At 72.5% G+C, this 56,465-nt stretch carries 47 protein-coding genes (1 of these 47 running past the window's edge); 26 read left to right on the top strand and 21 right to left on the bottom strand.

Annotated elements, in window-relative coordinates; genetic code table 11:
- Window positions 1–9: 9 nt before the first annotated feature.
- Complete coding sequence (locus BM140_RS02175) at window positions 10–873, bottom strand: NAD-dependent epimerase/dehydratase family protein (protein ID WP_091941465.1); 864 nt, start codon at window positions 871–873, stop codon at window positions 10–12.
- A gap of 169 nt (window positions 874–1,042) precedes the next feature.
- Between BM140_RS02175 and BM140_RS02180 the strand changes: the two genes are divergently transcribed.
- Window positions 1,043–2,533 (top strand): amino acid permease, encoded by a 1,491-nt coding sequence (locus tag BM140_RS02180; protein WP_091941467.1) that lies wholly within the window; start codon window positions 1,043–1,045, stop codon window positions 2,531–2,533.
- 118 nt (window positions 2,534–2,651) lie between these two features.
- Here the strand turns inward: BM140_RS02180 and BM140_RS02185 are convergent, their stop codons facing one another.
- From BM140_RS02185 to BM140_RS02200, 4 genes are all read right to left on the bottom strand, one after another.
- A complete protein-coding gene (locus tag BM140_RS02185) occupies window positions 2,652–3,386 on the bottom strand; it encodes a sigma-70 family RNA polymerase sigma factor (protein ID WP_091941469.1) in 735 nt (244 codons plus the stop codon).
- 322 nt (window positions 3,387–3,708) lie between these two features.
- Window positions 3,709–4,482, bottom strand: coding sequence for a class II glutamine amidotransferase (locus BM140_RS02190; protein WP_091941471.1), 774 nt, complete (start codon window positions 4,480–4,482; stop codon window positions 3,709–3,711).
- A gap of 133 nt (window positions 4,483–4,615) precedes the next feature.
- Complete coding sequence (locus tag BM140_RS02195) at window positions 4,616–5,779, bottom strand: hypothetical protein (protein ID WP_091941473.1); 1,164 nt, start codon at window positions 5,777–5,779, stop codon at window positions 4,616–4,618.
- On the bottom strand, window positions 5,776–7,587 hold the full coding sequence (locus BM140_RS02200; RefSeq protein WP_244535253.1) for a DUF3341 domain-containing protein: 1,812 nt from the start codon (window positions 7,585–7,587) through the stop codon (window positions 5,776–5,778). Before BM140_RS02200 ends, BM140_RS02195 begins: the two co-directional genes overlap by 4 nt.
- Before the next feature lie 300 nt (window positions 7,588–7,887).
- Here BM140_RS02200 and BM140_RS02205 point away from each other — a divergent pair, with 300 nt between their 5' ends.
- The 3 genes from BM140_RS02205 (at window position 7,888) to BM140_RS02215 (ending at window position 12,916) form a co-directional block, all read left to right on the top strand.
- Window positions 7,888–10,488, top strand: a complete 2,601-nt coding sequence (locus tag BM140_RS02205; protein ID WP_091941475.1) for an ABC transporter ATP-binding protein/permease — start codon at window positions 7,888–7,890, stop codon at window positions 10,486–10,488.
- 115 nt (window positions 10,489–10,603) lie between these two features.
- Entirely contained in the window at window positions 10,604–11,821 is a 1,218-nt protein-coding gene (locus tag BM140_RS02210; RefSeq protein WP_091941477.1) for a L,D-transpeptidase family protein, read from the top strand.
- A gap of 189 nt (window positions 11,822–12,010) precedes the next feature.
- Window positions 12,011–12,916, top strand: coding sequence for an MBL fold metallo-hydrolase (locus BM140_RS02215; RefSeq protein ID WP_091941479.1), 906 nt, complete (start codon window positions 12,011–12,013; stop codon window positions 12,914–12,916).
- A gap of 585 nt (window positions 12,917–13,501) precedes the next feature.
- Here the strand turns inward: BM140_RS02215 and BM140_RS02220 are convergent.
- Together BM140_RS02220 and BM140_RS02225 are read right to left on the bottom strand one after the other, a co-directional pair.
- Window positions 13,502–14,020 (bottom strand): Ros/MucR family transcriptional regulator, encoded by a 519-nt coding sequence (locus tag BM140_RS02220; protein WP_091941481.1) that lies wholly within the window; start codon window positions 14,018–14,020, stop codon window positions 13,502–13,504.
- Between the two features lie 336 nt (window positions 14,021–14,356).
- Window positions 14,357–14,770 carry a hypothetical protein gene (locus tag BM140_RS02225; protein WP_244535254.1) on the bottom strand — a complete coding sequence of 138 codons (414 nt, stop codon included), beginning with the start codon at window positions 14,768–14,770 and terminating at the stop codon, window positions 14,357–14,359.
- Window positions 14,771–14,984: 214 nt separating this feature from the next.
- On the opposite strand from BM140_RS02225, the gene BM140_RS02230 reads away from it, so the two are divergent.
- The gene (locus tag BM140_RS02230) at window positions 14,985–16,160 is read left to right on the top strand and encodes a vWA domain-containing protein (protein WP_091941483.1); all 1,176 of its coding nucleotides are present in this window, start codon (window positions 14,985–14,987) and stop codon (window positions 16,158–16,160) included.
- Between the two features lie 657 nt (window positions 16,161–16,817).
- Here the strand turns inward: BM140_RS02230 and BM140_RS02235 are convergent.
- Window positions 16,818–18,020 (bottom strand): MFS transporter, encoded by a 1,203-nt coding sequence (locus BM140_RS02235; protein ID WP_091941485.1) that lies wholly within the window; start codon window positions 18,018–18,020, stop codon window positions 16,818–16,820.
- Between the two features lie 181 nt (window positions 18,021–18,201).
- Here BM140_RS02235 and BM140_RS02240 point away from each other — a divergent pair, with 181 nt between their 5' ends.
- Entirely contained in the window at window positions 18,202–19,371 is a 1,170-nt protein-coding gene (locus BM140_RS02240; protein ID WP_091941487.1) for a hypothetical protein, read from the top strand.
- A 101-nt stretch (window positions 19,372–19,472) separates the two neighbouring features.
- Entirely contained in the window at window positions 19,473–19,913 is a 441-nt protein-coding gene (locus BM140_RS02245) for a DUF1489 family protein (RefSeq protein WP_091941490.1), read from the top strand.
- Between the two features lie 166 nt (window positions 19,914–20,079).
- Here BM140_RS02245 and BM140_RS02250 read toward each other — a convergent pair whose 3' ends face one another.
- Window positions 20,080–28,518, bottom strand: a complete 8,439-nt coding sequence (locus BM140_RS02250) for an apolipoprotein A-IV repeat region-like domain-containing protein (protein WP_091941492.1) — start codon at window positions 28,516–28,518, stop codon at window positions 20,080–20,082.
- Window positions 28,519–28,883: 365 nt separating this feature from the next.
- Between BM140_RS02250 and BM140_RS02255 the strand changes: the two genes are divergently transcribed.
- Window positions 28,884–29,237: an Hpt domain-containing protein gene (locus tag BM140_RS02255; protein ID WP_091941494.1), complete on the top strand. Its 354-nt coding sequence runs from the start codon at window positions 28,884–28,886 to the stop codon at window positions 29,235–29,237.
- A 128-nt stretch (window positions 29,238–29,365) separates the two neighbouring features.
- A complete protein-coding gene (locus BM140_RS02260) occupies window positions 29,366–29,686 on the top strand; it encodes a 2Fe-2S iron-sulfur cluster-binding protein (RefSeq protein ID WP_091941496.1) in 321 nt (106 codons plus the stop codon).
- A 491-nt stretch (window positions 29,687–30,177) separates the two neighbouring features.
- On the opposite strand, the gene BM140_RS02265 is transcribed toward BM140_RS02260, so the two are convergent.
- Complete coding sequence (locus tag BM140_RS02265; RefSeq protein WP_091941498.1) at window positions 30,178–30,918, bottom strand: 3-oxoacyl-ACP reductase family protein; 741 nt, start codon at window positions 30,916–30,918, stop codon at window positions 30,178–30,180.
- 83 nt (window positions 30,919–31,001) lie between these two features.
- Between BM140_RS02265 and BM140_RS02270 the strand changes: the two genes are divergently transcribed.
- Entirely contained in the window at window positions 31,002–31,673 is a 672-nt protein-coding gene (locus BM140_RS02270) for a TetR/AcrR family transcriptional regulator (protein ID WP_091941500.1), read from the top strand.
- Between the two features lie 120 nt (window positions 31,674–31,793).
- On the opposite strand, the gene BM140_RS02275 is transcribed toward BM140_RS02270, so the two are convergent.
- Together BM140_RS02275 and BM140_RS02280 are read right to left on the bottom strand one after the other, a co-directional pair.
- Entirely contained in the window at window positions 31,794–34,913 is a 3,120-nt protein-coding gene (locus BM140_RS02275) for an efflux RND transporter permease subunit (protein ID WP_091941501.1), read from the bottom strand.
- 37 nt (window positions 34,914–34,950) lie between these two features.
- Window positions 34,951–36,141, bottom strand: a complete 1,191-nt coding sequence (locus BM140_RS02280) for an efflux RND transporter periplasmic adaptor subunit (protein WP_091941503.1) — start codon at window positions 36,139–36,141, stop codon at window positions 34,951–34,953.
- A gap of 207 nt (window positions 36,142–36,348) precedes the next feature.
- Between BM140_RS02280 and BM140_RS02285 the strand changes: the two genes are divergently transcribed.
- From BM140_RS02285 to BM140_RS02300, 4 genes are all read left to right on the top strand, one after another.
- On the top strand, window positions 36,349–37,491 hold the full coding sequence (locus BM140_RS02285) for an ABC transporter permease (RefSeq protein WP_091941506.1): 1,143 nt from the start codon (window positions 36,349–36,351) through the stop codon (window positions 37,489–37,491).
- 129 nt (window positions 37,492–37,620) lie between these two features.
- Window positions 37,621–38,355 carry an ABC transporter ATP-binding protein gene (locus BM140_RS02290; protein WP_342030017.1) on the top strand — a complete coding sequence of 245 codons (735 nt, stop codon included), beginning with the start codon at window positions 37,621–37,623 and terminating at the stop codon, window positions 38,353–38,355.
- Window positions 38,356–38,537: 182 nt separating this feature from the next.
- On the top strand, window positions 38,538–39,620 hold the full coding sequence (locus BM140_RS02295) for an MlaD family protein (RefSeq protein WP_091941508.1): 1,083 nt from the start codon (window positions 38,538–38,540) through the stop codon (window positions 39,618–39,620).
- 119 nt (window positions 39,621–39,739) lie between these two features.
- Window positions 39,740–40,348, top strand: a complete 609-nt coding sequence (locus BM140_RS02300; RefSeq protein WP_425287034.1) for an ABC-type transport auxiliary lipoprotein family protein — start codon at window positions 39,740–39,742, stop codon at window positions 40,346–40,348.
- Between the two features lie 21 nt (window positions 40,349–40,369).
- Here BM140_RS02300 and BM140_RS02305 read toward each other — a convergent pair whose 3' ends face one another.
- The 8 genes from BM140_RS02305 to BM140_RS02335 form a co-directional block, all read right to left on the bottom strand.
- The gene (locus BM140_RS02305; protein ID WP_091941512.1) at window positions 40,370–42,679 is read right to left on the bottom strand and encodes a TonB-dependent receptor family protein; all 2,310 of its coding nucleotides are present in this window, start codon (window positions 42,677–42,679) and stop codon (window positions 40,370–40,372) included.
- A gap of 86 nt (window positions 42,680–42,765) precedes the next feature.
- Window positions 42,766–44,172, bottom strand: a complete 1,407-nt coding sequence (locus BM140_RS02310) for a PepSY-associated TM helix domain-containing protein (RefSeq protein WP_091941514.1) — start codon at window positions 44,170–44,172, stop codon at window positions 42,766–42,768.
- Window positions 44,173–44,214: 42 nt separating this feature from the next.
- Entirely contained in the window at window positions 44,215–44,583 is a 369-nt protein-coding gene (locus tag BM140_RS02315) for a hypothetical protein (protein WP_091941516.1), read from the bottom strand.
- Between the two features lie 75 nt (window positions 44,584–44,658).
- The gene (locus BM140_RS02320) at window positions 44,659–45,039 is read right to left on the bottom strand and encodes a hypothetical protein (protein ID WP_091941518.1); all 381 of its coding nucleotides are present in this window, start codon (window positions 45,037–45,039) and stop codon (window positions 44,659–44,661) included.
- Window positions 45,040–45,141: 102 nt separating this feature from the next.
- Window positions 45,142–45,288, bottom strand: a complete 147-nt coding sequence (locus tag BM140_RS25690; RefSeq protein WP_165616373.1) for a hypothetical protein — start codon at window positions 45,286–45,288, stop codon at window positions 45,142–45,144.
- A gap of 133 nt (window positions 45,289–45,421) precedes the next feature.
- Window positions 45,422–46,765, bottom strand: coding sequence for a sensor histidine kinase (locus BM140_RS02325; protein ID WP_091941520.1), 1,344 nt, complete (start codon window positions 46,763–46,765; stop codon window positions 45,422–45,424).
- Window positions 46,762–47,433: a response regulator transcription factor gene (locus BM140_RS02330; protein WP_091941522.1), complete on the bottom strand. Its 672-nt coding sequence runs from the start codon at window positions 47,431–47,433 to the stop codon at window positions 46,762–46,764. The genes BM140_RS02325 and BM140_RS02330 overlap by 4 nt, the downstream gene beginning before the upstream one ends.
- Window positions 47,434–47,460: 27 nt before the next feature.
- Window positions 47,461–47,760, bottom strand: coding sequence for a PepSY domain-containing protein (locus tag BM140_RS02335; protein ID WP_091941524.1), 300 nt, complete (start codon window positions 47,758–47,760; stop codon window positions 47,461–47,463).
- Between the two features lie 162 nt (window positions 47,761–47,922).
- Between BM140_RS02335 and BM140_RS02340 the strand changes: the two genes are divergently transcribed.
- Window positions 47,923–48,582 (top strand): thermonuclease family protein, encoded by a 660-nt coding sequence (locus tag BM140_RS02340; RefSeq protein ID WP_091941526.1) that lies wholly within the window; start codon window positions 47,923–47,925, stop codon window positions 48,580–48,582.
- A 54-nt stretch (window positions 48,583–48,636) separates the two neighbouring features.
- Here the strand turns inward: BM140_RS02340 and BM140_RS02345 are convergent, their stop codons facing one another.
- On the bottom strand, window positions 48,637–48,834 hold the full coding sequence (locus BM140_RS02345; protein WP_091941528.1) for a hypothetical protein: 198 nt from the start codon (window positions 48,832–48,834) through the stop codon (window positions 48,637–48,639).
- A gap of 196 nt (window positions 48,835–49,030) precedes the next feature.
- On the opposite strand from BM140_RS02345, the gene BM140_RS02350 reads away from it, so the two are divergent.
- The 11 genes from BM140_RS02350 to thrC form a co-directional block, all read left to right on the top strand.
- Window positions 49,031–49,273: a hypothetical protein gene (locus BM140_RS02350; RefSeq protein ID WP_091941530.1), complete on the top strand. Its 243-nt coding sequence runs from the start codon at window positions 49,031–49,033 to the stop codon at window positions 49,271–49,273.
- Window positions 49,274–49,277: 4 nt separating this feature from the next.
- Window positions 49,278–49,634 carry an MmcQ/YjbR family DNA-binding protein gene (locus BM140_RS02355; protein ID WP_091941532.1) on the top strand — a complete coding sequence of 119 codons (357 nt, stop codon included), beginning with the start codon at window positions 49,278–49,280 and terminating at the stop codon, window positions 49,632–49,634.
- A 101-nt stretch (window positions 49,635–49,735) separates the two neighbouring features.
- Window positions 49,736–49,873 (top strand): hypothetical protein, encoded by a 138-nt coding sequence (locus tag BM140_RS25695; RefSeq protein ID WP_165616374.1) that lies wholly within the window; start codon window positions 49,736–49,738, stop codon window positions 49,871–49,873.
- A gap of 5 nt (window positions 49,874–49,878) precedes the next feature.
- Window positions 49,879–50,184 carry a hypothetical protein gene (locus BM140_RS02365; protein ID WP_091941535.1) on the top strand — a complete coding sequence of 102 codons (306 nt, stop codon included), beginning with the start codon at window positions 49,879–49,881 and terminating at the stop codon, window positions 50,182–50,184.
- Window positions 50,185–50,201: 17 nt separating this feature from the next.
- Window positions 50,202–50,429: a hypothetical protein gene (locus BM140_RS02370; protein WP_091941537.1), complete on the top strand. Its 228-nt coding sequence runs from the start codon at window positions 50,202–50,204 to the stop codon at window positions 50,427–50,429.
- Window positions 50,413–50,559, top strand: coding sequence for a hypothetical protein (locus BM140_RS25700; RefSeq protein ID WP_165616375.1), 147 nt, complete (start codon window positions 50,413–50,415; stop codon window positions 50,557–50,559). Before BM140_RS02370 ends, BM140_RS25700 begins: the two co-directional genes overlap by 17 nt.
- 169 nt (window positions 50,560–50,728) lie before the next feature.
- The gene (gene kaiC / locus BM140_RS02375; protein ID WP_091941538.1) at window positions 50,729–52,438 is read left to right on the top strand and encodes a circadian clock protein KaiC; all 1,710 of its coding nucleotides are present in this window, start codon (window positions 50,729–50,731) and stop codon (window positions 52,436–52,438) included.
- A gap of 2 nt (window positions 52,439–52,440) precedes the next feature.
- Window positions 52,441–52,833, top strand: coding sequence for a circadian clock KaiB family protein (locus BM140_RS02380; RefSeq protein WP_091941540.1), 393 nt, complete (start codon window positions 52,441–52,443; stop codon window positions 52,831–52,833).
- Window positions 52,830–53,198, top strand: a complete 369-nt coding sequence (locus BM140_RS02385; protein ID WP_091941542.1) for a circadian clock KaiB family protein — start codon at window positions 52,830–52,832, stop codon at window positions 53,196–53,198. The genes BM140_RS02380 and BM140_RS02385 overlap by 4 nt, the downstream gene beginning before the upstream one ends.
- Entirely contained in the window at window positions 53,188–54,930 is a 1,743-nt protein-coding gene (locus BM140_RS02390) for a PAS domain-containing sensor histidine kinase (protein WP_091941544.1), read from the top strand. Before BM140_RS02385 ends, BM140_RS02390 begins: the two co-directional genes overlap by 11 nt.
- Window positions 54,931–55,239: 309 nt before the next feature.
- Window positions 55,240–56,465, top strand: partial view of a threonine synthase gene (gene thrC / locus BM140_RS02400; RefSeq protein WP_091941546.1) — the 5' portion only. It continues 184 nt past the right edge of the window; the window shows 1,226 of its 1,410 coding nt (coding positions 1–1,226); it begins with the start codon at window positions 55,240–55,242; the stop codon falls past the right edge of the window.

A 56,465-nucleotide genomic window follows, 5' to 3' on the forward strand; every position in this document is an offset into this window, starting at 1 on the left:
GACGATGCTCTAGGTCACGAGGCCGCTCATGGCGGCGCGCTCGTCCACGAGATCCCTGTGGCCGACCCGGCGCCGGATCTTCGACGTGTCGAGGACGAGATCTTGCGCGTAGTCGAAGGGCGGCGGCGTGGGAGGATCGCCGCTGCGGGCCGGCAGACGGGCCAGCCGCTCGCCCATGGTCGGCGTGTGCGCCTCGCCGACGTTGAAGACCGCGTTGCGGGCGGATGCGTGCCGCGCGGCCGTCGCGATCGCGGCGGACACGTTCCGGACATGGCCGTGGGTCCAACGCCAATGCGGCACGGCGGAAAAGCCGGTGACGGTGGCCAGCTCCGCGTTGTCCTCGGGCCCGTAGACCTTGGCGAGGCGCAGGATCGTCCAGTCGAGATCGGTCGCCGCCTGCACGGCGCGCTCGGCCAGGATCTTCTCGTAATCGTGAGCGTAGGCCCCGATCTGCGCCTCCATGCCTCGATAGGGACGGAGGACCGAGCGCAGGGGCGCCTCTTCCGTCAGCGGCACGGGCTCCGATGGCCCCGGCTCGGACCTCGTCAGCCGGCCATAGGCCCGGTAGACGTCGCAACTCGACACCAGCACGAGCCGCCCGGCCCGGCCGGAAAAGCACCGAACCGCGGCCTCCGCGTCCGCGGCCCCCATCGCCACCATATGCACCACGACATCCCAATCCCGCCGAACCGCTTCGGGGAAGGCGGTGACCGGATAGGCGGCGCCCGGATCGGTGACATGCGCGACCGCGGGCAGGATCGGATTCGCGCTCGTTCCCCGATGCAGCACGGTGACGGCGGCGCCGGCCTCGTGGAGGTGGCGCACCGCGTGCGCGCCGATGAAGCGCGTGCCGCCGATCACGAGAACGTTCATCGCCCTGCGCTCCGTCGCGTCGCCCTGCCCTCGCCTGCCGGCTCGTCTCCTGCATGTCGGCGTCGAGCCAATCCGTTGCCCGGATGGCGCTTTCGGGATTGATCTAGGTTGCGAGCGACCCAGATCGGTTCAAGGCAAAGGTTTCCTCCAGCGGGAGTGGCGGACCGACATGGCGTCAGGTTTGGCGAGCGACCTGTTTCGGATCAAGACGCTGGAGCGTCTCAACGCCGATGCGGAGGCCGGCGACAACAAGCTGGAGCGGCATCTCGGGCCCTGGAGCCTGATCGGGCTCGGCATCGGCGCGGTGATCGGGGCCGGCCTGTTCTCCCTCACCGGCATCGCGGCTGCCGAGCATGCCGGCCCGGCCGTCGTCATCTCCTTCGCCATCGCGGCGATCGGCTGCGCGTTCGCCGGCATGTGCTACTCGGAACTCGCCGGCATGATCCCGGTGGCGGGCTCGGCCTATACCTATGCCTACGCCACCATGGGCGAGTTCATCGCCTGGATCATCGGCTGGGACCTCGTGCTCGAATACGCGGTGGGCGCTGCCACCGTCTCGGTGAGCTGGTCGCGCTACGTCACCCGCTTCCTTCAGGACACGCTCGGGGTGACCCTGCCCGGCTCGCTCGTCCATTCGCCGTTCGAGACCTACCAGCTCGCCGACGGCACCATGGCCCACGGCCTCGTCAATTTACCTGCGATCTTCATCATCGTGGCGGCCTCGGCCCTCCTGATGGTCGGCATCCGCGAATCCGCCCGCGTCAACGGCGCGGTGGTGCTCGTCAAGATCGCCGTCGTGCTGATCGTGATCGGGGTCGGCCTGTTCTACATCAAGGCGCAGAACTACGACCCCTTCCTGCCGCCCAACACCGGCACCTTCGGCGAGTACGGCTGGAGCGGCGTGATGCGGGCCGCCGGCGTCGTGTTCTTCGCCTATGTCGGGTTCGACGCGGTCTCGACCGCGGCGCAGGAGGCCAAGAACCCCCAGCGCAACATGATGATCGGCATCCTCGGCTCGCTGTTCATCTGCACGATCCTCTACATCGCCTTCGCGGGCGTGCTGACCGGCCTCGTCCACTACGACGCCATGAAGGGCGACGCGGCGCCGGTGAACACGGCCATCGCCCAGACGCCGTTCCCGTGGCTCAAGGGCCTCGTCACCTTCGGCGTGATCTGCGGCTTCTCGACCGTGATCCTCGTGCTGCTGCTCGGCCAGAGCCGGGTGTTCTACACCATGAGCCAGGATCGCCTGCTGCCGGGCTTCTTCTCGGCGATCCATCCGAAATGGAAGACGCCCTACCGCTCGAACCTGTTCTTCATGGTGTTCACCAGTGCGCTGGGCGGCTTCCTGCCGATCAGCCAGCTCGGCCACATGACCAGCATCGGCACGCTGCTGGCCTTCATCCTGGTCTGCATCGGCGTCGTGATCCTGCGCCGGACCCAGCCCGATGCGCCCCGCGCCTACCGCACCCCGCTGGTGCCGCTGGTGCCGATCCTCGGCGTGGTCTCCTGCGCGGCCATGATGGTCTCGCTGGACGGCGAGACCTGGCTGCGCCTGATCATCTGGCTCGCCATCGGCCTCGTCATCTATTTCGCCTGGAGCCGCCGCCACAGCCGGATCGGGCGCGAGGAGGGGGATCGGGCGACCACGGCCATGTGAAGAGGCTAGGCCCGGAGCCCGTTCGGGGGCAGCCGCCGGGTGAGCCCGAACGAGAAGAGGCCGCCCCCTGGGGCGGCCTCTTCTCGTTCGGAAAAACGGTCGGGGTAGAGCCCGCCGGTCAGGCGTCCGGCATCGCCGACTGGATGAAGCGGTCGGAGGAGAGGTCCTCCTCGTCGTAGCCCAGAAGCTCCGCCAAGCGCCCGCGGGCGCGGCTGACGCGGCTCTTCACCGTGCCGACCTTGCAGCCCATGATGGTCGCGGCCTCCTCGTAGGAGACGCCCTCGGCGCCGACCAGCACCAGGGCCTCGCGCTGGTCCGGCGGCAGCTTGGCGAGCGCCGTCTGGAGATCCTCCACGTCGAGCCGGTCGCCCTGGTGCGGGGCGGTGGCGAGGCGGGCGGCGTAGGAGCCGTCCTGATCCTCGACCTCGCGCACGCGCTTGCGGTGGTCCGAGTAGAAGATGTTGCGCAGGATCGTGAAGAGCCACGCATTGAGGTTGGTGCCGGGCTGGAACCGGGCGCGGTGCTGCCAGCCTTTGAGCAGGGTGTCCTGAACGAGGTCGTCGGAGCGGGCCGGGTTCGAGGTCAGCGACAGGGCGAAGGCGCGCAAGCTCGGCACCGCGGCGAGCAGGCCGTTGCGGAACTCGGGGTCCACCCGCTCGCCCTGCGCCTTGAGGGCGGCTTCGAGCTTGCCGATCAGGTCGGAGAAGCGGGAGGGCGTGTCCTCGCCCGCGCCCAGCGTCTCGTAGACGGTGCGCAGGTGGTCGCCGAGATGCGTGCGGATGGAATCGGAGAGCTTGGGCCGGCCGTCGGTCATCGCGGGGCGATCCAGGGTGGCGTCGGTGTCGTTGTGCATCGGGCTCTGACGATCACTGAAACGGCGTGGGTCTCGGGCGGCGGTCGCAGGTCCGAGCGTGGCTTAACATAGTTGTAGCGCATCGGACGCTCCGGCGCACCCTGCGGCGGGCGAATACGGCCGCGCTTGCGCAGTCTGGGGCGTGAAAGCCACACCCATGAGAAGAGATGGCCCCACGCCGACGACCCGAGGATGCGGCAAATCGGACGGGGCGCGACGCAGGCCAGTGATGGGCGCGCCGCCGGCTCGCGGAACCTTGATCGGAGCGTCGTCGAACTGGGGATGTTTCGGGCGGGGGCCCGGAATGACGGTGGGGGAAGCGTCAGCCCCCGATCACCCGCACGTCGCCGTCGGTCAGCACCAGGGTGTCGCCGCGCGAGAGCTCGGTCCAGGTCTCGTCGCGGGTGAGCGCGCGGGTGGCGATCACGGTGACGATGTCGGTCTCGGTGGTCTCCTGCGCGAAATCGACCCGCCAATCCTCGTCGATCAGGGTCGCGGTGCCGAAGGGCGCGCGGCGGGTGAGGTAGCACAGGCGCTTGCCGCAATGGGCGTAGAGGGTGCGGCTGTCGGACAGGAGCATGTTGAACACGCCGAGCTCCGAAAGCGCGCGGGCGAGTTCGGCGATCACGGATTCGAGCCGCGCCGGGCGCGGCGCCTTGGGGAAGCGCGCCTGCAATTGCGACAGCATCCAGCAGAAGGCGTATTCGCTGTCGGTGGTGCCGATCGGCTCGAAGCCGCCGAGCGGCAACCGCTTCACGCCCTTGAGCTGCCCGTTATGGGCGAAGGTCCAGCGCCGGCCCCACAATTCGCGGGAGAACGGGTGGGTGTTCTCCAGGCTGACCCGGCCGCGATTGGCCTTGCGCACATGGGCGACGACGATCCGGCTCTTGATCGGATAGCGGCGCAGGAGCTTGGCGAGTTCGGAGCGGGCGCTGGGCTCCGGATCGTGGAACGCGCGGCAGCCGCGCCCCTCGTAGAAGGTGATGCCCCAGCCGTCGGCGTGGGGCCCGGTCTCGCCGCCCCGCCGCGCGAGGGCGGCGAACGAGAAGCGGATGTCCGTCGGCACGTTCGCGCTCATTCCGAGCAATTCGCACATGGGTCTCGGATCGTCTCTTGTTCTTGGCGCGACAGTCTCGGCGCGGCATTCCCGGCGCGAAGGCAGGCCTGACGGGAGGCGACTTTAGAGCGCCGGACGCGAAAAGGGAGGGTTTTTGCGCGGGAAAAGCCGCTCACCGCCGCTCGATGAAGCGCGCGGCGGCCTCGCGGCCGGGCCAGGCGGGGGGGGCGGCGAGCCCCGGGAGCAGGCGCCGCAGCGGCGGGGCGAGGCCGGCGGCGAGCCCGGCCACGCCCGCCAGCGCCAGCACGTCCGAGAAGCGGATGCGGAAGCTGCCGACGAAGGAGGGGGTGACGAACCACGCCATCTCGGCCAGCTGGGCCGCCACCACGAAGGCGGCGACGAACCGGGTGCGGTTCTCGCCCGGCCGCAGGGTGAGCGCGGCGGCGAGCGCCACGAGGGCGCCGGAGGCGAGCACGAGGCCCCGCCCCGCAGGGCCCCCGCGGGCGCCGTACCACGAAGCCGCCGCGGGGTCGGATCCGAGCATCAGGAACTGCACCGCGTGCAGGCCCGCCGAGACGAGGAGCAGCACGGCGAGCGGCGTCATCCGGTCGTGGCGCCGCCGGGCCGGGCCGATATCCGGCGGAGCGATCAGGATCGCGGCGGCAAGCGCGAGGCTCGACCACGCCGCCATGGCAAGGAGCCCGAAGGCGGCGGCGTGGAAGCGCCCGTCCACCGCCATCACGAGGTCGCAGGCGGCGAGCGTCCCGACCACGGTGTGGACGCCGAGCCCCAGCACCGCCCGCCCGTCGTCGATCCGCCCGGCCTTGCCCCAGGGCTCGCCGCCGCGCCGGGCGAAGAGAAGCGCGAGGCCGATCCAGAGGACGAAATAGAGGAGGAGCCGAACCGCGAAGCCGGCGCCCGAGAACCACAGGGCGGCGAACGCCGTGTCAGGTGCCGGCGCCTGCGTCCAGGGATAGAGCCGCGGGGCGAGGAACGGGATCGGCAGGGCCAGCAGCGCTGCCACCGGCATCAGGGCGAGCAGACCGCGCAGGGTCTCGAGCAGGGCGGTCTCGGGTTGCGGCCGCCACGCATCGGCCCGCTCGATCATGATGGCGACGGGCAGCGCCCCGGCCGGCAGGGCGAGCAGGCAGGTCCAGGCTGCGAGATAGGACGGGGCGAACCGCGCCGGCCCGTGGAGCCAGAGGGCCAGGGCGAGGCAGGCGCCGCCGGCGAGGAAGGCGGCGAGCGGGCGCCGGGCCGGATCGAGGAAATAGCCGCTGGCCGTCTTGGCGCCCAGCGCCTTGCGGGCGGCGGCGCCGCGCTCGTCGACGCTCATGGGGCGGTCTCCGCCCGGCGCAGCGCCAGCGGCCGCCCGGCCTTGTCCGGCAGGGCGGCGAGGCGCCGGGCCAGCGAGGCGGCGGAGGGGTTCTCGGCGCCGGGAGTGAGCGTGAGGACGAAGACCTCGCGCCAGTCCGGCGGGGGCGCGGCGGCGGGCCGGCGCAGGTGCCGGGCCAGGGCGGCCCCGGCCCCGAGGGCGGCCCCCGTCGCCGCGGCGGCCAGCGTCGGGATCGCCAGCCGCGCCCAAGCGAGGGCGGACATCCCCGCGAGGCCGCCGGGCGCCCGCGCCGCCTCGGCGGCCTGGACGGCGAGGAAGCCGAGCCCCGCGAGCGCGGCGGCGATCAGCGCGGCCTCCCGCACCGTCCGCTCCTCCCGCCGGAGCGCGGCGGCGGCCTCGGGCATCGGCGCGGGGCCGTGGGCCTCGAGGGGGAGAGCCTCGTGGGTTCCGAGACCGCGCAGGGCCTCGACCAGACCGGCCTCCGAGGCGAAGGCGGCGGCGAGCCCCGCCCGGGGCGGCGGGGCGGCGGGTTCCGTGGGCGGGGGAACGGGCAGGGCGACGGGTCTTCGGTTGTGCAGGAGGGCGAGCCCGCGCATCTCGGCCACCGAGATCGCGGGCACGAGGCGGAAGGCGGCGATCAGCGCCAGTCCGAACAGGGCGCCGGGCCCGGCCAGTTCGGCGAGCAGGGCGGTCGCGTAGCCCGCGCCGGAGGCCGGCACGAGCAGCACGTGGCCGGCCCCCGCGCCCAGCGCGGCGAGGGTGCCGACGAGGCCGAGCGTCACCGGGCTGCGCCGCGCCGCGCCGGCCCACAGCGCCTGCGTCGGCAGGAGGCCGACCCCCATCAGCGTCCAGAAGGCCGGCGCCCCGGCGCCCATGAGCCGCTCGGTGAGGGCCGCCCGCTCGGGCGGGGCGCCGTAGAGGCCCGCCACCACGGCTTCGGTGACGTGGCAGTAGAGCCCGGCGAGGCCGAGCGCCAGGATCAGGCGCCCGAGAATGTCGAGATGGCGCCCGGTGACGAAGCCGTCGAAGCCGGGCTCGCGCCGCAGGGCGGCGGCGAGCGCCGCGATCAGCCCCGCCCCGGACAGTACGGCGCCGACCGCGAGGGCGACCGGCAGCAGGGTGTCGGAGCGGTCGCTGAGCGCCGCGAGCGTCAGGGCGAGGTCGGTCTGGAGGGCGAAGGCCGCGAGCAGGCCGGCGAGCGCCAGCGCCCGGCAGGCGCGCTCCCAGGCGAGCCATTGCCGGGCGGTGCCCTGCCAGCGCGCGGCGGCGCGGCGATAGAGCCGCGCCCGCCAGGCTCGGCCCGTCGCCGGCCGGTCGCGCAGGTCGGCGAGATCGGGCACGAGCGCCGCCGCCCACAGGCCCAGCGCGCAGACCGTGAGCGCGATCAGCGCGGCCCGGTCGCCGGGGGCGGGATGGAGCAGCGCGACGAGGCAGGCCGCCAGCGCGGCGGTCTGGGCGAGCCGGCCGATGCCGCAGCGCCAATCGACGCGGGCGAGCAGCAGGAGCCCGGAGATCGTCAGGCAGCCGGATGCGAGCCCCGCCCACCAGCCGAACCCGGCCGCGCCGGACGGCGCTTGCGCCGGGCCGAGCGCGAGCCAGCCGAGCCCGCCGATCGGCAGCGCGACCTGCGCGATCCGCCGGGCGCCGCCTGCGGGCGCCAGCACCGCGCGGGCGGCCGCCGCGCCGATCCCCGCCACGGTGACGGAGGGCGACACGACCGGCGCCCCGCGCAGGCGCTCCTGGGCCCGCTCTGGCCCCGAGGGGGCGAGACCCGAGCCGGTGGGAGGAAAGGGCGGACGCCGCGTCATGACCGCCGGACCGGACCTCTTCATTCTGAATGGATGACGACGAGCGGAGCGGAATCGGGCCCGCGGCCCGCCGCGGGATGTGTCCCGGCGCACCTCAAAGAGCAACCACCCTGGCCGATTGCAATGGGGCCGTCGGGCGCACCGGGCTTGCGCCGCAGCCGATCCATGCGAAGAGGGCGGGGCCTCGCCTTCGCCCTCCCCTCCCGACAAAGCCCGCGCGCGAGCCGCCGATGCTCTCTCGAAACGTCGTGAACGGCCTCGCCCCAGGGAGTGCGGATCGGGGCGCCGAGTGGGGTGCCGATGCAGCGTGACCCGATCCTGTTCGCCTGGGCCTCGACGCCGCGGCGCCACGCGGCGGCGCTCGGGCTCGCGGTCGGCCTCGGGAGCCCGCTCGCCCTGTTCGTGCTGGTCTGCCTGCGCGACCTCATCGCCGTGCTCACCCGGTCGAGCCCCGACGCGCTGCCGTTCCTGCGCATCGCCCTGCCGCTTCCGGGCCATCACCTGAACGAGGCGCCGGTGCTGTTCGCCGGCTGGAGCCTGCCGCCGTCCGAATTGCCGCTGATGGCGCTCTCCGCGCTCAGCGTCGCCGCCCTGGCGCTCGCGGCCCTCGGCGGCATCGTGGCGCTGCTGTGCTTCTCCGCCCAGGCGCGGGCGACCGCCCGGCTGCGGACGCGGGCGCGGGAGGCCATCCTGGCCTCGCCGCCGGGAGCGCGGGAAGACCTGCGGGCGCTGCCGGCCCTCGTCGGCCGGGCGCTCGCCCGGATGGGGATGGTCTCGGCCGTCGGCATCGTCCTTCCGGGGCTGGCGGTCGCGGCGATCCTGCTGGCGCTGGTGATGGCCGAACTCGCCGCCCCGCGCCTCGTCCCGGTGGTCGGCCTGCTCCTCGCCGCCACGGGGCTCGCCCGCGTGCTCCTCCTCGGCCGCGCCGCCGCCCGCGGACGCCTGCGCCGCGACGACACCGCCGCCACGGAAAGCGGCTTGCGTGACCTGATCCGCCGGATGCCCGCGGTGCGCGCCCACGGCGCGGCGGCGTTCGAGCGCCGCCGCCTGGGGCTTCGCGCCCGGGCCGCCCGCTCGGCCCTGGTGCGGGCGGAAGCCCGCCTCGCCTATGCCCGCGCCCCGGCGCTGGCGCTCGTGGTGATCCTGCCCGCGCTCCTCATCGCCACCGCCCTGTGGCAGGGCGAGGCGGCCACGGAAGCCGACAACGTGCTCCCCGGCGCGCTCGCTGCGGCGGCCGGCGCCTTCGGCATCGCCGCGCTCCTCGTCTCGGCCTGCCTGCGGCTGTGGACCGAGCGCCGGGCCGTCGCCCCGCTGTTTCGCGACATCGCCGCGATCGTCGAGGCGCTGGAGCCCAGGCCCGCCGGCGCGGCGCGGGACTTCGTGCCGTTCCCCGCCGCCGGGCTGCTGTCGGCCCGGGGCGTGGGCGCCTACGATCCGGTGAGCGGCGAGCGGCTCACCGGCGTCGACCTCACCCTGCCGATGCCGGCCCACATCGCCATCGTCGGTCCGCGCGGGAGCGGCGTCCGGGCGCTGGCCGCCCTGCTCGCCGGCCAGATCGATCCGACCGCGGGAACGCTCACCTTCGGCGGCACGCCGCTGCGCGCCTTCGATCCCGCCGAGCGGGCCCGGCGCATGGCGCTGGCCGGCGGCGAGGCGATCCTGATCGAGGGGACGCTGCGCCAGAACCTGCTCTACGGCGCCCGCAGCGGCGACCGCGAGGCCTCCGGCCTCGCCGAGCGCATCGCCATCCTCAAGCTGACGGGGCTCGACGCCTTCGTCTACGAGCGGGGCCTGGAGGCCTCGATCGACCCGGAGGACGACCCGGCGAGCGCGCACGCCGTGGTCGCCGCCCGCCGGGCCGTGCGCGAGGCGCTCACCGCCGAGGGCATGGATCGGCTGGTCGAGCCGTTCGACCCCGCCCGCTACAACCATCAGGCCGATCTGGGCGAGAACCTGCTGTTCGGCGAGGCGGTCGGCCCGGCCTTCTCGCCCGCGCGGCTCGCCGCCCACCCCTACCTGCGCGCCGTGCTGGAGGCCGAGGACCTGACCCGGACGCTCGTCGATGTCGGGCTGCAGGTCGCCCGCTCCACCGTCGAGATCTTTTCCGACCTCCCCGACGACCATCCCTTGTTCGAGACCTTCTCGCTGTTCCCGGCGGAGGAGCGGGGCTATTTCGAGGATCTCGTCGCCCGCCAGCCGGACGTGCGCAGCTTCCGCCGCGGGGCGGCCGGGCAGCGCGACCGCGAGCGGCTGATCGGGCTGGCGCTGCGCTACAACGAGACCCGCCACCGCTTCGGCCTGATCGACGCGGGCCTCGAAGAGCGCCTGGTCGCCGCCCGCCACAGCTTCGCGGCGCTGTTGCCCCCGCGTTATCGCGAGAAGGTCGAGTTCTACGATCCCACCCGGCTCACCGCCGCCGCGAGCCTGGAGGAGAACCTGCTGTTCGGCCGCATCACCCAAGGCGAGGCCGGCGCCGAGGCGCGGGTGCGGGCCCTGGTGCGCCGGGTGCTGGCCGAACAGGGGCTGGAGCCCACCGTCTATCGGCTGGGGCTCGCCACCCGCATCGCCGCCGGCACCGCGGGGGCGGCGCCGGGCCAGCGCGCGGTGCTGGGAGAGGGCGCCATCGGCCCGCGCGAGCGCGTGGCGATCGAGTTCGTGCGCTGCCTCGTGCGCCGCCCCGACCTCCTCGTGGTCGGCCTGGCGCTCGACGAGCGCAAGCCCGACGAGGTCACGGCCCGCATCGCCCGCCTGCGCGCCGTCCGCGCGGGCGGCGGCCTGATCGTCTGCCTGCCCGACGAGGCGACCCTGCGCCGTCAGGCCCCGTTCGACGCGGTGATCCGGGTCGAGCGCAACACCGTGACGGGCATCGACGGCCTGCGGCTGCCCGAATCCGCGCATTGAGTCTCGCGGGCCGTCTCGGCCCCCGCAAATCCGCCTCAAACCATGGGCAGACCACGCCGTCGTGCCGCCGCGGGCGGCGCCGGCCTATCCGTGCCGGTCTCGATCGAGACGGTGCATGCTCCTCCCCGACGCGCCCGCTGCCCTGACGCGCCCGTTCCGCCGCTTCCTGCTGGCACTCGTTCTGGCGCCGTTGGCCCTGCTCGCCATCGGCGTCCCGACCCGCGCCGACAAGGCGAGCCAGCCGATCCCCGCCGACACCCTCGCCAAGATGGCGGCCAAGGGCACGACCCCGGCGGCGCCGATCCTGCTGCGGGCCTACAAGCGCGAATCCGAGATCGAGCTGTGGAAGCGCGACCGTTCCGGGCGCTACGTGCCGATCAAGACCTACCCGATCTGCCGCTGGTCGGGCCAACTCGGACCCAAGACCAGGAACGGCGACCGGCAGGTGCCCGAGGGGTTCTACACCGTGGCCAAAAGCCAGATGAACCCCAACTCGCGCTACTACCTCTCCTTCGACATCGGCTACCCCAACGCCTACGACCGGGCCCACGGCGCCACCGGCTCGGCGATCATGGTCCACGGCATCTGCTCGTCGATGGGGTGCTTCGCCATGACCGATCAGGTGGCGGGCGAATTGTTCGCCCTCGCCCGCGAGGCCTTCGCCGGGGGGCAGACGGCGTTCCAGTTCCAGGCCTTCCCGTTCCGCATGACGGCGGCCAACATGGCCCGCCACCGCACCGACCCGAACATCGGTTTCTGGCGCCAGCTGAAGGAGGGCTCCGACCGGTTCGAGGCCACCGGCGAGGAGCCGGTCGTCGGCGTGACGGCCGGGCGCTACAGCTTCGCGCCGCTGAAGGATCCGGACAAGGAGGCCGCCGCGCAGGCCCTGCACCGCAGCGAGAGCGAGCGCATCGCCGGCCTCGTCGAGGAGGGGGCGGCGGCCGTGCGCACCACCTATTCCGACGGCGGCCAGCACGCCTTCTGGGCCCACCGCATCAGCCAGGGGTTCCCGGTCGGCGACATCAGCCGGCCCGAGGCCTTGGCCTATGCCGGCCAGGAGGTCGTGCTGATCGCCGCCCGCCGGAAGCCGGCCCCGCCCGCCGCCATGCCCGAGAGCCTGTGGGCCGCGGTGATCGGCCCGGGCACGCCGTTCTATCCTCACCGCGCCGCCTACCGGGCGCCGTACGAGGGCGGCCCGGCGCCCCGCTTCGCCGCCGCGGCCCGTTACAGCGAGACCCTGCCGACGCTCCTGCGCCTCGCCCTCGACGGGGAAACCGCCCCGCCCGCCTTCGCCGTCCCGCAATCCTCGGTCGAGATCGTGGCGCAGCGCTGACTTTACACAGATCAAAACGCCGTGTGCGGGCTCGCACACGCACCCGCATGGCCGCCGCCCATCTCAACGCGGTACACTCCGGCCAAACGAAGGGCCGAAGGACCGCCGCGGATCGTCAAGCGGATGCGTGCGGCGGCGCTGTCACTGTGGAAGGCTCGGGGCGATCCGCCCGGGCAACGGTAGCGACCCATGACCCTGACGAGTCCGGCCAAGGACGACGCCCTCACCCTCCGGTTCTGGGGCGTACGCGGTTCGACGCCCACGAGCGGCCCGGAGACGGCCGAGTTCGGCGGCAACACGCCGTGTCTGGAAGTCCGCTGCGGCGAGCGCCTGTTCGTGATCGATGCCGGCTCCGGCCTCGGCGCCTTCGGCCGCGGCTGCGGCGACGCGCTGCCCAAAGAGATCGACCTCCTGTTCAGCCATCTCCATCTCGATCACAGCGCCGGTCTGCCCTTCTTCAAGCCCGCGGTGCTCGACGCGGAGCGCACGATCCACACCTATTGCGGCAATCTCGACGGTGAGAGCGCGCAGGGTGCGCTCGACCGGCTTTTTTCGCCGCCGCTCTTTCCCGTCACCCTCGACATCCTGCCCTGCACCTTCCGCCATCACGGCTTCCGGGCGGGCGAGCCGCTGCACTTTTCCGACGGCTCGCGGGTCGATACGATCCTGCTCGACCATCCGCAGGGCTCGACGGGCTTCCGCTTCGACCACGCCGGCAAGCGGCTCTGCGTGATCAGCGACATCGAGCACGGCGCCCACTGGCCCGATCCGGCGCTTCTCCGCTTCGTCGAGGGCGCCGACCTGATCGTCTACGACGGCATGTTCACCGAGAACGAGTATTCGCGCTGCTGCGGCTGGGGGCACTCGACCTGGCAGAAGGGCGTGGAACTGGCCAAGGCCGCCCGCGCCAAGGCGCTCGCCATCATCCACCTCCATCCCTGCCATTCCGACGCGCAGCTGCGCGGGGTCGAGGCCGAGATGCAGGCCGAGATGCCCACCGCCTTCATCGCCCGCGAGCGCCAGTCGATCGAGGTCGGCCGTCCGCTGGTGGCGCTCGCCGAGCCGCCGGTCCGCGCCGTGGCGCGGCGGGCCTGAGGGGCTTCCGTCGAAGCCTGCGGGCCGACGGGGCTTTCGGATCCAGCCCGGTCTCAGATCCGTAGGGTTCCCTCCCCCGGCCCCCGGCTAGCGTCTCGCACAAAACTCCCGCTGCGCCGTCGCGCCCGCAGAGAGCACCGGCTGTGAACGGGCGTTTTGTGAGGCACTCTTATCCGGAGAGGTCTGACGGCGCGTCTGCCCGTCTTCGGGCGAGGCAGGATAAAGACCTCTGAGATGGTCGGGCGGATGGACGTTGCGTCCGTCTCACGATGCACCGCACGCCAGCGCGGCTTCGCGCGCCATCCCGGATGGCGTCTTCAAGACGGCGCATCCGATGGACGGGGCCGCGTCTTCCGCCGACGAGCCGGCTCCCGCCTTGCGGGGCCGATGCTCCGGTGTTCATTCCGACGAAGTGGGGACCGGGTCGTCGAACGAAGGCGCGTCGAAGCAAGGCGAGAGCCGCCGGCCTGACGCGATCGGGTCCGATCCGGCTCCGGCACCTCGCTCCCGGACGACGAACCGTCCGCCGGACGGGCGATCCCATCGCGATGGGATCGCCGTCGCGGGACGGGGCGTCGATCCGGATCAGGCCGCGGTCTTGCGGCGGCCGCCGGTCTTGCGGGTTGTGCCGGCGCGCGGGGCCGGCGTCTCGGAGACCGTCGCGTCCTCGGCGGCGGCCTTGGGCGAGGGCTTGCGGCGCTGCTGGCCGAGGCCGAGATCCTTGGCGAGCGCCGAGCGGGCCGCCGAGTAGTTCGCCGAGACGGTCGGGTAATCGTTCGGCAGGCCGTAGCGGCGACGGTAGCCCTCGATGTCGAGGCCGTGCGTGGTCAGGTGACGCTTGAGCGTCTTGTACGGCTTGCCGTCGATGAAGGAGATCAGCGCGTCCGGGGTGATCGACTTCTTGATCTGCGCGGGCGACGCCTTCTCGATTTCTTCTTCCTTCGGAGCCTGCGGCGCCGACAGGCCGGTGAGGGCCGCATGCACCTGCGTGATCAGGGCCGGAAGCTCGGCCGACGGGAGAGAGTTGTTCGAGACATAGGCCGAGACGAGATCGGCGGCGAGTTCGACACGATCGAGCTGAGACACCTGACTGGCTTCCGACATGCTGCAATTCCTGATTTGCCCCACGTTCTTCGAAGTATAAGGATTGCCGCATAGTGCAAGTGGGTATCTAGGACTTTTCCCAGGATGTGACTGGGAAAATCGAGAAATCGTGCGGTTCAGGGCTGTCGTTCCAGCGATGAGGCCGTCCGCGCCGCCCCTTTCGTGGCGTTCCAGGTGCTTTGGGCAAGCTGAGGTCCGGTCGAGATGCGGCGTCTGACCGGTTGATTCGCACAGTTCACGGCGGCGTGAAGAGGTCTCGGCGACGAGAACCGGTCGAGGGGCGGCTCGTGCCTCGGATTGTCGATATTCGGCGGTGTCTCGGGCGGGTGCGGCCGGTCAGAACCCGAACGAGGTCTGCACGGTGGGGGCCGGGCGCGGCACGGGCCGGCGCGCCGGCTCCGGCTTGCTCGGCCGCGCGTCGGGCAGGCTGCAGCGGTAGACCACCGCGTCCGGCGGCCCCAGCGTGGCGTGGAGCGGCACCGTCACGGTGTCGCCGGAGAAGCGCCAGTGGCGGGTGCCGCGGTCCCAGTAGAGCCAGACCGTCGTGTCGTGGCCGGCCACGTCGAACACCGCGGCGCGCTTCGACAGGGCGCGCACCGTCCGCGGCTCGTACAGGCCCTTGCGGCGGTACGCCTCGCGGGCCGCCGCATCCTGGCGCTCGACGAAGGTGTTCTGGACGATGCGGAGCGTCGCCCCGGGCTTGCGCAGGAACTTTTTGAAATCGCTCAAGGAACGCAAGACCACGGGCATCGCCTTCATCCTGTCGTCAAGTCACGGACTCGCTCTGCATTGCCCGACGGAGCTTCAATGAAGCGGATGACGGTTGTGTCCGCCCTCGAAAGACTCGCGGAGGGGATATCCACCGGAAACGGACGTCTTCCACAGGACTCGCGCGGGCGGCGGCGGCGCGATCGCATCCGGGCCCCGGCTTGACCCGCGGGCGGGCCTCGGGCGTTTAGACCCGATGCTGCTCTCCTTCTTCACGAGCCTGCGCGAGGCCCGCGTTCCGGTCACGTTGCGCGAATACCTCACCCTGCTCCAGGCGATGGAGCGGGACCTGCCCGGGAAGCGCGTCGAGGAATTCTACTTCCTCGCCCGCACCGTGCTGGTGAAGGACGAGGCCCATCTCGACCGGTTCGACCGGGTCTTCGCCACGGTGTTCAAGGGGCTGGAGACCCTGGGCGAGGCGGTGGAGCCGGCGGCGATCCCCGAGGAATGGCTGCGCAAGCTCGCGGAAAAATACCTCACCGACGAAGAGAAGGCCGACCTGAAGGCGCTGGGCTGGGACAAGCTGTTCGAGACCCTGAAACAGCGCCTCGCCGAGCAGAAGGAGCGCCATCAGGGCGGCTCGAAATGGATCGGCACCGGGGGCACCTCGCCTTTCGGCGCCTACGGCTACAATCCGGAAGGCATCCGCATCGGTCAGGACGGCAACCGCAACTTCCGCGCGGTGAAGGTGTGGGACAAGCGCGAGTTCCGGGATCTCGACGACACCCGCGAGCTCGGCACCCGCTCCATGCGGGTGGCCCTGCGCCGCCTACGCCGCTTCGCCCGCACGGGGGCGGCCGAGGAACTCGACCTCGACGGTACGATCCGCGAGAGCGCCCGCAAGGGCTTCATCGACGTGCGGCTGCGGCCGGAGCGGCGCAACGCCGTGAAGGTGCTGCTGTTCCTCGACGTCGGCGGCTCGATGGACTGGCACGTCGAGTTGGCCGAGGAGCTGTTTTCCGCCGCCCGCTCCGAGTTCAAGCACTTCGCCCATTTCTACTTCCACAACTGCCCCTACGAGGCGGTGTGGACGGAGAACCGCCGTCGCCACGAGGAGCGCATCCCGCTGCTCGACGTGATCCGCACCTATCCGGCGGATTATCGGGTGGTGTTCGTGGGCGATGCCTCCATGAGCCCCTACGAGATCGCCCATCCGGGCGGCTCGGTCGAGCATTGGAACGAGGAGGCGGGCGCGGTCTGGATGCAGCGGGTGCTCGACCATTTCGCGAAGGCGGTCTGGCTCAACCCGATCCCGGCGGAGCACTGGGCCTACACCCAATCGATCGGCATGATGCGCCGCCTGATGTCCGACCGCATGTTCCCGCTGACGCTGGAGGGTCTCGACGGCGCGATGCGGTCGCTCCTGCGGTAAGTCCTGCGTTCCCGAAGGACAAGTCCCTGACTTTTTAATATATTAGTCGTGCACCCAATGCGGTCGGATGACAGGGTCATCGGACGACTCAGGCTGTCTCTGGAGCACGGCGCTGACGCGGTTCGAGGAGCAGCGCACACCCGGACACGGGAGAGCCGGGCCGAGGGTCTCGCTGTATGACCTCACCCTGTCGGTTCACGGGGGGCTACGAATGTCTTTGCGGCGCCCTGCCGCCCGAGCACTGGGCCGCCCGTTGTTCGATCGACCCGCCTGCCTTGGCTGCCCGCCTACCGAGCCTGGCTCGCAACATCGACCCCGGACGCGTAGCCGGAAGTCGTCGAAAACCGGAGGAACGCACCGCGGAGTCGAGGCCCGCCCGCGGTGCCCACTTCTCAACCGCAAAGCGCTTGGCAGCCAAAACGCTTTGAAACGGCTGGGCTTGCCCTCTTGCCGGAACAAAGCGCCGCGCCGTGGTCTTCCCTCCTCCAACACGGAGGGAATTCATCATGCTCAAAGGCGGACTTCTATGGTTGATCGGCATTCCGTTGCCGATCATTCTGCTGCTGTGGTTCTTCGGCGTCTTCCACTGATCCGAGAGGATACGCATCCAAGCACGAACGAGGCGCGTGAAGACGGTGCGCCGATCCTCCGATGGTGTCACCGGCGGCCCGGTTCGCCGGTGCCCTCGGTCCGGTGCGCGAGCCCGACGAGACACAGCCCGCTCAGCGCCAGCGGCGCCATCATCAGGAAGGTCGCACCGCTGCCGAGCGCGCCGTAGACCGACCCGCATGCCAGCGTCGCCAGCGCCGAGACCAGGGCGGTCGAGGCGCCGACCGTGCCCTGGGCCCGGCCCCGCGCCCCGTCGGGGGCGAAGGCCGAGACCGCGTTCATCGCACCGAGATGCGTCGCCCCGAAGGTGAGGGCGTGGAGCATCTGCAGCGGCACCAGCACGGCGAGATCGCCACCGGCCAAGCTCAGGCCCACCGCCCGGATGGCGGCGGCGATGCCGCCGAGCGCCAGCAGGCGGAACGGATTGCGCCAGCGGGCCGGCAACCGGGCAAGCCCGGCGAACAGGGCGATCTCGGCGGCGACGCCGGTCGCCCAGAGCGCGCCGATCCAGGGTGCCGAGACCCCGTGCGCGGCCCAGCTCAGGCTGGCGAAGGCGTAGATCGCCGCGTGGCTCGCCTGGATCAGCGCCGCGGCGGCGATGACGAGCCACAGTTTTCGAGGCAGGCGTGGGGGCGGGCCGACGCGCTCGGGCGTCCGTTCGCGGGGGGCGGCCCGCTCGCCGGCCGAGAGCGCCACGGTCGCGGCGAGGAGCGCGAGGCCGGTGAGCAGCAGCGGCACCGCCACCTGCCCGCCGAGCGCCCCGAGCAGCGCCCCGCCCGCGAGGTTGGCGAGCAGGAAGGCGACCGAGCCGAACATCCGGATCCGGGGGTAGTCGATGCGTTTGGGGGCCCGGCGGGCGGCGGCCAGCGTCAGGTAGTCGATGCTCGGCACCAGCGGCGCCTGCGCGGCGGCGTTGACGACGATGAGCAGCCCGAGCAGGAACACCGCGAGCCCGGCCGCCGCCGGCATCAGGGCGTAGGTGACGGCGAGCGTCAAGCTGCCCGCCGCCAGCAGCGTGCGCGGGGCGACGCCGCGGTCGATCAGGCCGGTGAGGGGCCGCGTCGCCACGATCTTGGTGGCGATGGGCAGCGCGAGCAGCAGGCCGATCAGCCCCGGTTCGAGCCCCAGGGTGCCAAGCCAGACCGGCATGAACGGCATCGCCACGCCGATCTCGACGAAGACGACCGCGTAGAGCAGGCCGAGCCGCAAGGGATCGGGGCCGGGGTCGGCCGCGGGGGAGGGTGAGGACAAGGGCCGCCGGTCCCGTCGTGATGCGCGCGTCCGGGGGAGGACGCCGCCGAGGTTTCAGCCGAGGATGCGCCTGCGGCTCAAGCGTAAGCAGCCGTTAAACGCCACGTGTCAATGTCATGGCCGTCCGTCAATCGTCGCGGGCCTGCGGTTCTCGCAGGTGCCCGTGTCCTTGCGGGGTGTGATGTCGAGTTCCCGTTCCCTGACGCCCCACGATGCGTCGCAGTACGACCTGATCGAGGCCGCCGTCCGGGAGACCGAGCGCGGCCGCTGGTTCCTGGAAGAGTACGCGCGGCGCAACCGCAACGCCGACACCGACGTGCTGCTGGGCGCGATCCACCGGCTCGAATCGGCGGTGACGGGGGATCGCGGCGGCGGCGGCGACGACGTGGTGCGCTTCCGCGGCGACCTGATGGACATGGCCGACGCCATCGCCCGCACCCGGGCGGAGGTGGCCGCCCTCTCCGGCGCAGAGCACGGCGAGAGCCGCCTCACCGTCGCCTCGGAGGCGCTCGATTCCATCGTGCGCGCCACCGAGAGGGCGACCTCGGACATCCTCGGCGCGGCGGAAGCCGTGCAGGAGGCCGCCTGGACGCTGCGCGAGACCGGCGCCGACGGCGCCCTCTGCGACGAGCTCGACCGGCACGCGACGCAGATCTACACGGCCTGCTCGTTCCAGGACCTGACGGCGCAGCGCACGAGCCGCATCGTCCACACCCTCCGTTACCTGGAGGATCGGATCGCCTCGATGATCGGCATCTGGGGTCACGACGAGGGGGTGCCGGACCTCGACGCCGACACCCGCATCCGCCGCGACACCGCCACGACCCTGGACGCCGCCCTCGATCAGACCGACGTCGACCGCTTCCTCGACATGGAGAGCCCGGCCGCGCCGGCCGCGCCGGCCGCGCCGTCGCGGCCGCCGCTCTCGGCGGTGGCGCTCCACGAGGATCTGGCCTTCGTGTCCGTGCCCCCGGACGCTGCGACGGACGGCGAGGCCGCGGCCGAGCCCGAACCGAACCCCGAACTGGACATCGCGGAGGACGCCCTCGCCGAGGAGGCTTTTGCCGATGCCCCCATGGCCGAGGCGGCGTCGCCCGAGGCGGACGAGCCTGCACCGGAGACGGAACCGGCCGAGGCGCTGCCGGCGCAGGACGAGGCGGCCCTCGAGGACGAGACCGTCGCGGAGGCGGCGATCGGCGACCTCTTCGACGGCCCCGCCGAACGCCCCGAGCCGGCCGCCGCGCCCGGAAAAGGTGCCGCGCCGGCCTCCGCCGAGGCGGACGACCTCGCCGCCGCCTTCCTCGACCTCGACGAACTCAGCATCGAAGAGAAGATCGCGCTCTTCGCCTGAGGCCCGCGACGCGGATGACGGTTTGCGGCGGCGCGTGCGCGGGGTATGCGCACGGCGCCCGCCCCTGCCGGGCTCATCCCGATCGCGTCGCAGTCCCGGCCATGGCCCTGCATCTCCTGAAGCTGTGCGTCGGTCCCGCCTCGATCGGCGAGTTGGAGGCCCGCATCGCCGGCCACCGCGAGGTGGCCCTGAGCGTCGGCGCCGACCCGCGCCCGTCCCACGTCACCCGCATGGTGCCGAAGCGCGCCGCCTCCATCGCCGGGCAGGGCTCGATCTATTGGGTGATGAAGGGCGCGCTGAGCTGCCGCCAGCCGATCCTGGCGATCGAGCCGTTCACCGGCACCGACGGCATCGATCGCTGCCGCCTCGTCCTCGACCCCGCGGTGACGCCGGTCGCCCCCCGCCCCTGCCGCCCGTTTCAGGGCTGGCGCTACCTCGAACCCGCCGACGCGCCGCCCGACCTCGACCGTGCGAGCGCGGGCGACATCGCCGAGATGCCCGAGAGCCTGCGGCGGGAACTGGCCGCTCTCGGGCTGATCTGATCCCGAAACCCAGAAGGGGGCCCTGGAGCGTCGGCCCGAAAGACGGGAACCGGCTTTCGGAAAAAAGCCGATGCGGCCCAATAACGGAGAGCATCGTCCTGGATCCGATATCCAGGACGATGCTCGAAGAGGCCCCCTTCGCCGTCGTCTCGACCGGGCGCCGGCCTCACATCTCGTCGAACCGGCCGCTGGCATGGGCCAGCATCGTGTAGACCTTGCCGGTCTCCGAGGTGAGGTAGGCGTCGGCGCGGCGGGTGTCGCGGTCGTTCTTGGTCACCTCGCCGAGCAGGCGCTCGAACTCGCCGACATAGCGGTCCACCGTGCGGCGGAAATCCGCGTCGGCGCGGTAGCGGCGCTGGATCTGCTCGAAGGTCTGGCGGCCTTGCGCCGTGTAGAGACGACCGTCGAACAGGTCGGACTCGCCGCGGCGGTAGCGCTGCCAGAACTCGACCGAGGCCTGATGATCGACCATCCGGGCGATGTCGGTCGAGATCGCGTCGAGGGAGACCCGCTCCGCCGCCGCCGGGGCCTCGGGCGCAGGCGGGGCGACGGGCGCCGGAGCCGGGGCGGCGCCCTCCTCCTCGTCGATCGAGGCGCGGGTCAGGAGGTCGGACAGCCAGCCGCGGTTGTCGCGGGTGCCGGGCCGACCCTGGACCGGGGCCTGCGCGGCGGGTCGCACGGGCGCCTGGGTCGGCACGGCCTGCGGGCGGGCCGGAGCCTGCGCCGCCGGGGCACGGGCCGGCTGCGGGGCAGAGGCCTGCGGGACAGAGGCCGGCGCGGCGGGGGCCTGCGGGGCGGGGCGGGCGGCCTCGGTGCGTCCCTGCGCAGCGGCGCGGGGCTGGGCCGCCGGCTGGGCCACATCGACGGAGCGGTTCGAGCGGGCCACCAGGGCGGACAGCTCGTTCAACGCGTCGATCTGCTCGGCCACGACGCGGCGCATCTCGCTCGTCGCGTCCTGGGTCTCGCGGGGGAGTTCGAGCACGCCGCGCTGGAGGTCGGCGCGGGTGGCGTCGAGCTCGCGGCGGATCTCGGCGGCCATCTCGCTCATCCGCGCGACCGACTCGCCGAAGCGGTCGGAGGCGGCGCTGAAGCTCTCCATCATCCGGGCGGAGGCCGATTCGATCGCCTCGCGCACCGCGCCCGCGGTGCGGCTGCTCTCCTCGCCCGCGCCGGTGCGCAGGCGCTCGAAGTCGCCGGCCACCGCCGCGCCCGCGGCCTGGGCCGCCTGGGACAGGCTGTCGCCGAGTTCCTTGGCCCGCACTTCGGCCGTGCGAAGCGTCTCCTCGACCACGCCGCCGAAGCGGCCGGTGCGGGCCTCGATGTCGCGGGTGCGCTCCTCGATGCGGGCGAGCGCCGCCTCGACCGCCGACTGGCGGGCCGCGAGGCTCTCGGCGAGCCGCGCCTCGACCGCCTCCAGTTCCGAGGCCGCGCCGGCGAGCGCCGCGACCTGGGCCCCGGTGCGCTCGGCGAGCGCCGTGCCGCGGGCGTCGAGGGTCTCGGCGAGGGAGGCCGCCTGCTGCAGGGCCCCCTGCGAGACCTCGCGCAGGGCCACGACCTGGGCCGAGACCTGCTCGGAGCCGCGGCTCGTCTCGGAGGAGACCCGGTCGAGGGCCGACTGGATCTGCTCGATGCGGGCGCCGAGGCCCTGCTCGACGGCGCCGAGGTTCTGGTGCGCCCCCTCGACGAGATCCTTCAGGCCGGCATTGGCGCGCTCGATCCGGGCGACGACGGCGCCCGCTCCCTCGCGCACCCGCTCGTGGGCCTCGTTGAGGGCGGCGACGGACGAGGCCGCGCCCTGATCGAGGGCGGCGCGCAGGGCGTCCGCCGACTGGTGCGTCAGGGCGGTGAGCCCTTCGGTACGCTCCCGCAGGGTCTCGGCGAGCGGGGCGCCCTTCTCGGCGATGAGCCGGTCGAGGGCCTCCTCGCGCTCGGCGAGCGACGCGGCGAGCGCGGCGGCCGGGCCGTCGATCAGGCGGGTCAGCGCGGCGTTGCGCTGATCCAGCACCGTACCCAAAGCCTCGGCATGGGCCTGCGCCAGGGCGGCGTGGCGCTTGGCGCGCTCGTCGAGGGCCGCGACCATCCGGCCGGTGCCGCTCTCGATGAGCGTCGCGAAGGCCTGCTGGCGCTCGGTGAGATCGGCCGCCAGGTTCGCCTGGCGCTCGGCCCGCTCGTCGAGCGTCGCGGCGAGGCGGGCGGTCCCGTCCTCGACCAGGGCGGCGAAGGCATCCCGGCTCTGCGTGAGGGCGGCGTCGAGGCTGGCCTGACGCTCGGCCCGCTCGTCGAGGGCGGCGGCGATCCGGGCGGTACCGGCCTCCACCGCGGCGGCCTGACGGCGGGCGCGCTCGTCCAGGGCCGCGACCATCCGGCCGGTGCCGGCCTCGAGCAGGGCCGCGAAGGCCTGCTGGCGCTCGGTGAGGGCGGCGTCGAGGCCGACCTGACGCTCGGCCCGCTCGTCCAGGGCGGCGGCGATCCGGTCGGTGCCGTCCTCGATCGCGGCGGCCTGACGGCGGGCGCGCTCGTCCAGAACCGAGACCATGCGGCCGGTCCCGCTCTCCACGAGGGCGGCCAGCGCCTGCTGACGCTCGGACAGGACCATGCCGAGGCCGGCGCTGCGCTCGTCGAGCGAAGCGGCGATGCGGTCGGCGGCGCCCTCGACCAGGGCGGCCAGGGCCTGCTGGCGCTCGCCGAGGGTCGCGCCGAGGCCGGCGAGGCGCTCGTCCAGCGCCGCCGCGATCCGGGCGGTGGCGGCCTCGACCTCGGCCGCCTGCGCTTGCGCACGGGCGTCGAGGGCTGCGGCGATGCGGCTGGCGCCGCTCTCGATCAGGGCCGCGAAGGCGTCGTGGCGCTCGCGCAGGCCCGCCTCAAGGGCGGACTGCCGCTTCGTGCGCTCGTCCAGCGTCGCGACCATCCGGGCGGTCCCGCCATCGACCATGGCGGCGTAGGCGTCCTGGCGCTCGTCGAAGGCTTCGGCCAGGGCGTCGGCGCGGCTCGCCACCACGGTGGCGAAGGCGCGAAGCCGCGCGTCGATGCGGGCGGTGAAGGCGGCGCTGCGCTCGTCCACCGAGCGGCCGAGGAGGTCGGCCTGGCCGGCGACCAGTTCGGCGAAGGCCGCGCTGCGGCCCTCGACCACGCCGTCGAGGCTCTTCATGCGCTCGTCGAACACCGCGATCATCGCCTTGGCCTGGGCGTCGAGGCGGCCGGTGAGCGCCGTCGAGCGGTCGTCCACCAGGGTGTCGAGGGTGGCGTGGATCTCGTCGAACAGGGCGCGCAGCTCCTGCGCCCGGGTATCGACGGTGCGGGCGATCTGGAGGCCACGGCCGTCCACGAGGTCGCCCAGCACGCCGAGGCGCTGATCGAACAGCGCGGCGATGCCCTGCGTCCGGGCATCGACCTCACCGGCGGCGCGGCTCAGGCCGCCCTCCAGCGTGGCGACGAGGGCGTCGGCGCGCTCGGCCAGCGTGTCGTGCAGCGGCAGGATGCGGCCCTGGACGTCGGCGTCGAGGCGGCCGGCATGCCCGTCGAGCAGCGCGCGGATCGCGTTCGTGCGGTTGTCGAGCAGGTCCTGGACCGTGCGGGCGCGCTCGTCGAGCGTCTGGCGCAAGGCGGCCAGCCCGCTGTCGAGTCCGCCGCGCAGGCCCGCTTCGCTCCCCTCGACGAGGCCGCGCAGTTCCGTGGTGCGGCTGTCGAGGAGCGAGCGGATCTCGCCCGCGCGGCCGTCGAGCACGTCCTGCACCTCGCGGGTGCGCTCCTCGAGGGTGCCGCGCAGGGCGGCGAGGGCCGCGTCGAAGCCGCCGCGGATGCCGGATTCGCTGCCCTCGACGAGGTCGCGCAGCGCGAGCGTGCGACTGTCGAGGAGCGAGCGGATGTCGCCCGTGCGGCCGTCGAGCGCGTCCTGCACCTCGCGGGTGCGCTCCTCGAGGGTGCCGCGCAGGCCGGAAAGGCCGGTGTCGAACGTGGTGCGTAGGCCGGTCTCGGTGCCTTCGACGAGGCCGCGCAGCTCGGTCGTGCGGCTGTCGAGCAGGGCGCGGATCGCATCCGTGCGGCCGTCGAGGAGATCCTGAACCGCGTAGGCGCGCTCGTCCAGCGTCGCCCGCAGGCCGGAAAGCCCCTGGTCGAAGCGGCCGCGCACGGCCTCGGCGCCCTCGGCCACGAGGCCGCGCAGTTCCTCGCCACGCCCGTCGAGCAGCGCGCGGATCTCGTCGCGATGGGTGTCCAGCGCCGTGCGCAGACGCTCGCCGCCATCGCCGAGCAGGCCGTCGGTCTGGGCGACGAGGTCGCGCAGGCCGGCGAGCAGGCTGGTGCCGCGCCGGTCGAGCAATTCGCCGAGGGAGGCGCCGCCCTGATCGAACAGGGAGCCGATCTCGGTGAGACGCCGGCCGAGGCCGTCCGCGACGGCCCGGCCGCGGCGGTCGAGGTCGTCGGCGACGGAGCCGCCGCGCTCGGTCAACAGCTGCGACAGGCTCTCGGCACGCTCGTCGAACAGGCGCTCGATCGCCGCGATCTGGCCGGTCAGGGCCTCGCCGGCGCCGCTGCTGCGGGTCTCCATCAGGCCGACCAGCTCGCGGATGCGGCGGGTCAGGGCCTCGTCGACCTCGCGGGTGCGGGTCTCGATCAGGCGCACCGCCTCCAGGGCCTGGACGCCGAAATTCTCGTCGAGTTCGCGGGTGCGCTCGTCGAGGGTGACGCCGAGCGCATCGAGGCGGGCGAGCACGCCGGCATCGAGACGGCCGGCGCCCGCTTCGAGGCGGCGCACGAGGTCGTCGGCGGCGCGGTCGAGGTTCTGCGCGAGGTCGGCGACGCGGCGGTCGAGGGCGTCGCCGAGGGAGCGGTCGCCCTGCGACAGGGTGCGGGCGAGCTCGGCATTGCGCAGCACCAGCGCCTCGTTGAGCGCGTTGGCCCGCGCGCCGAGGCGGTCGTCGACCTGCCCGGCGAGGGTCGCGAAGGTCTCGCCGATCTCGGCGGCCTGACGGGCCGAGCGGGCCTCGATCTCGGCGATGCGGGCGGCGACCGTCTCGGCCATCGCGCGCTCGCTGTCGGTGAGGGCGGCCACCAGCGACTGGCCGCGGACCGTGAGGGTGCGGTCGATGTCGGAGAGGCGGCCATCCACGGTCTCGCCCAGCGCGCGGGCGCCGCCATCGATCCGCTCGGCGAGGATGTCGCCGCGGGCGATGATGTCCTGCAGCGCGGCAAGGCGGTTGCCGAGCACGTCGTCCACGGCCTTGGCGCGGCCCTCGGCGGTCTCGGCGAAGGCGGCGTGGCTGCGGTTGAGCGCGTCGCCGACGCGGGCGGCGTGCTCGGTGATGGCGAGCACGATCTCGCGGCCGGCGCCTTCGAGCTTGGCGCGGGCCTCGTCCGAATGCGTGCCGATGAGGCCGACGGCGCCGCGACCGCGGTCGCCGAACGCCTCCTCCAGCTCACCGAAGCGGGCCGAAAGGTCGGCGCCGACGCCCTGCGCGGTGCGGGCCATCTCACCGGAGACGGCCTCGCCGCGGGCAGCGACCTCATCGCCGAGGCGGGCGAGCGCTTCGCGGAGCGCCAGCAGCGTCGTCTCGGTGCGGCCGACCACGTCGCCGCCGACCTGATCGGCGGTGCGGGCGAGCGCCGCGGTGGCCTCCCGGCTGCGGGCGTCGAGCTCGTCGCCGACGCGGGCGATGGTCTCGCGCAGGATCCGGAGCGAATCCTCGGTGCGACCGCCGACCTCGCCGCTGGCCTGCTCGGCGGTGCGGGCGAGCGCCGCGGTGGCCTCGTCGCTGCGGGCGGTCAGCTCGTCGCCGAGGCGGGCAATGGTCTCGCGCAGGGCGCGGAGCGAGCCCTCGGCGCGCTGGCCGATCTCGGTACCGACCTGCTCGGCGGTGCGGGCCAGCGCGCCGCTCGCCGCGTCGCCGCGGGCGGCGATCTCGCCGGACACGCGATCGAGCAAGTCGCGCAGTTCCTGGGCCGCGCGCTCGGCGCGGTCACTGAGCGCGCCGCCGGCCTGGGTCGCCGTGAGGGCGAGGGTGCCGGTGGCCTCGGCGCCGCGGGCGGCGATCTCTTGGGTCACCTGATGCAGCAGGCCGCGCAGCTCGTCGGCCGCGCGCTCGGTGCGGGCCGCGATCTCGCCGCCGGCCTGACCGGCCACGAGGGAGAGCGCGCCGGTGGCCTCCTGACTGCGGGCCGAGAGCTCGTCGCCGGCCCGGTGCAGCGCCTCGCGCAGGGCCATGAGCGACTGGTCGGTACGGGTGGCGATCTCGCCGCCGGCATGGCCCGCGGCGAGCGCCAGGGCCCCGGTCGCCTCGATGCTGCGGGTGGACAATTCGTCGGAGACGCGGGCGAGCGCCTCGCGCAGGGACTGCACGGCGGCCTCGGCCCGGGCGGAGAGTTCGGAGCTGAGGCCGTCGGCGGCGCCGCGGAAGCCCGCGACGACGTCGGTCGAGCGGGCGGCGACGGCACCGGCGGCCTCGTCGGCGGCGCGGCGCAGGGCCTCGCCGGCTTCCGCGAGGCGCGCGGCCATCTCTTCGGCGCGGGCACGGGCGGCGTCCGCGGTCTCGTCGGCGGCCCGGGCGATCCGCTCGGCGGATTCGCTCGACCCCACGGCGAGGATCGCCGCGGCGGCCCCGGCGGCGGCGCGCAGGCGGCTCTCGACCTCGGCGACGCTGGCGTCGAGGGCCAGCGTGGTCTCCTCCGCCCCACGGCGGATGGCCTCGCCCGCGCCGCCGGAACGGGCGGTGAAGTCGGCCCCGAGGCGCTCGACGCTTTCGCGCAGGGTGGCGGCGGTGCGGTCCGCGCTCGACGCGAAGCCCTGGCCCAGCCCGGCCAAAGCCTGCTCGACCTGGGCGACGGCCTCGGCCGCGCGCCCGCTCAACAGGCCGGCGACGCGCTCGCCCGCGCCGTCGAGGCCGGCGGCCAGGGCGGCGCCGCGAACCGTGATGGTCTCGTCGAGGCGGCCGGCGACGGCCTCGATCCGGCCGGCGAGCTCGCCGCCGCGACCGTCCACGCCCTCGGCGGCCTTCGCCGCGGCGGCGACGAGTTCGTCGCGCACCCGCTCGGCGCGGGCGGCAAAGTCCTGGGCGACGCTGCCGGCGGCGATCGCGAGGGCGGCCTGGGCGTCGCGGCCCCGGCCCTCGATGAGGTCCGACACGCCGGTGCCGGCGGTCTCGATCTCGGCGCGCAGGGCCGCCCCGCGGGTGGAGATGTCCTCGGCGATGCCGGTGCCGGTGGCGGCGAATTGCCGGCGCAGGTCCTCGCCGGTCTCGGCGAAGCGGGCGGTGATGGCGCCGCCGGTCTCGGCGAAGCGGTCCGTCAGCTCGGTGCCGCGGGAGAGGAAGGTCTCCTCCAGGCCCTTGGCCGAGCGCTCGAAGCTCTCGCGCACGGCGCCGCCCTGGCTGTCGAGGGCGGCAATCAGGGTCGTGCCGGTCTGGGCCAGGGATTGCGCCACCGCACCGGCATTGTCGGCGAGCGTGCGGGTCAGCGCCCCGCCGGTGCGCTCGAAGGCCTGGGTCACCTCGTCGGCGCGCTGCTGCAGCGTGGCGGTGAGGTCGGTGCCGATCGTCTCCAGGCTGCCGCGCACGCCCGCGCTGGTGGCCTCGATCTGGCGTACGAGGTCGTCGCCGCGGGTCGAGACGTTGCCGACCACCCGGTCGCCGACCTCGGTCAGCGCGGCGGTGATGGCGCCGCTGCGGGAATCGAGCGCGCCGGTGACGCGCTCGCCCGCGCCGGTGATCGCCGCGACGATGCGCTCGGCGGCACCGTCGAGTTCGGAGGACAGGTTCTCGTGGCTGCCGGCGATGGCGCCGCGCACCCGGTCGGCGTTGGCGACGATCGACTCGCGCTGGGCGACCAGCTCGTCGACCAGCGTGCGGATGCGAATCTCGTTGTCGGAATAGGCCCGCTCCAGGGTCGAGATCTCGCCGCGCACCAGCGTCTCGAGTTCACCGGCCCGCGCCAGCGCCCGCTCGACGCCGTCGCCGACGGCGGCGACCTCGCGGCGCACCGTCTGCGACATGGTCAGCACGGCGTCAGTCGAGAAGGTCTCGGGCTCGGCGAGACGGATGGCGACCTCGCCGACCGCGCGGGCGACGAGGCGCATCTCGTGGGCGCGCACCGCCAGCATCGCGGTGATGAGGAACAGGACGATCGGCCCGGCGACGGCGGTCGCCACCACCGCGGCCTGGAGGGCGGTCAAGCCCGTCACGAACGTCTTCAGATCGCCGCCGGACTGGTTCCAGGCCAGCGCGATCAGGCCATTGAGCCACAGGAACGAGGCGATGCCGGCCAGGACGTAGGGCTTGCGCGAGGGGCGCACCCGAAGCGTCTGCTGCAGGATGCCGATGTTCTGGCGGTCGTCGTTGGCCACCAGCGAGCGGTCGGGCGGCAGGAGCCCGCCCTCGCGACGCGAGCGGCGCTCGGGCGGCGGCAGATCGCCGACGCTGTCGAGGTCGAGATGGGGGATGCGCCGCCCATTGGCCTCGGCCAGCGGATCGGAGAGGGGATCGTTGTCGCCGACATCGGGCAGCCGCGGCTCGACGCGGGGGGCGTCGCCCGCGGAGGGGATGTCCAGATTCAAAGCCTGCTCGATCGCGGAGAGGGCAGCCTCCGCCGGATCTTTCAGCTTCTTGTCGGTGGCCATGCAAACGCCTCGTTACGCATCGCCGTCCGGCCGGGGGAGCGCGAGGGGCTTTCACCCGAGGCGATCTCCGCAGCGAAGACGGATTTACCCGTTTGACCGGGGCACCTTAGTCCTCCAAGTCGCGCCCCGGATAGGCGGACCCGGCGGAGCCCCCATAAAACCTTAACGGAATGGTTACCAAGCCGGGGCTCGGCGAAGGCTTCGAGGGGAAGTCCGCTTCGAGTTCTGACGCGCCGGGGGTTAAACCGGTACGCCCCGCGGGGCCCTGCGCTGTGGATAGGCCCCGCCGCCCACAGGTGATGCGCCGCAGGGTGAAGAGACCCGCCCCGACAAGACCGTGACGAGACGGCGCGAGACCCCAGACCATGCGTGACCTTCCCCTGATCGACCGCGCGCATCTGACCGCGCAGACCTTCGGCGATGCCGACCTCGCCCGCGAGGTGCTGGGCCTGTTCGTGGACCAGTGCCGCCGGCTGACACCGATGATCGGGGCGCCGACCCTTTCGGCCGCGGAGCGGGCCGACCTCGCCCACACCCTGAAGGGGGCGGCGCTCGGCGTCGGGGCCGTGCGGGTGGCAACGGCCGGCGCGGCGGTCGAGGCCAGCCTGCGCGCCGACGGCGCGGCCCCCGAACTGCCGGAACTGGAGGCCGCCGTCGCGGCTACGCTGGCGCAGATCGCGGAAGACGGCGCGGCCTCCGATCCGTCGCGGGGCACCTGAGGCCGCCGGGCGCGTTTCCCGCGAGCCCGCGCGTCGATCTCACGGCTTGCATTCTGGCGCGTCGGCCCTCAAGCAACGCCATCCGTCGGAACGCGCGCGGCGCGCGAAAGACGCCCCTGGAGCTAGGCATGCCCAAGATCACCTTCGTCGATCACGCCGGTACGGCCCGCACGATCGACGGCGAGGTCGGTTCGACCGTGATGGAGACGGCGATCCGCAACAACGTGCCCGGCATCGACGCCGAATGCGGCGGGGCCTGCGCCTGCGCCACCTGCCACGTCTACGTCGATGCGGACTGGGCCGAGAAGGTCGGCCCGGCCGAGCCGATGGAGCAGGACATGCTCGACTTCGCCTCCGACGTGCGCGCCACCTCGCGCCTGTCCTGCCAGATCCGCGTGAGCCCGGAACTCGACGGCCTGACCGTCACGACCCCCGCGCGCCAAGGGTAAGAGGTTTCGAAAGGACAAGTCCTTTCGTGGGTCCAGGGCGGAGCCCTGGTTGGCGGAGCCATCCTCAGGGCTTCGCCGCGCGACCCCGTCAAGGGCCTGCGTGCCAGTCTTTTCAAGATGTTTGTCCTGCACCCGAGCCGGTCGGATGACAGGCTCGTCGGACGGCTCGGGCTGTCTCTGGAGCACGGCGCTGACGCGGTTCGAGGAGCAGGCGTACGCCCCGGACACGGGGGCGGGCCGAGGGGCTCGCTGTATGATATGACCTCACCCTGACGGCTCGCGGGGGTTACGAAGATCTGTGCGTCGCCCTGCCGCCAGAGCACCGGGCCGCGCGTGGTTCGATCGACCCGCCTGCCTTGGCTGCCCGCCTGCTGAGCGTGACCCGCAACGTCGACCCCGGACGTGCGGCCGTAGGCCCTACCGCAAGGCGCTCGGCAGCCAAAACGCCTTGAAACGGCTGGGGTTACCCCCTCGCCGCTTCGGTCGGCCGGTCAGGCGTTCAAGCCGCCATCCACCGTGAGCGTGGTGCCGGTGATCTGGCGGGCGGCGGGGCCTGCCAGGAAGGCGACCGTCGCGGCCACGTCGTCGGGCGTGCCGTAGCGGCCGAGCGGCGTGTGCGCGAGGATGCCCGCGGAATGGGGGCCGTCGGCCGGGTTCATGTCGGTGTCGGTGCCGCCCGGCTGGACGAGGTTCACGGTGATGTCGCGGGCCCCCAGTTCGCGGGCAAGTCCCCGGGTGAAGGCGAGGAGTGCCGACTTCGTCATCGAGTAGACCGTCACGCCGGGGAACGGCACGCGCTCGGCGAGGCACGAGCCGATGGTGACGATGCGCCCGCCCGACCCGAGATGCGGAATCGCGGCCTGGGAGGCCAGCACCACCGCGCGGACGTTGACGTTCAGGAGCGCATCGATGTCGGCGAGATCCATCTCGGCCACCGTGCCGCCGCGGGCGATGCCGGCATTGTTGACGAGGATGTCGAGCCCGCCGAGCCCCTCGACCGTCGCCTCGACCGAGCGGCGCACCGCCGCCGGGTCGGCGCTGTCGGCCTGGAGCGCGAGGCCGCGCCGGCCCTTCGCCTCGATCTGCCGGACCACCTCGGCGGCGCGGTCGGCCGAGCGCTCGTAGGTGATCGCCACGTCGGCGCCGCGCCCTGCCAGCGCCAGCGCGATGGCGGCGCCGATGCCACGCGAGGCCCCCGTGACCAGGGCGCGCTTGCCTGCCAGCTCGTTCATCCGACCGTCCTTTTTTGTAATGATCGACACAGAAATGGCTAGGTGTGTTGGCTGGGCCGGTCAAGCGATTTATAGAACGATCGATGCAGAATTCCGGAGAGACGCCGCCGGCCTCCGAGCCGGCCCAGATGCGGACTCGCGGGCGGCCCCGCGCCTTCGACCGCGGGGCCGCCCTGGCGCGGGCGATGCGGCTGTTCTGGCTCAAGGGCTACGAGGCGACCTCGATCAGCGATCTGACCGCGGCGATGGGGATCGGCTCGCCGAGCCTCTACGCGGCCTTCGGCTCGAAGGAGGCGCTCTATCTCGAGGCCCTGCGCCATTATGCCGAGACCTACGAGGCGTCGGTCTGGGCGGGGTTCCGCGCGTCGCCGACCGCGCGCGCGGCGGTCGCGGCCTATCTGCTCGACTCGGCGGCGGCGCTGACGGGCGCGTGCCGCGACGAGGCCCGCGCCGACGATCCCCGCGGCTGCATGGTGACGTTGTCCTCGGTCTGCCCCGGCACCCATCCCGATCTCGGTCGGCGGCTCGTGTCGGAGCGGGCGGTCACGCTGGCGCGTCTGGAGGAGCGCCTTCGCCGGGGTGTCGCAGCGGGCGAGTTGCCGGCCGCGACCGATCTGCGCGGCCTCGCCCGCTTCGTGCAATCGGTCCAGAACGGCATGTCGCTGCTCGCCCGCGACGGCGCTGCGCGCGCGGAGCTGGAGGCCGCGGCCCGCATCGCGCTGATGTCCTGGGACACGCTCGCCGCGACGAAGTGAGAAAAGTCTAGCTTTCGAGAGGACGAGTCGTTTCGCGGGTCCAGGGCGGCGCCCTGGTTCGAAGGGAGATCGCGGCTCTGCCCCGGTGCCCCGCCGAAGCACTCGTCCTTTGGGAAGCCGTTACCGGGCCCTGCGCCGACTGAGCCCGCGCTCGGCCAGGCTCTGGAAGACGACGTAGAGCATCGGGATCAGGAACAGCCCGACGGTCGTGGCCGCGATCATGCCGGCGAAGATGGGGGTGCCGATGGCGCGGCGGCTGATCTGGGCGGCGCCCTCGGCGAAGACGAGGGGCACGAGGCCGAGGATGAAGGCGATCGAGGTCATCGCCACCGCCCGGAAGCGCACCGAGGCCCCGGCCACCGCCGCCTCGCGGATCGAATGTCCGTCCGCCCGCTGCTTTCGGGCGAACTCGACGATGAGGATGCCGTTCTTGGCCGCCAGTGCCACCAGCACCACGAGGCCGACCTGGGCGTAGAGATCAAGGGAGAGGCCGGCGACCAGGATGCCGGCGAGCGCCCCCAGCACGCCGACGCTGACGGAGAGCAGCACCGGCACCGGGATCATCCAGCTCTCGTAGAGCCCGACGAGGAACAGGTAGGCGAAGACCAGCGACAGGCCGAGCACCAGCCCGGTCTGCCCCTGCGCCTTCGTTTCCTGATAGGCGGTGCCGGTCCATTCGAAGCCGTAGCCGTCGGGCAAAGTCGCCTCGGAGACCGCCGCCATCGCCTTGAGCGCCGTGCCCGACGAGACCCGCGCGGCGGGGCTGCCCTCGACGGGAATCGAGCGGTAGTTGTTGTAGCGGGTCAGCACCTGCGGGCCGCCGACGAAGCGGGCGGAGGCGAAGGAGCGCAGCGGGACTTCGTCGCCCTTGGCGTTCTTCACATAGACCTGCCACAGGTCCGAGACCTTGTCGCGGTCGCCCGCCTCGGCCTCGATGTTGACCTGCCAAGTACGGCCGAAGATGTTGAAATTGTTGATGTAGGTGCCCCCGAACGTCGCCTGGAGCGTGTCGAACACATCGCCGAGGTTGACGCCCAGCACCGCGGCCTTGTCGCGGTCGATGTCGAGGAACAGCGACGGGTTGGATGCGGTGTAGGTGGTGAACACGTCCGTGAGGTGCGGGTCGGCGTTGGCGGCGGCCATCAACCCCTGCGCGACGCTGCCGAGTTCCTCCGGGCTCTGGCCCTCGATCGCCTCCAACGCGTATTCGAAGCCGCCGCTGGTCGAGAGGCCGATGATCGGCGGCATGTTGAAGGCGATCACCTCGCCGCTGCGGATCGACCGCGCCTCCCGCGTGATCCGGGCAATCAGTGCTTGAGCCGAATCCTCCGGCCCGGTCCGCTCCGAGAACGGCTTCAGGTGGACCAGCATGAACGCCATGTTCGGGGCGTTCACCGTATCGAGATAGGAATAGCCGATCACCGAGTAGGTGTCGGCCACCTGCGGCATCGCCAGGATCCGCTTCTCCAGCGCCGTCACGGTCTCTGCGGTCCGCGACACCGAGGCGCCGTCGGGGAGCTGGACCGTGACGAAGAAGGCGCCCTGATCCTCGGAAGGCAGGAACCCGCTCGGCGCCAGCGCCGCAGCCACGTAGATGCCGCCGCCGCAGGCCGCCACCAGCGCGAGGCCGACGAGGCTGACCCGCACGAGCCGGGCGACGAGGTCTGCATAGCGCATCCGCGTCCGCTCGATCGCCCGTTGCGTCAGGCCGGCGAGCCCGCGGGCGTGGCCGCCGCGGCGCAGCAGCACGGCGCAGAGCGCGGGCGAGAGGGTGAGCGCCACCAGCGCCGAGATCACCATGCTGGCCCCGATCGTGACCGCGCATTGCCGGAACAGCACGCCGGACAGGCCGGGGATGGCGGCGAGCGGCACGAACACCGAGAGCAGCACCAGGGTGATGGCCAGGATCGGCCCGGTGACCTCGCGCATGGCGAGCTTGGTCGCCTCCGGGACCGTGAGGTCCGGCCGCTCCTCCATCACCCGCTCGACGTTCTCGACCACGACGATGGCGTCGTCGACGACGATGCCGATGGCCAGCACCATGGCGAGCAGCGAGATGGTGTTGGCGGAGTATCCCAGTGCCAGCAGCACCGCGAAGGTGCCGATCAGGCTGACCGGGACGGCGAGCGCCGGGATCAGCGCGGCCCGCAGGCTTCCCAAGAACAGGTAGACGACGAGGACGACGAGCAGGAACGCCTCGCCGATGGTCAGGAGCACCTCGCGGATGGTCTGATCGACGAAGGTGGTGGCGTCGTAGACGACCTTGGACTTGACCCCCGGCGGGAAGCGCTTGCTCACCCGCTTCAGGGTGGCGTCCACGGCGTCGGCCGTCTGGACCGCGTTGGCGCCCGGCGCCAGCTGGATCGCGATGGCGACCGCGGGCTTGCCGTTGAGCCGGGCGATGGCGTCGAGGTTCTGGGCACCCATCTCGACGCGGGCCACGTCCTTCACCCGCAGTACCGAGCCGTCGGGATCGGCGCGCACGACGATGTTGCCGAACTCCGCCGCGGTCGAGAGCCGGCCCTTGGTCTGCACGTTGAACTGGAACTGCTGGTCGTTGCTGACCGGCCGCGCCCCGACCCGGCCGGCGGCGGCCTGCACGTTCTGCGCGTTGACGGCGTTGACGATCTCGGACGGCGCCATCTTCAGGTTGTTGAGGCGATCGACGTCGAACCAGATCCGCATGGAATATTGCTGGTTGACGAACAGCGAGGCCTGCCCGACGCCGGGCGTGCGGCTCAGCTCGTCCAGCACGCTGATGGTGGCGTAGTTCGTCAGGAACAGCGGGTCGTGGCTGCCGTCCTCGCTGTAGAGCATCAGGTATTGCAGGATCGCGGTGGCCTGCTTCTGCACCGTGACGCCTTCGAGCCGCACCTCCTGCGGCAGCTGGGCGAGCGCCGTCTGGACGCGGTTGTTGACGTTGACGGTGTCGATGTCCGGATCGGTGCCGAGCTGGAACGACACGGTCAGGCTGTAGCTGCCGTCGTTGCCGCTCATCGACTTCATGTAGATCATCTTGTCGACGCCGATCACCGCGGCTTCCAGCGGCTGGGCGATGGCCGCCTCGACCACCTCCGCCGAGGCGCCCGGATAGGTGGCGCTGACCTGCACCTCCGGCGGCACGATCTGCGGGAACTGGGCCACCGGGATCTGGACCATCGCCAGGAGGCCGGCGAGCGTCACCACGACCGCCGCCACCACGGCGAGCCGCGGGCGGTCGATGAAGATCGAGGAGATCATCGCGTGCTCCGAACCTTGCCCCGCCGCGCCATCCGGCTCAGCGGCCGCCCTCATGAGCGCCCTCTTGGCCCGGCCCGCCCGGCGCGGGGGAGGCCGCCACCGGCTCTCCGGCGCGGACGCGCTGGAGGTTGTCGGTCACGATGGTCTCGCCGTCCTTGAGGCCGGAGGTGACCGTGGTGCGATTGCCGACCGGCTGGCCGAGGCCGACATTGCGCCGCTCGGCCTTGCCGTCGGCGCCGACGACGTAGACGTAGTCGCCCCGCTGGTCGGTCAGCACCGCCGCCCGCGGGATCGTCACGAGGCGCACCGGCTCGGGGTTCTCGACGATCACCGTCACGAACTCGCCGTCGATGAGTTCGCGCACCGCGTGCCCGGCCTTGTTCTGGCCGCGCGACGGGTTGGCGAAGACCCCGCGCATCGTGAAGCTGTCGGTGGAGGACGAGATGGTGTTGTCGGTGAAGTCGACGCGGCCGGCCTCCGCGTAGGTCCGCCCGTCGGGCAGGACGATGCGCAGCTTCAGCGAATCGATGCCGCCGACCGAGGCGAGGCGGTGGCGCAGGTCGATCACCGTACGGGTCGGTATCGTGAACACCACGTACATCGGGTCCTGGCTGACCACCGTGGTCAGCACGCCGGTATCGGGCGAGACGAGGTTGCCGGCGGTGATCGCGGTGCGGCCGACCTTGCCGTCGATCGGCGAGGCGATGGTCGTGTAGCTCAGGTTGATCTGCGCCGTCCTCAGGTCGGCCTGCGCGCCCTGGAGCTGCCCCTGCAGCGAGCCTTCCTGGGACTGATCCTCATCGACCTTCTGCTGCAGCCCGGCGGGGCTGCGCATCAGCGAGGTCGAGCGGGCGAGGTTGAGGTCGGCGAGCTTGAGCTGCGCCTGGATGTTGGCGAGCGCGCCCTTCTTCGAGGCGAGGTCGGCCTCGAACGGCGCCGTCTCGAGCCGATAGAGCACGTCGCCCTTGCGGACGTCCTGGCCCTCCGTGAACACCACCGCGTTGAGGAACGAGGTGACGCGGGCGACCGCCGAATAGCGCGACACCGACTGGACGCGGCCGATGTATTTCTCGGTCTCGGTCACCTCCTGCGCCGAGACCGTGAGGGTGCCGACCGCAGGCGGCGCGCCCCGCGTTTCGGCGGCCAGGCCCGGTGGGGCGATCAGCAGCGCGAGGAGGAGCGGCCAGCGCGCAGCGCGCGCCGTGTGGCCTTTGCCGAAAACCGACATCGCAACCTCGATCCCGACACGCGATCCGCCGGCGCGTTCGCCGGACGCTCGGGAGCGGGGGGCCTCCCGGACGGCGGCGTGCAGAGGCACCAAGGTTTATCAAAAGTCAACGAAGCCCGCCCCGTTTGGCCCCCCATGCGGCGATGCGGTATAGAGGCCGCTTACGTAGTCCGACCCGTCCCGCAGGGACGCCAGCGGGAGTGATCCGTGCGGATCGAAAACGGCTCCGGTACGCTCGATACCGCGGGCGCGGACCTCGACGGCCCGCGCGTGACCCTGCGCGGGCGCTGGACCGCCGACCAGGGGCAGGCGGTGGAGCGGACGGCGGCCGGCATTGCGGCGCACGGCCGCGGTCAGCCGGTGGTGATCGACCTGAGCGCCGTGCAGCGCCTCGACACGCTGGGCGCCTGGGTGCTGGAGCGCACCCGCGCCGAGATCGAGGGGGCGGGCTCGCGCCTCGCCTATGCCGGCGCCCGGCCCGAGCACCGCATCCTGCTCGGCGAGATGGGCCTGCGCGAGCCCGAGCCGAAGGCGCGCGACACCCGCAGCCCGGGCATCCGAATGCTCGACGGCCTCGGCCGCCGGGTCGCCCGCGGCGGGGCCGAGGTGCTGGCCGGCATCGCCTTCCTCGGCGAAGTCGTCGCCGCCGCCGGTCGCGTCGCGCGGCGACCGAAAACCTTCCGCACGGCGGCGCTGGTCAACCAGCTCGAACAGGTCGCCTTCCGCGGCGTGCCGATCATCGTGCTGATCTCCTTCCTCGTCGGCGGCATCGTCGCGCAGCAGGGCATCTTCCAGCTCCAGCGCTTCGGCGCGCAGAGCTTCGTCGTGAACCTGATCGGCCTGCTGATCCTGCGCGAACTCGGCGTGCTCCTCACCTCGATCATGGTGGCGGGCCGCTCCGGCTCGGCGTTCACGGCCGAGATCGGCTCGATGCGGATGCGCGAGGAGGTCGATGCCCTGCGCGTCATGGGCCTCGATCCGATCGAGATCCTGATCCTGCCGCGCATCCTGGCGCTGGTGATCGGGTTGCCGATCCTGTCCTTCCTCGGCTCGCTCGCGGCCTTGGCCGGCGGCGGCCTGACGGCGGCGCTCTATGGCGGGCTCACCGTGGACGGGTTCCTGGCGCGGCTCCAGGCGGCGGTGTCGTTCCACCACTTCGCGGTCGGCCTGATCAAGGCGCCGTTCATGGCGCTCACCATCGGCATCATCGCGACGATCGAGGGGTTCGCGGTCCAGGGCTCGGCGGAATCGCTCGGCCGCCACGTCACCGCCTCAGTCGTCAAGTCAATCTTCATGGTGATCGTGCTGGATGGCCTCTTCGCGGTCTTCTTCGCCGCGATCAACTTTTGACACGCGCGAGCGGACGAGTTGGCAGACCCTCACTTCCCTCAAGCGGCGGCGCCCCAGGCGACGCGTGACGATGTGGACGCGATCATCCGCGTGCGCGACCTCGTCGTGACCTTCGGCGAGCGCGCCGTGATGAAGGGCCTCGACCTCGACATCCGCCGCGGCGAGATCTTGGGGTTCGTCGGTCCTTCGGGGCAGGGCAAGTCGGTGCTCACCCGCACCATCCTCGGCCTCGTGCCGAAGCGCTCGGGCACCATCGAGATTTTCGGCGAGGACGTGGATTCCATCTCCCTCGCCCGGCGGCGCCAGCTCGAACAGCGCTGGGGCGTGCTGTTCCAGCAGGGCGCCCTGTTCTCGGGACTGACCGTCAAGCAGAACATCCAGATGCCGATGCGCGAGCACCTGAAGCTCTCCGAGCGGCTGCTCGACGAGTTCGCCCGGCTCAAGATCGAGATGGTCGGCCTCAAGCCCGATGCGGCCGACAAGTACCCCTCGGAGCTGTCGGGCGGCATGATCAAGCGCGCGGCGCTCGCCCGCTCGCTGGCGCTCGATCCCGAGATCCTGTTCCTCGACGAGCCGACCTCGGGTCTCGACCCCATCGGCGCGGGCGAGTTCGACGACCTCGTCTCGACCCTGAAGCGCACGCTCGGGCTCACCGTCTTCATGGTGACGCACGATCTCGACAGCCTCTACACCGCCTGCGACCGCATCGCGGCGCTCGGCGACGGCAAGATCATCGCGGAAGGGACGATCCGGGAGATGCTGGACCACGATCATCCGTGGCTGCGCTCCTATTTCCACGGCAAGCGCGCGCGGGCTCTGACGCCCGCCGCACCGGCGCCGCAGCCGGCCTATGCCCATGCGTGAGACGGTGATGCTCCTTCCGATCGGCGATGCCCAGGCATCACTGATCGCCCGCGCGACCGCGCGGCGGCGGTCATCCGCCGGACGCGCTGCTCCCGACCGCAGGTCGGGAGCAGCGCACCGAGTCAGTCGAAGTGCGGTGGCGCACCGCCTCGGCCCTCCGGATCGGGGAGAGAACTAGTCCGATGGAGACCCGCGCGAACTACGTCCTGATCGGCGCCTTCACCATCGGCGTCGTGCTGGCCGCCTTCGGCTTCGTGTTCTGGCTCCAGGGCGGATCGCGGGGGCAGGCGACCCAGGCGCTGCGTATCGTCTTCTCCGGCTCGGTCGGGGGCCTGGCCAAGGGCTCGACAGTGTCGTTCAACGGCATCAAGGTCGGCGAGGCGCTCGACGTGCGCCTCCTGCCGCAGGACCCGCGCCGGGTCGTGGCCGTGGTGCAGGTCGATCCCTCGACGCCGCTGCGCGCAGACACCCGCGCCCGGCTCGATTCCGCCATGCTGACCGGCGTCTCGCAGATCTCGCTATCCGGCGGCAGCGCCGACGCGCCCCCGCTCAAGCCCGGCTCCGGCGACCAGATGCCGACGATCTTCGCCGATTCGAGCGACATCCAGGACATGATGGCGGCGGCCAAGCAGATCGCCCAGCGCGCCGACGACGTGCTCCAGCGCCTCGACAAGGTGGTGGCCGGCAACGAGGGCGCGATCACCCGCACGCTGGCCAATGTCGAGAGCTTCTCGAAGACGCTGGCCGAGGCCGGTCCCTCCATCGCCGGCCTCGTCAAGGCGGTGGACGGGCAGCGCCTCAACCGGGTGATCGAGAACGCCGACACCTTCTCGACCGCTTTGGCCAAGGCCGGTCCGGACATCGAGGCGGGCCTGCACGACGCCCGGCAGCTGGCGGCCAAGCTCAGCGCCTCGGCCGACCGGATCGACGGCGTCCTGAAGGGGGCGGAGGGCTTCCTCGGCTCGGCCTCGGGCCAGCAGGGCGCGGGTACCTTCTCCGAGATCCAGAAGGCGGCCGTCTCGGTCCGCGAGGCCGGCATCGCCTTCCGCACGCTCTCGGAAAACCTCGACAAGCGCACCGCCAACATCTCGACGAGCTTCAACCGCCTGTCGGGGTCGAGCCGCCGCGAGGTCGAGGCGCTGGCGAGCGACGGCCAGCGCACCCTCAACACCCTGAGCCGGGCGGCGCGCAGCCTGGAGCGCGACCCCTCCCAGGTGATCTTCGGCGGCAAGCCGTCGTTGCCGGAATACAACGGTGGCCGCTGAGTTGCCGGCTGCGCCCGATGTGCCGGGTCGCACCGCCGCGTTCGAGCGTTGCCGTAAGCTGGGCGTGGTAGGGTGACGTTCAGCCCCTGCCCCAGCGACGGACGGTCCCCGAGCGCATGATGCGAGTTTTCCTCCCCGCCTCTTCCGGCCGCGTGGCCTGCGCCGCCGCCGGCCTCGCGATGCTGGCCGCGCTCGGCGGCTGCGGCGGCGGCGGCGCGACCCCGCTCACCTTCGACCTCGCCGCCCTGCCGGGCCAGCCGCGCGCCGGCGGCACCGCGCGCTCGGTGGTGGTGTCGGAGCCGGTCGGCCTGCAGCCGATGGAGGCCGACCGCATCATCGTGCGCGAGCGCGGCGGCTCCCTGTCCTTCCTCGGCGGCGGCCAGTGGGCCGACCGTCTGCCGCGCCTGGTCCAGACCCGGATCATCCAGAGCCTGGAGAATACCGGCCGCCTGCGCTCGGTCTCCCGCCCCGGCGACAAGGTGCCGTCCGACTACCTGCTGGTCAGCGAGATCCGCGAGTTCGACATCGATTCCGGCTCCGGCGAGGCGGTGGTGGACCTCTCGGCCAAGCTCATCGCCGAGGGCAGCGGCCGCGTCGTCAACGCCCGCGTCTTCACCGCCCGCGTCCCCGTGCCGAAGGTCGATCCCCAGACCGCCGCCACCGGCCTCGACGCCGCGCTGAGCCAAGTGCTCGGCGATCTGGTGCGCTGGGTGAATGCCGGGCGGTAGGATCGCCCGGTTTCGACGCGGTCAGAACGACAGCTTCATGCCGGCCACGAAGGTGCGCGGCGCGCCCGCGTAGATCGAGGTCGCGGTCGGCCGCCCGGCGATTGCCGCGACCGTATCGTTGAGGGTGTTGGCGACCGGGTTGGCGGAGGCGACGTAGACCGTATCCAGCACGTTGCGGACCTCGCCGTAGAGGTCGATCCGCTTGGCGTAGCCCGCGGGCAGCAGCGCCGAATAGTGGACGTTGAGATTGACGATCGCGTAGCCGGGAATCTTCAGCAGGTTGGAATTGTCGGCGTAGTAGCCTCCCTGCGCCACCACCTCGGCGAAGCCGCCGAGCCCGGCCAGCGGCCCCGCCGGCACGTCGTAGCCGACGCGGGCGAGCAGCTGATGGTCGGGCACGCCGGGGATGCGGTTGCCGGCCCGGTTGAACTGTCGCGTGATGTTCTCGAACTGAGGGGGAAGCTCGGGCGGCCCCGGGATCGGGCGCCGGACGCTCAGCTGCTCGACGTAGTCGGTGTAGACCTGATCGTCGAAGGTATAGGCGAGCATGCCGTTCCAGCCCGGTGCGAAGGCGTAGGTCGCGGCGAGTTCGATGCCGCGATGCTCCGAGGCGGGGGCGTTGAAGGTGTAGTTGAGAAGCCCGGCACCGGGCGATTGCGAGACGAACTCGTTGCGGAAGAACTCGTAGAAGCCGGTCAGGCTGAGCTTCAGTCCCGCGACCGGCAGCCAGTCGCCGCCGAGGTCGAAGCCGAGATTTTCCTGCGTCTTCAGGCCGGTGTTGTTGCCGGGGACGCCCAGCGGCGTCACGAACAGCGACGAGAACGAGGGCGTAGCGTAGCCGGTGGCGACCCGGCCGCGCAGGGCCCAGGTCGGGTCCGGCTGGTAGACGAGGGCGAGTTCGGGCGCGACGTTGAGGAAGCGGCGGTTCGCGTAGGCTGTCGATTCGGCCGTGACCGGAAAATTGCGGTTGCGCCCGGTGATCGTGGCGTTCTCCGCCGAGAGGCCGGCGACGGCCTTCCATTCGGGCGAGAGTTCGAGTTCCAGGCGCGCCCGGCCGCCGAGATTCGACTGCACGGCGTCCTGCAAGGCGACCAGCGAGCCGAGCCGGGCCCCGCCCGCCGCCGTCAGGTTGAAGGTCGAGGCGGTGACGTCGACGGCGCTGTAGGACAACGCCACATAGCCGACGGCCGGGAGTCCCAAGAATTCGCCGCGGCGGGTGAGGTCGGTCAGCACGTTGTAGGAGGGCAGGCTGCCGCGGCCGGCCGAGGTGTAGAACGGCTGGTTGTAGTTGCGCTCGTCGAAGCCGACCTGCACCCGCCACGTCGTCTGCGCGTCGATGTCGTGCTCGAAGCGCCCCGCCACGATGGTGCGGCGGTCGTTGCGGCGGAAGCCCGCCTGCGCGGCGGTTGCCGGAATGCCGCCGAGGGTGAAGGTTGCGCAGCCCGGAGCGGCGGTCAGGGCCGTGTCGCAGCCGCGCTGGAAGGGATTGATGCGGTATTGGTCGAACGACGAGCGGCCGGGGATGTTGGCGTCGATCTCGTTGTTGATCACCTTGAGGGTGAAGCGGGTGTCGGGCGTCGGCGTGTAGCTCGCCAGCAGGTTGACGGTTTGCGTGTCGTAGCTCGAATGCTGCTGGTAGCCGTTGCCGCGGACATCGCTGGCGAACAGGCTGACCTCGAACGGGCCGCTCGCGCCGCCGACGGTGAAATAATTGCTGAGGTAGCCGAAGCTGCCGGCATCGACGCCGACCTCATAGCCGTCGATCTCGCGGCCGGTGCGGGTGCGGAAGGCCAGCGCGCCGCCGGTGGCGTAGTTGCCGAACAGCGCCGATTGCGGCCCGCGAAACACGTCGATGCGGGAATAGGCGCGGGGATCGACGAGGTCGAAGCGCGAGGCGCCGTCGGCCTGGGTCACCGGGAAGCCGTCCTCCAGCACCACCATATTGCGGGTCACGCCGGTGGAGCGGGCGTTGTTGCCGCGGATCGAGATCACCACGTCGCGCCCGCCGTTGCCCTGGCGCACGGTGACGCCGGGGCTGTCGAGCAGCACCGAGCCGATGCCGGTGGCAGGCCGGTTGGCGATGGCCTCGCGCCCGACCGCGGTGACGATCTGCCCGACCGGCTGCTCGATCGGCAGGGCCGCCGCACCGGGCGGTGCCGCGACCCCGAATTCTTTTCTGGTGTTGGACGGTGCTCCGCCGGAGCCGTTGCCCCGGCCCTCGCCGGCCACGGAAATCTCTTCGAGGGTGACGGATTCAGGGGCGGCCTGCGCCGCGAAGGGTTGGGCGGCGATCAGGCAAAGGGCGGCGCTGCGGCGCAGGAGGGCGGGCATGACGGGCTCGTCGGAAACAAGGAAAGGAGCGGCGCCGGAGGCGGCCGCGGATGGCGTGTCGGCGGGCTTGGACGAGCCCGGCCGGATCAGGAGGCGTGCGCGGCCGGGCGCAGGGCGCGGGGGCGGATGAGCACGCGGGCGCCGAGGTCGAGGCCGATCAGGGCGAGGATCGCCAGCCCCGTGAGGGGAAACAGCGCGCCGAGGCCGAGCACGAGCCCGGTCACGCCCGCCCTCACCCGCCGGTCGCGCGGCAGCGGCGGCACGCCGAGCCGGCCCGCGGGGCGGCGCTTCCACCACATCACGCCCGCGGTGACCGAGAGCAGGATCGTGGCGAGGCAGAAGGCCAGCATCGCGAGCTGGTTCGCGCGACCCAAAAGCTCGCCCTTGTGCAGGCCGATGCCGAGCTGGATCGCCTGCCCCACCGGGCCGATCTCGCCGAAGCGCACATCGACCAGGGGCCGGCCGGTATATTGGTCGAGGGAGACCATCCGCTGGGCCGTCACGTCGCGGGGATAGGCGGCGGCGGCGTAGACGCCGGTCTCGCCGATTGGTAGCGCCAGCTCGAAGCCCGCCGGCATGCCCATGTCACGCAAGATCGCCGCCGCCCGGTCGAGGCCGATGGCGGGTGCCGGGCGCGGCTCCGAGCGGGGCACGGGGGCGTCCTGCATCGTCCAGCCGGGCTCGTTGAGCACGGCGCGCATCGGCACCGTCGAGACCGGCTTGTCGGCCCAGAGCCGATGCGGCTGGCCGAGGCCGGCGGCGTTCGACCACGCCCGCACCTCCTGCCCCCACCAGCCCGACCAGGGCAGGCCGGTGAGCGCGAGGAACAAGAGGCCCCCGCCCCCCAGCAGCCCGGTGACGGCGTGGAGGTCGCGCCACCACACCCGGCGCCGGGGCGTCGCGCGGAGCGTCACCACGCCGCCGGCCCCCTCGCCCCCTTGCCCGCGCGGCCACCACAGATAGGTGCCGGTGACGACGAGGATGACGGCGAAGCCCGCCACGATCTCGACGACGAGGTTCGCCGCCGGTCCGAACAGGGTGAGGCTGTGCAGCCGCCGCACCACGCCGGAGAATTCCTGGGCCGCGGGCAGCGCGTCGAGGACATGGCCGCGATACGGATCGAGGAAGACGAGCGTCTTCTCTCCGTTCACCGTCATCGTCACCAGCGCCGAGCCGGTGGGGCTCGACGGCTCGGTGTAGGAGACCGGCACGCCGTCGGGCACCGCCTGCATGGCGTTGTAGACGAGGCGGTCCGGCCCGACCGGATCGCCGGAGGCCGTCACCACGGTGCGGTGAGAAAACACCGTGGCGTCGATCTCGGCCTTGAACAGGTAGAGCGCGCCCGTGGCCGCGAGCAGGAACAGGAACGGCAGGCAGATCAGCCCGGCATAGAAGTGCCAGCGCCAGACGGCACGGTAGACGGTCTCGCGCAGCGGCGCCCGCGCGACGACGCGCGCGGCGGCCGGGGCGGAGCCCTGGAACGGAACGGACATGGATGGAAAAGCCGGAATCTGAGGGATCGAAGAACGGATCGCTCAGGCGGCGGGGGGACCTCGTGGGCCGACGGCCGGATCGGGGGGCGCGCGGGCACGGGCGTGTTCCGTGGGCGGCCACGGCGTGACGGCGGCGGCCTGCGGCCATTCGGCGACCGCGACGGCGATGGGTGTCGGCGGCAGGCCGAGCTGGGGCGCCTGCGCCTGGATGCAGCAGGCATGGTGGCAGGCCGGCGCCGGGTCGTCGGGCGTGCCGGCCCCGACCCCGTGCTCGGCGCAGAGGACGTCGCCGGCCATCGCCGGTGAGATGGGCGCGAGGGCGCCGAGGAAGGCCTGGAGGACGAGCGCGTAGAGCGCGATCACCCCGATGATCGCGCGGCCGGTCACGAAGCGTGGCGGGCGCAGGCGCATCCGGGCACTTAACGGGCGCCCCGGCGGGCGGTCAACGCGCCGTCAAGGGGGCGGCGCGGGAATCCGGGGACGGGATCAGCCGCCGGCCTTCAGGCTCAAGGTCGCGATCAGCCGAGAGACGTCCTTCGGATCGGCGCGCCAGAGGCCCGCCGGCTCATCCTCGGGGGCGGGGACGAGACCGAGGCGCTCGGCAGTGCCGGCGCGCGCATCGGCCGGGAGCCCGGCCTTGGTCAGGGCCTCGTCCCAGGCCTCGACGGCGGTGCGGGTGCCGGACTTGCAGGAGAGGTCGCCGAGCGGGCTCTCCTTCAGGATGTCGAAGCCGCAATCCGCCTGGAGGCCGGCGCGGGCCTTCATCACCTGCCCCAACGTGGTCGCGGCGAGGGAGCCGTCCTGCGCCTGAGCACCGAGCGGCGCCATCAGGCACAGGGCGAGGGCGAGTGATCCGCGCGTCGACATCCGTTTCCTCCCGCGGATCGATCCGCTTGGAGCCAAGGTGGCGGCTTTCCGGCGGTTTGTGAAGATTTCCTCAGAAGCCTTTCACGCGTCGGACCTTTTGCCTCATGCCGAGCCGTCGGTGCGCTTGAGGGAGAAGGCCGGGCGCCCGCCGCCCTCGGAATCGGGATTGCGGACTTCGCGCATCCGCGGCGCATGGCCGTCGATCAGGAGCACCAGCACGGTCAACACCAACAGAACCTTGGAGGCCATGGCCTCAGAACCCTCACGCTTGTTGCAGTGCGGTATAGGCGCGAGCTTTGCGTCGATCGCATGCGTTGGCGCACATCCGTCGGAGGGATGGGGCGGGCGGCGGTAGGGATGGTGAACGAAGCGTTCGCCCGGCTCAGGCCCCGGCAGCGGGCCAATGCAGCGTCACCCGCAGGCCTCCCCATTCCGAGCGGTCGAGCCGCAACCCGGCGCCCGCGGCTTCCGCGAGGTCGCGGGCGATGGCGATGCCGAAGCCGGTGCCGGGGCGGGTCTCGTCCCAGCGGCGGCCGCGGGCGATGCCGGCGATCGCCGCCGCGCTCATGCCGGGGCCGTCATCCTCGACGAGGAGGCACCCGCCCTCTTTCTCCGGCCCGCCCGAGACGCGGATGCGGCGGTGGGCCCATTTGCGGGCGTTGTCGAGGAGGTTGCCCAGGATTTCGGTGAGGTCGCCCTCGTCGCCGGGGAAGGCCAGCGTCTCGGGCAGCGCGATCTCCCAGCGCAGGGCCTCGCCGTCGGGCAGGCGCTTCAGGGCGCCGACGATCCGCTCGGCCACCGGGGCGGCCGGGCTGGCGCGCCGCCGGAGTCCCCCGGAGGCCGCCCGCGCGCGGGCCAGCGTGCGCTCGACCTGGCGGGCCATGGCGCGGGCTTGCTCGGCGATTTCTTCCGAGAGGGCGGGGTCGGCGACCTCGGTGCGGCGGGCCAGCGCGTCGAGCACGGCGAGCGGGGTCTTGAGGCCGTGGGCCATGTCGGCGGCCTGGGTGCGGGCGCGCTCCAGGTCGCGCTCCTGCGCGTCGAGCAGGCGGTTGAGGTCGGCCACCAGCGGCCGCACCTCCTCGGGGAATGTTTCCGGCAGGCGCGGGCGGGCGCCGGAATGGACCGCGGCGAGATCGGCCCGCAGGGCCCGGAACGGGGCCAGGGCGCGACGCACGAACAGCGCCATGGCCAGCGTGAGGGCGGCGAACAGCGCGACGAGCGAGGGCACCAGCAGGCGCAGGAAGGTGGCGCGGCTCTGCGCCAGGTCGCGGCGATCCTCGGCCACGGTGACGGCCAGCGCCGTCCGGCCGCCGTTGCCCGGAATCGTCACCCGGCGCGTGACCGCGATGAGCCGGCCGCCATCCGGCCCGTCGAGGTCGCCCACCGCCGGCTCGACCGCCGTGTCCGGCACGGTGCCGAGGCCACGGTCCCAGAGCGAGCGTGAGCGCAGGGAAGGCCCGCCCCCTTCGATCTGCCAGTAGAGCCCGCCATAGGGCGTCGAGAAGCGCGGATCGGGCGGCTCCTGCGGCAGGGTCGGCGCCCCGTCGCGACCGAGCGCGACCTGCCCGGCGATGAGCTTGGCGACCCTGTCGAGCCCGTCCGCCGTGCGGGCGTCGAGCACCCGGTCGAGGATCACGGTGAGGCCGATCCCGGCCAGCGCCAGCGCGATGGCGATCAGCGCGGCGGCGGCGAGCCCGAGGCGCAGCCGCAACGAGTCGCGCTTCACGCGCCCTCCGGGTCGGCCGGCACGAGGTAGCCGTGGCCGCGCCTTGTCTCGACCACGCCGGGGCCGAGCTTGCGCCGCAGGCGGGTCAGCAGGGCCTCCAGCGCGTTGGCCTCGCGGTCGCTGTCGCTGCCGTGGAGGTGTTCGAGCAGTTCGCCCGCGGGCACCACCTGCCCCTGCCGGTGCAGCAGGAAGGCGAGCAGGCGGTATTCCAGCGCTGTCAGATCGATCTCGCGGCCCTCGATCGAGACCGCGCGGGTGCGGGTGTCGAGTTCGACCGCGCCCGCCCGCAGCACCGGCGAGGCGTGGCCGGCGGTGCGCCGCAGGATGGCGCGCAGCCGCGCCACCAGCTCCTCCATGCGGAACGGCTTCTGCAGGTAGTCGTCGGCGCCCGCGTCGATCCCCTCGACGCGCTCGCGCCAGCCGTCGCGGGCGGTGAGGATCAGGACGGGCAGCCGCACGCCCGCCCCGCGCAGGCGGCGCAGCACGCCGAGCCCGTCGAGCCGGGGCAGGCCGAGATCGAGCACCATGGCGTCGTAGGTCTCGGTCTCGGCCTTGAACCACGCCGCCTCGCCGTCGCCGACGCTCTCGGCGACGTAGCCGGCCCGCTCCAGCCCGGCCCGCAGATCCGCGGCGATGCGCGGCTCGTCCTCGACGATCAGGATGCGCATGAGTGGGATTCCCGCATCGCGTCCGGCTCAATCGTCGTCGTCATCGTCGATGACCTTGAGGGAGCGGGCGTCGATCTTCACGTCGCGGCGGCGACCGTCGGCCCCGAGGATGCGCAGCTTGTAGAGCCAGCGCCCGTCGTCGTGCTTGAGATCGACCGCGACCACGTCCCCCGGCACCGCGGTCTTGGCGGCGGCGAGCACCGCGTCGAGGGGGCGGATCTCGCCGCGCTCCAAGGCGGCGCGGGCACGCTCGCCGTCGCTGTCGGCCTGCGCGGGCACGGCGGCGAGCATGAGGGCGATCAGGAGGAAGCGGAACGGGCGCGGCATCGCTGGGAATCCGGGACCGGCGGACTCTGCCGCGACCCCGCTGACGCGAGGCTGACGGGCGGCGTCAGGCCGGCGCGGGGGCCCGCCTGCGAGAAGGCGGCACCGACGGAGCGCCGGCCCCGGCCGAGCCGCCCGCAACCCCACTCGCGAAAGAGCCATCCGATGTCCCTGACCGCCACCCTCATGCTGATCTACGCCGCCTGCCTCGTCGGCGCCATCGCCAGCCCGGCCGCCAGCCCGGCCGCCAAGCCGTCGGCTCCCCGGCCCGAGCCCCGCCGCCCCTGGCGCGCGCCGGTGGTGCTGGCCCTCCCGCTCGCCGCCTTCGTGATCGGCGTCCCGGTCCGGCCCGCCCAGGCCGGCGAGGCGACCCGGATCGCCGCCCTGGCCCTCCCGGCTCCCGGCTTCGCGCCGGCCGCTCCCCTCGAAGGTCCGGCCACGGTGATCGACGGCGGCACGCTCGCGATCGGCGGACGGCGGGTGCGCCTTCACGGCATCGCGGCCCCTGCCCTCGATCAGACCTGCTTCGATGCGCAGGAGCACGGCTATGCCTGTGGGCGCGTCGCGGCCCAGGCGCTCGCGGCCCGGATCGGCGACGGAAGCATCGGCTGCGAGCCGGTGAAGGACGCAGAGACGACGAGCGCCCGCTGCCGCCTCGGCGCGGACGACCTCGCGGCCTGGATGGTCGAGAGCGGCTACGCGGTGGCCGACCGCAGCGTCTCGACCGACTACGCGGCGCAGGACGAGCGCGCCTGGGGTCGTCGCCGCGGCCTGTGGGCGGGCGTGTTCGATTGGCCGGCGGGGCGCCGGACCGCCGGCCTCTGAGCCGGGCTCCGAGGGAGGGCGATAACCCCCTTCCCCGGCCGGCCCCGTCGCGGTTCAGGCGGCCTTGTCGTCGCCGGCCGCGGCCCGCACGTCGGCGGGGGTGGGGACGTAGGCGCACCACAGGCAGCGCCCCCGCTCGGCCGCCTTCGGATCGTTGCGCTGGGAGCAGACCGGACAGATCGTCAGCACGATCCGCTGGCCGCGCACATAGGCGAGGCCGCGGCCCAGGAAGGTGACGGCACCTTGGGGCATGGAAGCGATTCGGTTGTCGGCGATGCGGAGACCGTCCCTTAGCGGATCGTGCCGCGAAGGCGATCCGTGCCCGCGGCATGGGCCCGCCGCACGGCAAGCATAGCCGGCTTTTCGAGGGGGGCCGCCGCGCGGGCCGCACCATCGGCCCGGCCCGCGCGTTGACGGCGCGAGACCGAGACAACAGGCAGGAGCCGTCATGTCGAAGCTGTTCATCGCGAAGGTGCGCGGGGCGGGGGGCGAGCGTCCCCTGATCACGGTGCGGGCGGCGGCCGAGGGCGAGGCCCGGCTGTTCGTCGAGACCGCCTATCCCGAGGACGAGGTTCTGGAGGTCGCCGAGCCCGGCGAGTGGGTCAGCGATGCCGACACCGGCACCCGCTCCGGCGACGTGCGCGAGCATGCGGGCGTCGCGTGGCAGGCCCCGGCCGCCCGGGCGGAGTGAGCCCGTGTCCTGCCTGCCGGAAGACGTGCGGGCGCTCGCCCTGATGCTGCCCGAGGTCGTCGAGGGCGCGCATCGGGGCCATCCCGATTTCCGGGTCGGCGGGCGCGTCTTCGCGACGCTCTGGACCGAGGAGGAGCGCGTCGTCCTGCGCCTCACTCCGGACGGACAGGCCGCGGCGATCGAGGCCGAGCCCGACGCCTGCGCCCCCGTCCCCGGTTCCTGGGGCGAGCGCGGCTGGACCAGCCTCGATCTCTATGCCGTCGAGGAAGCGTTCCTGCGCGCCGGACTGTTGGCGGCGTGGCGCGCCACGGCGCCCCCTGCCCTCGTCGCCCGCACCGCGGCGCTCGCGCTCGATCCTTGATTCTTGCCTTGATTCTTGCCGTGCTCCTTGCCGTGATCTTGAGGCAAGGAACCGCCGTGGCGGATGCCGGCTTGATCCCGACAGATTGGAAGGAGAATCCGGTGACGCGATCCGACAGCCCCAAACCCGGCGACGAGCACGAGACGGATCGCGACCAGCAATCCCAGACCCCCACGCAATCCCCCGCCGAACCGCTGCCGGAGGAGGATCTGGAGCAGGTCGAGGAACAGCCGAGCTGACGCCGATGTCCGAGCCCGACGACCGGACATCCGACGAGATCGCGCGGCTCGGCCTCCTGGCCGGGCTGATGGAGGTGGCGATCGGCCGTCTGTTCGAGGCGTCGGAGGGTGGGGCAGAGGCCAAGCGGCTGTTCGTCGGGGACGTCCGCCGGTTGCTCGCCGATACGAGCGAGGTGCAGACGCACTCGCCGGCGATCCGGACCTACGAGGCGCTGCTGCGGCGCCTCGGCGCGACGGAATCCGGCGACGGGGCGCTCGGCGTGGTGCCGACCCCGGAACAGGGCCTGCCGCCCGCTGGGGCGGGGGTATAGGCACGAGGGAGCGGGCCTTGGACGACACCGGTACGGACGACGCGCCGAAACTCGCCGGCATCCTCACCTTCCCGCCGGAGGTCGTGGCGGCCCTCGACGAGCATTGCGCGGTCGAGCGCCTGCCCCGCGACAAGGCGATCTGCGAGATCGTCGCCGAATATCTGCGCCTCAAGGGCTACCTGCGCACCAAGCCCGCCTATCTCTGCCGCCCCTCCGAGGGCGAGCCGCATGAGAGCCACGGCTGAGGCGACGCTGACCCTCGACGTCTACGAGGCCCATCCGGGCCAGCCGCCCCGGCAGAGCCTGCCCCGGCAGGGCGAGCCCGGCCCGGTGGCGGAGGACGGCGACGAGCACGGCCCCGCGATCAGCCTGTAGGGCTGCGCTGATCGTCGTAAGGTTCGGAACCGTACCGAGTGTCCCGCCTTGCCAATCGAACCGCGGCTGAAGTACGAGCCGCGGTTCCGAAGTCTGTCGAAAATCCGGCCGCGGCAGAGGGTTCGACCTTTCCACGGCGCCACGACTGCACCCTGGCCGAGGCCCTGCGATGAACGAGCCTGCGGCCGAGTCCGGTCCGACCCTGCCCGATTCCGCCCCGGCCCTGCCGAAGGCCGCCACCGGCATCGAGGGCTTCGACGCCGTCACCTTCGGCGGCCTGCCCGCAGGCCGTCCGTCCCTGGTCTGCGGCGCGGCGGGCTGCGGCAAGACGCTGTTCGCCACCACCTTCCTCGTGAACGGCGCGACCCGCTACGGCGAGCCCGGCGTGTTCATGAGCTTCGAGGAGCGGGCCGAGGACCTCGTCGCCAACGTCGCCTCGCTGGGCTACGACCTCGGCGGCCTGATCGCCCAGGGGAAGATCGCCGTCGACCACGTCCGGGTCGAGCGCTCCGAGATCGAGGAGACCGGCGACTACGACCTCGAAGGGCTGTTCATCCGCCTCGGCTTCGCCGTCGATGCGATCGGCGCCAAGCGCATCGTCCTCGATACGATCGAGACCCTGTTCTCCGGCTTCTCCGACGAGGCGGTGCTGCGGGCGGAACTCCGGCGTCTGTTCGGCTGGATCAAGGAGCGGGGGCTGACCGCCATCATCACCGGCGAGCGCGGCGCCGGCCAGCTCACCCGCCAGGGGCTGGAGGAATACGTCTCCGACTGCGTGGTGCTGCTCGACAACCGGGTCGAGGACCAGATCACCACGCGCCGCCTGCGGGTGGTGAAGTACCGCGGCTCGGCGCACGGCACCAACGAGTACCCGTTCCTGATCGATGCCGAGGGCATCAGCGTCCTGCCCGTCACCTCGGCCGAACTCGATTATCCGGTCTCCGACGGCGTGCTCGCCACCGGGATCGCTGGCCTCGACGCCATGCTCGGCGCGGGCGGCTTCTATCGCGGCTCGGGCATCCTGATCTCGGGTGAGGCCGGCACCGGCAAGACCATGGTCTGCGCCAGCCTCGTCGATGCGGCCTGCGCCCGGGGCGAGCGCTGCCTCGCTTTCGTGTTCGAGGAGAGCGGCGCGCAGATCGTGCGCAACGCCCGCTCCGTCGGCCTCGACCTCGGCCGCCACGTCGAATCGGGCCTGCTGCGCTACGAGGCGGCGCGCCCGAGCCTCTACGGGCTGGAGATGCATCTGGCCCGGATGCAGCGCGACATCGACCGGTTCCGCCCCGACCTCGTGGTGGTCGATCCGCTCTCGGCCCTGCGCGGCCCCGATGCCGAGTTGCAGGCGACGGTGCTGCGCATGGCCGACCTGCTCAAGAGCCGCGGCATCACCGCCGTGTTCACCAGCCTGCGCGAGGACGGCAGCCTCGGCCGCGACGGCGATATCGGCGTCTCCTCGCTGATGGATGCCTGGATCAAGCTCCTCAACGTCGAGGCCAACGGCGAGCGCTCCCGCACCCTGTACCTGATCAAGGCGCGGGGCATGAGCCACTCGAACCAAGTGCGCGAATTCGCGATGTCGCGTGAGGGCCTGCAACTGGTCGATGCCTATATCGGCCCCGCCGGGGTGCTGACCGGGACGGCGCGGGCGGTGCAGGAGGCGGAGGAAGCCGCCGCAGCGCTGCGGCGCGCGCAGGAAAACCGCCGCCGCCAGCGCGAGGCCGAGCGCCGCCGCCGCTCCCTGGAGCGGCAGATCGATGAACTGCGCGCCGACCTCGACGCTTTGGCCGGGGAAGAGGCGATCCTGCTCGACGAGGACGAGCGGCGCGAGGCGGCCTTAGAGAGCGAGCGCGACGCGCGCGCCGTCCGCCGGGGAGGCTGAGGATGAGCGAGACCGAATCCGAAATCCCCCAATCCGAAATCCCCCAGTCCGACTTGCCCGAGGACGGCCGCTACCGCCTGCGCCTCTACGTGGCCGGGCAGACGGCGAAGTCGCTCGCCGCCATGACCAATCTCAAGCGCTTCTGCGAGGAGCACCTCGCCGGCCGCTACGAGATCGAGGTGGTCGATCTGATGCAGAACCCGCAGCTCGCCGCGGGCGACCAGATCCTGGCGATCCCGACCCTGGTGCGCCGCCTGCCCGCGCCGCTGAAGCGCATCATCGGCGATCTCTCCAACACCGAGAAGGTGCTGGTCGGCCTCGACATCCGGCCCGACCTCGATGCCCGGGCGGCAAGCCCCGCCGAAGCGGGCTCGCCGACGGTGAAGCAGCCATGAGCGTGCCCGGCCGCCTCCGCCTGCGCCTCTACGTCGCCGGTCCCTCCCCGCGCTCGACCCGCACCATCGAGAGCGTCCGTCGCCTGTGCGAAGGCCGCCTCGCCGGCGCCTGCGGGTGGGAGTGCGACTTGGAGATCGTCGATCTCTACCAGCAGCCGGGGCTGGCGGCGCAGGACGGCGTCGTCGCGGCGCCGACCCTGCTGCGCCTGAGCCCCCTGCCCGCCCGGCGCGTGGCGGGCGACCTCACCGACGCGCACCGGGTGCTCGTCACCCTCGGCCTCGACCCCGCCGAGGCGAGCCCGTTCCAGGCCGCCCGCCAGCAACAGCAGCAGGATACGGGGATCGGAGGCGCCGATGGCGTCTGAGCCCGACCCTTACGCACGCATCCGCGAGTTGGAAGACCGGCTGGAGGAGGCCGAGGACACGCTGGCCGCGATCCGCCGGGGCGATTTCGACGCCGTCGTGGTCGAGGGAGCCTCCGGCGAGCGGCTGGTCTACACGCTGGAAAACGCCGACCGCCCCTACCGCGCGCTGATCGAGCAGATCCAGGAGGGCGCCTTCACCCTCGGGCCGGACGGCACGGTGCTCTACGGCAACCGGCGCTTGGCCGAGATGCTCGGCGTGCCGCAGGAGCGCCTGACCGGCCAGCCGCTCGCCGGCTTCGTCGCCGAGGGCGAGGTCGCGGCGCTCTCCGCGCTCCGCCGGGAGGCGGTCCGAGGCCCCGCCCGCGGCGAGCTGTGCCTGCGCGACGGCCACGGGGCCGAGCGCCCCGGTTATCTCTCCCTCAGCCGGCTCGAGAGCGGCGGCGACAGCGCGCTGCTCTGCGGCGTGCTCACCGATCTCACCGACGAGCGGGTGCGCCTGCGCGAACTCGCCGAGGCCAATGCGCGCCTGCGGGCCGAGGTGGCCGAGCGCGAGCGGATCGAGGAGGCCCTGCGCCAGTCGCAGAAGATGGAGGCGGTGGGCCAGCTCACCGGCGGCGTCGCCCACGACTTCAACAACCTGCTCACCGTCATCAAATCCTCGACCGACCTCTTGAAGCGCCCCGACCTGCCCGAGGAGCGCCGCCGCCGCTACGTCGAGGCGATCTCCGACACGGTGGGGCGCGCCGCCAAGCTCACGGGACAGCTGCTGGCCTTCGCCCGGCGTCAGGCCCTCAAGCCCGAGGTGTTCGATGCCGGCCGCGGCGTCGCGGCGGTGGCCGACATGGTCGGCACGCTGACCGGCGCGCGCATCAAGGTCACGACCCAGATCGATCCCTGCTTCGACAAGGCCGGCGCGCCCTATGCCTGCCTCGTCGAGGCCGATCCGAGCCAGTTCGACACCGCGCTCGTCAACATGGTGGTCAACGCCCGCGACGCCATGGACGGCGAGGGCACGCTGACGATCCGCGTCGGCCATGCCGACCGCATCCCGGCGCTCCGCACCCACCCGGAGGTGGTCGGCGACTTCGTGGCGGTGTCGATCGGCGACACCGGCTCCGGCATCGCGCCCGCCGACCTCAACCGCATCTTCGAGCCGTTCTTCACCACCAAGGGGGTCGGCCAGGGGACCGGCCTCGGCCTCTCCCAGGTGTTCGGCTTCGCCAAGCAGTCCGGCGGCGACATCGCCGTCGAAAGCGATTTGGGGCAGGGCACCACCTTCACCCTGTTCCTGCCCCGCGCCGCCCTCGCCCCGACGCCCACCGAGCCGGCGGACGAGCCCGAGCCGCTGGCGCCCGGCCACGGCACCTGCGTCCTCGTGGTCGAGGATAACCGCGAGGTCGGCGCCTTCGCGACCCAAGCCCTGGCCGAACTCGGCTACGGCACCGTCTGGGCCATGGACGCGGATCAGGCGCTGGCCGAACTGGAGCGCACGCCCGAGCGCTTCGACGTCGTCTTCACCGACGTGGTGATGCCGGGCATGAACGGCGTCGATCTCGCCCGCGCGATCCAGGCGAAGCGTCCGGAGATGCCGGTGGTGCTCTCCTCGGGCTACAGCCACGTGCTGGCCGAGGACGGCCACCACGGTTTCCCGCTGCTGCACAAGCCGTATTCGGTGGAGGACCTGTCGCGGATTCTGCGGCGGGCGGCGCGGCGGAAGGGGCGGCGGGGGTGAGTGCACCCCCTCTCCCCGCGGGCGGGGAGAGGGCTTCGGCGACCTTGTCGTCGCCGAAGCGAGGCGGCAGCCGAGGTGTGAGGGGGCTTGTCCGAAGGAGCCTCGTCCTGAGCCGCCCCCTCACCGCCGCTTCGCTTCCTTCATAGTCGACAAGGTCCATGAAGGCCTCTCCCCGCGTGCGGGGAGAGGGGGGAACCGGCTGAGCCCGCGGCGACCCGCCAGGCGGCCGAGTCCGAAAAAACACATCCCCCCTCCGCTTCGACACGGCCGCCCGAAGGGTGTAAAGGGGCCGCCTTCCCGGAGGCCCCCTTGCTGCACGTCTCGACCCGCGGCGCCGCCGCGCCCTTGAGCTTTTCCGATGCCCTGCTCGCCGGGCTTGCCCGCGACGGCGGCCTCTACGTGCCGCAGAGCTGGCCGCAGATGTCCCGCGAGGAGATCGCGGGCTTTGCCGGAATGCGCTACGCCGAGGTCGCCAAGCGCGTCCTGCGCCCGCTGATCGACGGCGAGATTCCCGACCGCGAACTCGATGAGATGATCGAGCTGGCCTATTCGGGCTTCCGCCATCCGGCGATCTGCCCGCTGGCGCAGCTCGACGACAACCTGTTCCTGCTCGAACTCTTCCACGGCCCGACGCTCGCCTTCAAGGACGTGGCGATGCAGCTCCTCGGGCGGCTGATGGACCACGTGCTGCGCCAGAAGGGCGCGCGCGCCACCATCGTCGGCGCGACCTCGGGCGATACCGGCTCGGCGGCGGTCGAGGCGTTCAAGGGCCTCGATCAGGTCGACGTGTTCATCCTCTTCCCGCACGGGCGCGTGTCGGAGGTGCAGCGCAAGCAGATGACGACGGTCAACGCGCCGAACGTCCACGCGCTCGCCGTCGACGGCAATTTCGACGATTGCCAGAACCTCGTGAAGGCGATGTTCCAGCACGCCGACTTCGCCGATGCCGTGAAGCTGTCGGGCGTCAACTCGATCAACTGGGCCCGCGTGGCGGCGCAGACCGTCTACTACTTCACCGCCGCGGTGGCGCTCGGCGCGCCGCACCGCCCGGTGTCGTTCGCGGTGCCGACCGGCAATTTCGGCGACATCCTCGCCGGCTGGGTCGCCAAGAAGATGGGCCTGCCGATCGAGCGGCTGATGATTGGCACCAACGCCAACGACATCCTGGCCCGCACCCTGGAGCACGGGTCGTACGAGCCGCGCGGCGTGCAGCCGACGACCTCGCCGTCCATGGACATCCAGATTTCCTCGAACTTCGAGCGGCTGCTGTTCGAGGCGCTCGGGCGCGACGCCTCCTCGCTCGGGCGCCTGATGGACGGCCTCAAGCAGTCCGGCGGCTTCTCGCTCAGCCCCGAAGTGCTGGCCACCGTCCGGTCTGAGTTCGACGCCACCGCCGTGCCCGAGACGGAAGTCGCCGACGAGATCGCCGGCACCTTCCGCCGCACCGGCATGGTGCTCGATCCCCACAGCGCCATCGGCGTGCGCGCCGCCCGGCGCCTGCTGGAGAAGGACGCCACGACCCCCGTCGTCGCGCT

This window comes from Methylorubrum salsuginis (genome assembly GCF_900114375.1).
GTDB lineage: Bacteria > Pseudomonadota > Alphaproteobacteria > Rhizobiales > Beijerinckiaceae > Methylobacterium > Methylobacterium salsuginis.

What these genes read in the sequence shown, in the direction of transcription:
- BM140_RS02175 (WP_091941465.1), bottom strand. Translation starts at nt 873, where the DNA reads ATGAACGTTCTCGTGATCGGCGGCACGCGCTTCATCGGCGCGCACGCG.
- BM140_RS02180 (WP_091941467.1), top strand. Translation starts at nt 1,043, where the DNA reads ATGGCGTCAGGTTTGGCGAGCGACCTGTTTCGGATCAAGACGCTGGAG.
- BM140_RS02185 (WP_091941469.1), bottom strand. Translation starts at nt 3,386, where the DNA reads ATGCACAACGACACCGACGCCACCCTGGATCGCCCCGCGATGACCGAC.
- BM140_RS02190 (WP_091941471.1), bottom strand. Translation starts at nt 4,482, where the DNA reads ATGTGCGAATTGCTCGGAATGAGCGCGAACGTGCCGACGGACATCCGC.
- BM140_RS02195 (WP_091941473.1), bottom strand. Translation starts at nt 5,779, where the DNA reads ATGAGCGTCGACGAGCGCGGCGCCGCCGCCCGCAAGGCGCTGGGCGCC.
- BM140_RS02200 (WP_244535253.1), bottom strand. Translation starts at nt 7,587, where the DNA reads ATGACGCGGCGTCCGCCCTTTCCTCCCACCGGCTCGGGTCTCGCCCCC.
- BM140_RS02205 (WP_091941475.1), top strand. Translation starts at nt 7,888, where the DNA reads ATGCAGCGTGACCCGATCCTGTTCGCCTGGGCCTCGACGCCGCGGCGC.
- BM140_RS02210 (WP_091941477.1), top strand. Translation starts at nt 10,604, where the DNA reads ATGCTCCTCCCCGACGCGCCCGCTGCCCTGACGCGCCCGTTCCGCCGC.
- BM140_RS02215 (WP_091941479.1), top strand. Translation starts at nt 12,011, where the DNA reads ATGACCCTGACGAGTCCGGCCAAGGACGACGCCCTCACCCTCCGGTTC.
- BM140_RS02220 (WP_091941481.1), bottom strand. Translation starts at nt 14,020, where the DNA reads ATGTCGGAAGCCAGTCAGGTGTCTCAGCTCGATCGTGTCGAACTCGCC.
- BM140_RS02225 (WP_244535254.1), bottom strand. Translation starts at nt 14,770, where the DNA reads ATGCCCGTGGTCTTGCGTTCCTTGAGCGATTTCAAAAAGTTCCTGCGC.
- BM140_RS02230 (WP_091941483.1), top strand. Translation starts at nt 14,985, where the DNA reads ATGCTGCTCTCCTTCTTCACGAGCCTGCGCGAGGCCCGCGTTCCGGTC.
- BM140_RS02240 (WP_091941487.1), top strand. Translation starts at nt 18,202, where the DNA reads ATGTCGAGTTCCCGTTCCCTGACGCCCCACGATGCGTCGCAGTACGAC.
- BM140_RS02245 (WP_091941490.1), top strand. Translation starts at nt 19,473, where the DNA reads ATGGCCCTGCATCTCCTGAAGCTGTGCGTCGGTCCCGCCTCGATCGGC.
- BM140_RS02250 (WP_091941492.1), bottom strand. Translation starts at nt 28,518, where the DNA reads ATGGCCACCGACAAGAAGCTGAAAGATCCGGCGGAGGCTGCCCTCTCC.
- BM140_RS02255 (WP_091941494.1), top strand. Translation starts at nt 28,884, where the DNA reads ATGCGTGACCTTCCCCTGATCGACCGCGCGCATCTGACCGCGCAGACC.
- BM140_RS02260 (WP_091941496.1), top strand. Translation starts at nt 29,366, where the DNA reads ATGCCCAAGATCACCTTCGTCGATCACGCCGGTACGGCCCGCACGATC.
- BM140_RS02265 (WP_091941498.1), bottom strand. Translation starts at nt 30,918, where the DNA reads ATGAACGAGCTGGCAGGCAAGCGCGCCCTGGTCACGGGGGCCTCGCGT.
- BM140_RS02270 (WP_091941500.1), top strand. Translation starts at nt 31,002, where the DNA reads ATGCAGAATTCCGGAGAGACGCCGCCGGCCTCCGAGCCGGCCCAGATG.
- BM140_RS02275 (WP_091941501.1), bottom strand. Translation starts at nt 34,913, where the DNA reads ATGATCTCCTCGATCTTCATCGACCGCCCGCGGCTCGCCGTGGTGGCG.
- BM140_RS02280 (WP_091941503.1), bottom strand. Translation starts at nt 36,141, where the DNA reads ATGTCGGTTTTCGGCAAAGGCCACACGGCGCGCGCTGCGCGCTGGCCG.
- BM140_RS02290 (WP_342030017.1), top strand. Translation starts at nt 37,621, where the DNA reads ATGAAGGGCCTCGACCTCGACATCCGCCGCGGCGAGATCTTGGGGTTC.
- BM140_RS02295 (WP_091941508.1), top strand. Translation starts at nt 38,538, where the DNA reads ATGGAGACCCGCGCGAACTACGTCCTGATCGGCGCCTTCACCATCGGC.
- BM140_RS02300 (WP_425287034.1), top strand. Translation starts at nt 39,740, where the DNA reads ATGCGAGTTTTCCTCCCCGCCTCTTCCGGCCGCGTGGCCTGCGCCGCC.
- BM140_RS02305 (WP_091941512.1), bottom strand. Translation starts at nt 42,679, where the DNA reads ATGCCCGCCCTCCTGCGCCGCAGCGCCGCCCTTTGCCTGATCGCCGCC.
- BM140_RS02310 (WP_091941514.1), bottom strand. Translation starts at nt 44,172, where the DNA reads ATGTCCGTTCCGTTCCAGGGCTCCGCCCCGGCCGCCGCGCGCGTCGTC.
- BM140_RS02315 (WP_091941516.1), bottom strand. Translation starts at nt 44,583, where the DNA reads ATGCGCCTGCGCCCGCCACGCTTCGTGACCGGCCGCGCGATCATCGGG.
- BM140_RS02320 (WP_091941518.1), bottom strand. Translation starts at nt 45,039, where the DNA reads ATGTCGACGCGCGGATCACTCGCCCTCGCCCTGTGCCTGATGGCGCCG.
- BM140_RS25690 (WP_165616373.1), bottom strand. Translation starts at nt 45,288, where the DNA reads ATGGCCTCCAAGGTTCTGTTGGTGTTGACCGTGCTGGTGCTCCTGATC.
- BM140_RS02330 (WP_091941522.1), bottom strand. Translation starts at nt 47,433, where the DNA reads ATGCGCATCCTGATCGTCGAGGACGAGCCGCGCATCGCCGCGGATCTG.
- BM140_RS02335 (WP_091941524.1), bottom strand. Translation starts at nt 47,760, where the DNA reads ATGCCGCGCCCGTTCCGCTTCCTCCTGATCGCCCTCATGCTCGCCGCC.
- BM140_RS02340 (WP_091941526.1), top strand. Translation starts at nt 47,923, where the DNA reads ATGTCCCTGACCGCCACCCTCATGCTGATCTACGCCGCCTGCCTCGTC.
- BM140_RS02345 (WP_091941528.1), bottom strand. Translation starts at nt 48,834, where the DNA reads ATGCCCCAAGGTGCCGTCACCTTCCTGGGCCGCGGCCTCGCCTATGTG.
- BM140_RS02350 (WP_091941530.1), top strand. Translation starts at nt 49,031, where the DNA reads ATGTCGAAGCTGTTCATCGCGAAGGTGCGCGGGGCGGGGGGCGAGCGT.
- BM140_RS02365 (WP_091941535.1), top strand. Translation starts at nt 49,879, where the DNA reads ATGTCCGAGCCCGACGACCGGACATCCGACGAGATCGCGCGGCTCGGC.
- BM140_RS25700 (WP_165616375.1), top strand. Translation starts at nt 50,413, where the DNA reads ATGAGAGCCACGGCTGAGGCGACGCTGACCCTCGACGTCTACGAGGCC.
- kaiC (WP_091941538.1), top strand. Translation starts at nt 50,729, where the DNA reads ATGAACGAGCCTGCGGCCGAGTCCGGTCCGACCCTGCCCGATTCCGCC.
- BM140_RS02380 (WP_091941540.1), top strand. Translation starts at nt 52,441, where the DNA reads ATGAGCGAGACCGAATCCGAAATCCCCCAATCCGAAATCCCCCAGTCC.
- BM140_RS02385 (WP_091941542.1), top strand. Translation starts at nt 52,830, where the DNA reads ATGAGCGTGCCCGGCCGCCTCCGCCTGCGCCTCTACGTCGCCGGTCCC.
- BM140_RS02390 (WP_091941544.1), top strand. Translation starts at nt 53,188, where the DNA reads ATGGCGTCTGAGCCCGACCCTTACGCACGCATCCGCGAGTTGGAAGAC.